54 protein-coding genes, 2 tRNA genes, 1 other RNA gene, 1 pseudogene and 2 riboswitches (2 of these 60 running past the window's edge) are annotated in these 55,724 nt (G+C 63.9%); of the genes and pseudogenes, 37 read left to right on the top strand and 21 right to left on the bottom strand.

The annotated features are described in order from the left end of the window. Both ABT23_RS02320 and ABT23_RS02315 read left to right on the top strand, forming a co-directional pair. A protein-coding gene (locus tag ABT23_RS02320) for a hypothetical protein (RefSeq protein ID WP_296630579.1) crosses the window boundary here: on the top strand, positions 1–92 show its final stretch. Its footprint begins 628 nt before the window's first position; 92 of the gene's 720 nt are visible here — the last part of the coding sequence; its start codon lies off the left edge, out of view; the stop codon is at positions 90–92. Positions 93–120: 28 nt separating this feature from the next. Next, positions 121–1,647 carry an EAL domain-containing protein gene (locus ABT23_RS02315; protein ID WP_296630578.1) on the top strand — a complete coding sequence of 509 codons (1,527 nt, stop codon included), beginning with the start codon at positions 121–123 and terminating at the stop codon, positions 1,645–1,647. Between the two features lie 35 nt (positions 1,648–1,682). Here the strand turns inward: ABT23_RS02315 and ABT23_RS02310 are convergent, their stop codons facing one another. The 6 genes from ABT23_RS02310 to lgt form a co-directional block, all read right to left on the bottom strand. After that, entirely contained in the window at positions 1,683–4,385 is a 2,703-nt protein-coding gene (locus tag ABT23_RS02310) for a DEAD/DEAH box helicase family protein (protein WP_296630575.1), read from the bottom strand. A 3-nt stretch (positions 4,386–4,388) separates the two neighbouring features. Then, positions 4,389–5,984 (bottom strand): site-specific DNA-methyltransferase, encoded by a 1,596-nt coding sequence (locus ABT23_RS02305; protein WP_296630572.1) that lies wholly within the window; start codon positions 5,982–5,984, stop codon positions 4,389–4,391. A 6-nt stretch (positions 5,985–5,990) separates the two neighbouring features. Then, positions 5,991–7,928: an ATP-binding protein gene (locus tag ABT23_RS02300; protein WP_296630570.1), complete on the bottom strand. Its 1,938-nt coding sequence runs from the start codon at positions 7,926–7,928 to the stop codon at positions 5,991–5,993. A 143-nt stretch (positions 7,929–8,071) separates the two neighbouring features. Continuing rightward, positions 8,072–8,147 (bottom strand) — tRNA-Ala (locus ABT23_RS02295). Between the two features lie 25 nt (positions 8,148–8,172). Then, positions 8,173–8,532, bottom strand: coding sequence for a VanZ family protein (locus ABT23_RS02290; protein WP_296630567.1), 360 nt, complete (start codon positions 8,530–8,532; stop codon positions 8,173–8,175). Continuing rightward, on the bottom strand, positions 8,529–9,311 hold the full coding sequence (lgt, locus tag ABT23_RS02285) for a prolipoprotein diacylglyceryl transferase (RefSeq protein WP_296630564.1): 783 nt from the start codon (positions 9,309–9,311) through the stop codon (positions 8,529–8,531). The genes ABT23_RS02290 and lgt overlap by 4 nt, the downstream gene beginning before the upstream one ends. A 91-nt stretch (positions 9,312–9,402) precedes the next feature. On the opposite strand from lgt, the gene ilvD reads away from it, so the two are divergent. Beyond that, complete coding sequence (gene ilvD, locus ABT23_RS02280) at positions 9,403–12,180, top strand: dihydroxy-acid dehydratase (RefSeq protein WP_296630561.1); 2,778 nt, start codon at positions 9,403–9,405, stop codon at positions 12,178–12,180. 18 nt (positions 12,181–12,198) lie between these two features. Continuing rightward, entirely contained in the window at positions 12,199–12,804 is a 606-nt protein-coding gene (locus ABT23_RS02275; RefSeq protein WP_296630558.1) for a ParA family protein, read from the top strand. 23 nt (positions 12,805–12,827) lie between these two features. On the opposite strand, the gene ABT23_RS02270 is transcribed toward ABT23_RS02275, so the two are convergent. Beyond that, entirely contained in the window at positions 12,828–13,406 is a 579-nt protein-coding gene (locus ABT23_RS02270; RefSeq protein WP_363928492.1) for an ankyrin repeat domain-containing protein, read from the bottom strand. An 87-nt stretch (positions 13,407–13,493) separates the two neighbouring features. Between ABT23_RS02270 and ABT23_RS02265 the strand changes: the two genes are divergently transcribed. The 8 genes from ABT23_RS02265 (at position 13,494) to ABT23_RS02230 (ending at position 21,672) form a co-directional block, all read left to right on the top strand. Then, complete coding sequence (locus ABT23_RS02265; protein WP_296630551.1) at positions 13,494–15,530, top strand: thioredoxin domain-containing protein; 2,037 nt, start codon at positions 13,494–13,496, stop codon at positions 15,528–15,530. A gap of 82 nt (positions 15,531–15,612) precedes the next feature. Beyond that, a complete protein-coding gene (locus ABT23_RS02260; protein ID WP_296630548.1) occupies positions 15,613–16,410 on the top strand; it encodes a DUF2189 domain-containing protein in 798 nt (265 codons plus the stop codon). A gap of 126 nt (positions 16,411–16,536) precedes the next feature. After that, on the top strand, positions 16,537–16,869 hold the full coding sequence (locus ABT23_RS02255) for a c-type cytochrome (RefSeq protein ID WP_296630545.1): 333 nt from the start codon (positions 16,537–16,539) through the stop codon (positions 16,867–16,869). A gap of 134 nt (positions 16,870–17,003) precedes the next feature. Next, positions 17,004–18,122 (top strand): branched-chain amino acid ABC transporter substrate-binding protein, encoded by a 1,119-nt coding sequence (locus ABT23_RS02250; protein WP_296630541.1) that lies wholly within the window; start codon positions 17,004–17,006, stop codon positions 18,120–18,122. A 38-nt stretch (positions 18,123–18,160) separates the two neighbouring features. Continuing rightward, a complete protein-coding gene (locus ABT23_RS02245) occupies positions 18,161–19,090 on the top strand; it encodes a branched-chain amino acid ABC transporter permease (RefSeq protein ID WP_296630538.1) in 930 nt (309 codons plus the stop codon). 1 nt (position 19,091) lies between these two features. Continuing rightward, entirely contained in the window at positions 19,092–20,147 is a 1,056-nt protein-coding gene (locus ABT23_RS02240) for an ABC transporter ATP-binding protein (protein ID WP_296630535.1), read from the top strand. After that, positions 20,144–20,962 (top strand): ABC transporter ATP-binding protein, encoded by an 819-nt coding sequence (locus ABT23_RS02235; protein WP_296630532.1) that lies wholly within the window; start codon positions 20,144–20,146, stop codon positions 20,960–20,962. Before ABT23_RS02240 ends, ABT23_RS02235 begins: the two co-directional genes overlap by 4 nt. After that, entirely contained in the window at positions 20,959–21,672 is a 714-nt protein-coding gene (locus ABT23_RS02230; RefSeq protein WP_296630528.1) for an ABC transporter ATP-binding protein, read from the top strand. Before ABT23_RS02235 ends, ABT23_RS02230 begins: the two co-directional genes overlap by 4 nt. Before the next feature lie 8 nt (positions 21,673–21,680). Here the strand turns inward: ABT23_RS02230 and ABT23_RS02225 are convergent, their stop codons facing one another. The 5 genes from ABT23_RS02225 to ABT23_RS02205 form a co-directional block, all read right to left on the bottom strand. Continuing rightward, on the bottom strand, positions 21,681–22,271 hold the full coding sequence (locus tag ABT23_RS02225) for a 5-formyltetrahydrofolate cyclo-ligase (protein ID WP_296630526.1): 591 nt from the start codon (positions 22,269–22,271) through the stop codon (positions 21,681–21,683). Between the two features lie 9 nt (positions 22,272–22,280). Then, positions 22,281–22,465, bottom strand: a non-coding RNA gene (ssrS, locus tag ABT23_RS02220) — 6S RNA. Positions 22,466–22,551: 86 nt separating this feature from the next. After that, positions 22,552–22,854 carry a cell division protein ZapA gene (locus tag ABT23_RS02215; protein WP_296630524.1) on the bottom strand — a complete coding sequence of 101 codons (303 nt, stop codon included), beginning with the start codon at positions 22,852–22,854 and terminating at the stop codon, positions 22,552–22,554. Continuing rightward, complete coding sequence (locus ABT23_RS02210) at positions 22,854–23,051, bottom strand: hypothetical protein (protein WP_296630521.1); 198 nt, start codon at positions 23,049–23,051, stop codon at positions 22,854–22,856. Before ABT23_RS02210 ends, ABT23_RS02215 begins: the two co-directional genes overlap by 1 nt. Before the next feature lie 189 nt (positions 23,052–23,240). Further along, the gene (locus tag ABT23_RS02205; protein ID WP_296630517.1) at positions 23,241–25,178 is read right to left on the bottom strand and encodes a TonB-dependent receptor; all 1,938 of its coding nucleotides are present in this window, start codon (positions 25,176–25,178) and stop codon (positions 23,241–23,243) included. Next, a riboswitch (cobalamin riboswitch) is annotated at positions 25,135–25,340 on the bottom strand. (Overlaps the previous gene by 44 nt.) A gap of 318 nt (positions 25,341–25,658) precedes the next feature. Here ABT23_RS02205 and ABT23_RS02200 point away from each other — a divergent pair. The 16 genes from ABT23_RS02200 (at position 25,659) to ABT23_RS02125 (ending at position 38,592) form a co-directional block, all read left to right on the top strand. Further along, complete coding sequence (locus ABT23_RS02200) at positions 25,659–26,252, top strand: hypothetical protein (protein WP_296630514.1); 594 nt, start codon at positions 25,659–25,661, stop codon at positions 26,250–26,252. After that, the gene (locus ABT23_RS02195; protein WP_296630511.1) at positions 26,239–27,042 is read left to right on the top strand and encodes a hypothetical protein; all 804 of its coding nucleotides are present in this window, start codon (positions 26,239–26,241) and stop codon (positions 27,040–27,042) included. The genes ABT23_RS02200 and ABT23_RS02195 overlap by 14 nt, the downstream gene beginning before the upstream one ends. Next, a complete protein-coding gene (locus ABT23_RS02190; protein ID WP_296630508.1) occupies positions 27,027–28,031 on the top strand; it encodes a hypothetical protein in 1,005 nt (334 codons plus the stop codon). The genes ABT23_RS02195 and ABT23_RS02190 overlap by 16 nt, the downstream gene beginning before the upstream one ends. Further along, positions 28,009–28,968, top strand: coding sequence for an ABC transporter substrate-binding protein (locus ABT23_RS02185; RefSeq protein ID WP_296630505.1), 960 nt, complete (start codon positions 28,009–28,011; stop codon positions 28,966–28,968). Before ABT23_RS02190 ends, ABT23_RS02185 begins: the two co-directional genes overlap by 23 nt. Before the next feature lie 17 nt (positions 28,969–28,985). Next, the gene (locus tag ABT23_RS02180; RefSeq protein ID WP_296630502.1) at positions 28,986–29,951 is read left to right on the top strand and encodes an iron ABC transporter permease; all 966 of its coding nucleotides are present in this window, start codon (positions 28,986–28,988) and stop codon (positions 29,949–29,951) included. Then, positions 29,948–30,763, top strand: coding sequence for an ABC transporter ATP-binding protein (locus tag ABT23_RS02175; RefSeq protein WP_296630499.1), 816 nt, complete (start codon positions 29,948–29,950; stop codon positions 30,761–30,763). Before ABT23_RS02180 ends, ABT23_RS02175 begins: the two co-directional genes overlap by 4 nt. A gap of 72 nt (positions 30,764–30,835) precedes the next feature. After that, positions 30,836–31,447, top strand: a complete 612-nt coding sequence (cobO, locus tag ABT23_RS02170; RefSeq protein ID WP_296630497.1) for a cob(I)yrinic acid a,c-diamide adenosyltransferase — start codon at positions 30,836–30,838, stop codon at positions 31,445–31,447. A gap of 56 nt (positions 31,448–31,503) precedes the next feature. Next, positions 31,504–32,682, top strand: a complete 1,179-nt coding sequence (locus ABT23_RS02165) for a glycosyltransferase (RefSeq protein WP_296630494.1) — start codon at positions 31,504–31,506, stop codon at positions 32,680–32,682. Between the two features lie 7 nt (positions 32,683–32,689). After that, on the top strand, positions 32,690–33,595 hold the full coding sequence (gene gluQRS, locus ABT23_RS02160) for a tRNA glutamyl-Q(34) synthetase GluQRS (protein WP_296630491.1): 906 nt from the start codon (positions 32,690–32,692) through the stop codon (positions 33,593–33,595). Between the two features lie 42 nt (positions 33,596–33,637). Further along, positions 33,638–34,192 (top strand): hypothetical protein, encoded by a 555-nt coding sequence (locus ABT23_RS02155; RefSeq protein ID WP_296630488.1) that lies wholly within the window; start codon positions 33,638–33,640, stop codon positions 34,190–34,192. A gap of 87 nt (positions 34,193–34,279) precedes the next feature. Then, a tRNA-Met gene (locus ABT23_RS02150) sits at positions 34,280–34,356 on the top strand. A gap of 160 nt (positions 34,357–34,516) precedes the next feature. After that, entirely contained in the window at positions 34,517–34,909 is a 393-nt protein-coding gene (locus tag ABT23_RS02145) for a DUF202 domain-containing protein (RefSeq protein ID WP_296630486.1), read from the top strand. 111 nt (positions 34,910–35,020) lie between these two features. Further along, a complete protein-coding gene (miaB, locus tag ABT23_RS02140; protein ID WP_296630483.1) occupies positions 35,021–36,361 on the top strand; it encodes a tRNA (N6-isopentenyl adenosine(37)-C2)-methylthiotransferase MiaB in 1,341 nt (446 codons plus the stop codon). Continuing rightward, positions 36,358–37,296, top strand: coding sequence for a PhoH family protein (locus tag ABT23_RS02135; protein WP_296630481.1), 939 nt, complete (start codon positions 36,358–36,360; stop codon positions 37,294–37,296). Before miaB ends, ABT23_RS02135 begins: the two co-directional genes overlap by 4 nt. Further along, complete coding sequence (gene ybeY / locus ABT23_RS02130) at positions 37,293–37,751, top strand: rRNA maturation RNase YbeY (protein ID WP_296630478.1); 459 nt, start codon at positions 37,293–37,295, stop codon at positions 37,749–37,751. Before ABT23_RS02135 ends, ybeY begins: the two co-directional genes overlap by 4 nt. Then, on the top strand, positions 37,735–38,592 hold the full coding sequence (locus ABT23_RS02125; protein ID WP_296630475.1) for a transporter associated domain-containing protein: 858 nt from the start codon (positions 37,735–37,737) through the stop codon (positions 38,590–38,592). Before ybeY ends, ABT23_RS02125 begins: the two co-directional genes overlap by 17 nt. A 156-nt stretch (positions 38,593–38,748) precedes the next feature. Here ABT23_RS02125 and ABT23_RS02120 read toward each other — a convergent pair whose 3' ends face one another. Further along, positions 38,749–39,894 carry an SAM-dependent methyltransferase gene (locus tag ABT23_RS02120; RefSeq protein ID WP_296630473.1) on the bottom strand — a complete coding sequence of 382 codons (1,146 nt, stop codon included), beginning with the start codon at positions 39,892–39,894 and terminating at the stop codon, positions 38,749–38,751. A 66-nt stretch (positions 39,895–39,960) separates the two neighbouring features. On the opposite strand from ABT23_RS02120, the gene ABT23_RS02115 reads away from it, so the two are divergent. From ABT23_RS02115 to metK, 3 genes are read left to right on the top strand one after another with little or no spacing between them, the layout of a single operon-like run. Then, entirely contained in the window at positions 39,961–40,701 is a 741-nt protein-coding gene (locus ABT23_RS02115; protein ID WP_296630470.1) for a pteridine reductase, read from the top strand. A 29-nt stretch (positions 40,702–40,730) separates the two neighbouring features. Further along, a complete protein-coding gene (locus ABT23_RS02110; protein WP_296630770.1) occupies positions 40,731–41,843 on the top strand; it encodes a class I SAM-dependent methyltransferase in 1,113 nt (370 codons plus the stop codon). A 36-nt stretch (positions 41,844–41,879) separates the two neighbouring features. Further along, positions 41,880–43,058, top strand: a complete 1,179-nt coding sequence (gene metK, locus ABT23_RS02105) for a methionine adenosyltransferase (RefSeq protein WP_296630467.1) — start codon at positions 41,880–41,882, stop codon at positions 43,056–43,058. Between the two features lie 43 nt (positions 43,059–43,101). Here the strand turns inward: metK and ABT23_RS02100 are convergent, their stop codons facing one another. Then, positions 43,102–43,545 (bottom strand): potassium channel family protein, encoded by a 444-nt coding sequence (locus tag ABT23_RS02100; protein WP_296630464.1) that lies wholly within the window; start codon positions 43,543–43,545, stop codon positions 43,102–43,104. A 365-nt stretch (positions 43,546–43,910) separates the two neighbouring features. Further along, positions 43,911–44,479, bottom strand: a pseudogene (locus ABT23_RS02095) (polymer-forming cytoskeletal protein). Positions 44,480–44,968: 489 nt separating this feature from the next. Here ABT23_RS02095 and ABT23_RS02090 point away from each other — a divergent pair. Continuing rightward, on the top strand, positions 44,969–45,748 hold the full coding sequence (locus ABT23_RS02090; protein ID WP_296630460.1) for a flagellar brake protein: 780 nt from the start codon (positions 44,969–44,971) through the stop codon (positions 45,746–45,748). A gap of 39 nt (positions 45,749–45,787) precedes the next feature. On the opposite strand, the gene ABT23_RS02085 is transcribed toward ABT23_RS02090, so the two are convergent. Continuing rightward, complete coding sequence (locus ABT23_RS02085) at positions 45,788–47,242, bottom strand: DHA2 family efflux MFS transporter permease subunit (protein WP_296630457.1); 1,455 nt, start codon at positions 47,240–47,242, stop codon at positions 45,788–45,790. A gap of 196 nt (positions 47,243–47,438) precedes the next feature. Between ABT23_RS02085 and ABT23_RS02080 the strand changes: the two genes are divergently transcribed. From ABT23_RS02080 to ABT23_RS02070, 3 genes are all read left to right on the top strand, one after another. Further along, positions 47,439–47,894 (top strand): ligand-binding protein SH3, encoded by a 456-nt coding sequence (locus ABT23_RS02080; protein ID WP_296630455.1) that lies wholly within the window; start codon positions 47,439–47,441, stop codon positions 47,892–47,894. Positions 47,895–48,088: 194 nt separating this feature from the next. Then, a complete protein-coding gene (locus tag ABT23_RS02075; protein ID WP_296630450.1) occupies positions 48,089–48,403 on the top strand; it encodes a transcriptional regulator in 315 nt (104 codons plus the stop codon). After that, positions 48,396–48,680 carry a helix-turn-helix domain-containing protein gene (locus tag ABT23_RS02070; protein ID WP_296630448.1) on the top strand — a complete coding sequence of 95 codons (285 nt, stop codon included), beginning with the start codon at positions 48,396–48,398 and terminating at the stop codon, positions 48,678–48,680. The genes ABT23_RS02075 and ABT23_RS02070 overlap by 8 nt, the downstream gene beginning before the upstream one ends. Positions 48,681–48,960: 280 nt before the next feature. Here ABT23_RS02070 and ABT23_RS02065 read toward each other — a convergent pair whose 3' ends face one another. Together ABT23_RS02065 and ABT23_RS02060 are read right to left on the bottom strand one after the other, a co-directional pair. Then, complete coding sequence (locus ABT23_RS02065; RefSeq protein WP_296630445.1) at positions 48,961–49,914, bottom strand: hypothetical protein; 954 nt, start codon at positions 49,912–49,914, stop codon at positions 48,961–48,963. A gap of 128 nt (positions 49,915–50,042) precedes the next feature. Then, the gene (locus tag ABT23_RS02060) at positions 50,043–51,053 is read right to left on the bottom strand and encodes an NAD-dependent epimerase (protein WP_296630443.1); all 1,011 of its coding nucleotides are present in this window, start codon (positions 51,051–51,053) and stop codon (positions 50,043–50,045) included. 278 nt (positions 51,054–51,331) lie between these two features. Between ABT23_RS02060 and waaA the strand changes: the two genes are divergently transcribed. After that, entirely contained in the window at positions 51,332–52,597 is a 1,266-nt protein-coding gene (gene waaA, locus ABT23_RS02055) for a lipid IV(A) 3-deoxy-D-manno-octulosonic acid transferase (RefSeq protein WP_296630440.1), read from the top strand. 12 nt (positions 52,598–52,609) lie between these two features. On the opposite strand, the gene ABT23_RS02050 is transcribed toward waaA, so the two are convergent. Genes ABT23_RS02050 through ABT23_RS02040 form a run of 3 tightly spaced genes read right to left on the bottom strand, consistent with a single transcriptional unit; the run spans position 52,610 to position 54,917 of the window. Beyond that, complete coding sequence (locus tag ABT23_RS02050) at positions 52,610–53,920, bottom strand: TolC family outer membrane protein (RefSeq protein WP_296630439.1); 1,311 nt, start codon at positions 53,918–53,920, stop codon at positions 52,610–52,612. A gap of 26 nt (positions 53,921–53,946) precedes the next feature. Further along, a complete protein-coding gene (locus tag ABT23_RS02045) occupies positions 53,947–54,264 on the bottom strand; it encodes a rhodanese-like domain-containing protein (protein WP_296630436.1) in 318 nt (105 codons plus the stop codon). Further along, complete coding sequence (locus ABT23_RS02040) at positions 54,264–54,917, bottom strand: protein-L-isoaspartate O-methyltransferase (RefSeq protein WP_296630434.1); 654 nt, start codon at positions 54,915–54,917, stop codon at positions 54,264–54,266. Before ABT23_RS02040 ends, ABT23_RS02045 begins: the two co-directional genes overlap by 1 nt. Before the next feature lie 72 nt (positions 54,918–54,989). After that, positions 54,990–55,096, top strand: a riboswitch (TPP riboswitch). A 60-nt stretch (positions 55,097–55,156) separates the two neighbouring features. Between ABT23_RS02040 and thiC the strand changes: the two genes are divergently transcribed. Next, positions 55,157–55,724, top strand: the 5' end (the start) of a protein-coding gene (thiC, locus tag ABT23_RS02035; protein WP_296630431.1) for a phosphomethylpyrimidine synthase ThiC. Its footprint extends 1,376 nt past the window's final position; the window shows 568 of its 1,944 coding nt (coding positions 1–568); it begins with the start codon at positions 55,157–55,159; the stop codon falls past the right edge of the window.

Here is a 55,724-nt window from a genome sequence, read left to right as displayed (position 1 = left end):
ACGGATTCCAGCAGGCGCGCTGGCCCGTGGACAGCCCCGACAAAGTCTACGGCCGCCCCCTGAACGGCCCGCGCGCAGCCCGGCCTGCGTGACGGCTATTTCACCGGCTTTTCGCCCTGGATGTACACGGAGCAGCAACGGCTGGGCGCCTACAGCCACCTCGCCACCCTGCCCATGTATGCCTATGTGTCGATTCCCTACAGCCATATCTGGAACAAATGGTGGGAACACAACAGCCCGGTCCTCGGCATATTCCTGGTCTTCGTGGCCATCTTCGGCGCCATTTCCTACTGGGTCAGGATTCACGAGCGGCAACACAGCGACGAACTCCTGAGCCAGGCCCGGCGCGATTCGCTGACGGGGCTCACCAACCGCGCAGGCGCGGAAGAGCTTCTGGAACACCAGATCCGGGCCGCCAAGGCGAGCGGCCGCCCCTTCTCGATCATGTTTTTCGATCTCGATCGCTTCAAGGACATCAACGACACGCTCGGGCACGGCATCGGCGACCAGCTCCTGGCCGAAGTCGGCAAACGGACGGCCGCCACGCTGCGCCATCACGACATGCTGGCGCGCCTGGGCGGCGACGAGTTCCTGATCATCCTGCCCGACTGCCCAGCCGCCGCCGCCGCACGGACGGCGCAACGCCTGATCGTGGTATTCGAAGCGCCGTTCCAGGTGGCCCAGCATCGATTGAAAATGTCCTGCAGCATCGGCCTGGCCTTCTTCCCCGACCATGGCACCGACCGCGAAACCTTGCTCAAGCACGCCGACACGGCCATGTACGAAGCGAAGCGCCTGGGCCGCAGCGGCTTTGCCTGCTTCGAGGCGGGCCTCGGCGAACGGCTGCAGCAGCGGCTGACGCTCGAAGCGAAAATGCGCGACGCGCTGGTCAAACAGCAGTTCAGGCTCCACTATCAGCCGATCGTCGACTTGAAATCGGGCCGGATCATTTGCGCCGAGGCCCTGCTGCGCTGGCGCGACACCGACGGCGTCGAACACCATCCCGCCCAGTTCATTCCGGTCGCCGAGGAGTCCGGGCTCATCCTGCCGCTGGGGGAATGGGTATTGAAAACCGCCTGCGCGCAGGCCAAGACATGGCTCGACCAGGGATTCGATCTGAGCATGGCGGTCAACCTTTCCACGCGCCAGTTCCAGGATCCGGACCTGCTGGGCAAGGTCACCTCCGTCATCGGCGGCTGCCACCTGCCGCCGTCGCGCCTGGAACTCGAAGTCACCGAAGGCGCCGCGATGCTCGACGCCGAGTCCAGCGTCGAGGTGCTCGGCGCCCTCAAGCGCATCGGCGTGCGTATCGCCATCGACGACTTCGGAACGGGCTACTCGTCGCTGAGCTATCTGAAACGCCTGCCCGCCGACACGATCAAGATCGACAAGAACTTCGTCGACGGCGTGGTCGACGAATCGGAAGACCAGGCCATCGTCCGCTCCATCATCGCCTTGGCCCACGCCCTCGACAAAGACACGATCGCCGAAGGCATCGAGACGGAAGAACAGAAGCGGGCGCTGGAAAAGGCCGGTTGCCACATGGGGCAGGGCTATCTGTTCAGTCGTCCACTTCCTGCGGATGAATTTCAGGCGCTGCTGGCGAACGCGAACGGGTCACGCGGGACAAACGCTTATGTCAACTGAGGTAGGGCGACCCGTGTCGGGCCGCTGGGAGCAGATCATTGCAGGTGTTCCTCGATCCACTCCCACTGCTTGTCCTTCACCATCACGAAGCGACAACGTCCCTCTGATAACCCTGCCCACAAGCCACCCATCAAGCGGTCATCTTCGGCCGCCGTCCAGCGATCCGCGCCCTTGTACTCGACGGCGAGGATGACGGCCGGTTTGCCTTCAGGTCTGGGTAGCTGACACAGGAAGTCAGGGTAGAAACGTCCATCCGCCTTCTGTAGGAAGAAGGCGCTGCCCTCGCGCCGCACCAGGTTGCGCACCCAGAACTGGATGCGCCCTTTCTGCGCCTGCATGTCCAGCCAGCACGCGCACTCGAATTCTTCCTTGCTGTCGAAATCGCCAATGCGGCCGTAGAAGTGCTTGCGAAAATCGAAGTGTCCAAAGCGGCCGTCGTAATCGCGGCTGGGTGCGTAGGCCTGGGCCTGAAACTCGAAAGCATAGTGATCGGTCACGGCCACGCGCGATGCGGCGTCGTCACCAAACAATACCTGCTGGAATGCCTTGCCCACCGCCTGGCGGCGCAGCTCGCGGATACGCGCCTCCAGCAGATTGCGGATCAGGAATTTCTGCAGGTTGACGCGGGCCAGCGTGAAACCCTCGCGGCGCAGCAAATCGGTGAGCCACGCAGCAACAAACGCCTGCTTGCTGGCGTGCGTCAGCGACGGTTCCGGCAGGTTGCGGCACAGCCAGGTGGCAATACGCACCTCATCCCAGTTTTCCGGCTGATAGACCAAGCCCAGATCGCGCTGCAACTCCGGCAGGAAGCGCGACACCATGTGGCCGCCCTCATCGATGTCGATCTCGCCGCCTTCGGATACCTTGAGTCCTGCGCCCAGCGCAGCCACGTCATCGGCCGTGGGTATCGCATCGTAGGGCGACACGTCCCACGGATATTCCAGCACCTCCGGGTCATCGAACAGGGCAAGCTCGCCCTGCACGCGCAAGGCCAGTTGCGGCACACGGAAGCGCTCGCCCAGTTCGGCGGGCGTCTGGAAGAACTCGATGGCCGTCGTGCGGCTGACCTCGGCCGCTTCCGCAATCGCCGCGACGGCGGTTGCGGACATGACTGCGGCCTTGAGCGCTTCCGTTTCATCCTCGGTCAGCGGCGTGCTGATCGTCAGCGTGTTGAGCTTGCCGTCCCAGCTGACCTTGTCGCGCACGGGTTTGGGCACGCTTTTGAGGTTCGGTTTTTCAGACAGGGTGATCGCTACCGGCCGAACGACAACGCGCCCGGCATGTCCTTCAAGATCTAGTCGCGCCTGCTCCTGCCGGGCTGCCGTCACGAACTCGCCGACTTCGCGCCGCTCGAAGCCGGCGCCGGCTACCAGACGGTCGCGCAGCGCGCTTGCGGTTTCCGCGAAATTGCGTGAGACCACGAAGGCATACGACTGATTGAGCGCCCTAGCTTGCCGGTGACTGGCTTCCGGCTGCCGCAGCACCCGCCCCAGCAGTTGTTCCACTGAGGTGGCGGAGTGCAGAGAGGCCATGCTGACCAGGATATAGGCGAACGGACAGTCCCACCCTTCGGCCAGCGCCTTTTGCGTGATGACGAACTTCACCGGGCAGGCCGGGTCGGCAATGCCCAGCTTGTAGTCCGTCTCGATCTGCTCCAGCCCCTTTTCCTCGCCGGTGGCGACGACAATCTCATGGGCCGGAATGCCGTGGTTGGCGATCAGCTCGTTACGGACTTTCTCGACATCCAGCGTCTCCACCCCGCTCCGACGCGGCTCCGACTGGATCAGCACCAGCGGCCGCAGGTAGGCCGCGCCCGCGCGCCGCTCCTCGTCGGCCAGCTTGTGCAGGGCATCGCGGCGACCGATGGCGTCGGCCAGGCATTGCTGCCAGTTCGGCTCGGTTTCCAGCACCACCGGCAGCTTGATCATTTCCTCCGCCTTCAGCTCGGCGGCTGACACGCTGTGCAGCACGTTCGACGGCGTGCGCTCCAGATCGGGCGTAGCGGTCAGTTCCATCACCCCGCTGGGACGGAAACGCGCCAGCATGTCGAAGGCGAGCTCGGTGCGGCTGTTGTGCGCCTCGTCGACCACCACGAAGGGCCGGCGCAGCCGCAGCACGTTGGCCAGCGAATAAGGCGTCGTTTGATCCGTGCCCGCGCCATCCTTCAGCAACTCGTCGCGCTGGGCCGGTGCCAGATTGTCGAAGTGGTGCATCAGCGCGCCGCTCGACTGGTACACCTTGCGGCATTCCTCGTCTTCCACCTGGAACGCCTGCCGCGTCGCCACGATGATCGTGGTCGACGTGTCCAGCGTGGCGCGTGTCACGCTCTTGGCCTCGTCCAGGTCCATCACGGTGATGGGCCCGGCCTCGCGCAGCGCCGTGTGGTAAGGGTGGTTGCGATCCTTCAACGCCCGCAGCGTTTGTTCGCGGATCGGCTTTGAAGGCACCAGCCACAGGATCACGCTGTGCTCGCAGCGCAGCAGGTGTGTGTTGACGAGTGCCACGCTCTTCGCCGCCAGCCAGGTCTTGCCGCCGCCAGTCGGCACGCGCAGGCAGAAATAGGGCATGTCGGCCGGGAACCCCGGCAGCGGATTGTAGGCCAGCCCGCGGCCCCACAGGCGCTCGGTGGTGGCGGTGAAGGCAATCGAGGGCGAAGGCAGTTCGTGGCAGGCCTGGAAATAGGCCTCCACGCTTTCGAGCACCTGCGACTGGTAGGTCTTGGGGGCGAAGGTCGTCATCGCTTACACCTCCAGCGCGTAAGGGGTCTGCTTGAAGGTGATGTTTTCACGTGCGGCGCGGCCCCCCATGCGGTTGGCGGCGGCGTAGATCGTTTTCGGCCCCGCGAACGTCGGCAGCACGTCGAACACCGGACCGGTCAGCACATTGCCGCCGGCCACCGACTTGTCCTTGAGGATGCCGTTGTAGAGCAGGTAGATTGCGCGCCCCTCATGCGCGCCCAGCAGCGGCGAATCGCCCGTGCCGGTGTAGCCGGTGCCGGTTTCCGCGAACCAGACGAACTCGGCAAGCTGCGCGAACGTCACATCCGGGCGAATCTGGCCGTCAGCGGTGAACAGCGGTTCGGCTGACAGGCGGCAGAACTGGAAGCCGCCACCCAGTCCCTCGACGGCTTGATCCTTGGCGTTGGTATAGCCAGTCGCTATGCGCTTCACCCGCTCGGCGGTGACGTTGCGGGCGATGGCGTCGTCCATCTCGACGAGGATGAAGCGGCGGTTGCCGCCGTCTTCGAGATTCTGTTTCAGCACCGCGTGGCCTGTCGTGCCGCTTCCGGCGAAGCTGTCGAGAATGAGGGCATCCTTGTCGGTGGCGATTTGCAGGATGCGTTGGATCAGGCGGGTGGGTTTGGGGGTATCGAAAGCGGTCTGTGTCCCGAAGATGTCCTGTACTTCTTTGCGTGACTCGTCGGTGTGCCCCACCTCTTCATGCGGCCACCATGTCCACGGGGCAATTCCATCAATCGAGGAGAGGAATTGAATACGCTGCGGTATCGCGTTCCCATCTTTCCCGAAATAGATACGCCCATCTGAGAGAAGTCGCTGATACTCAGATTCAACCACTTTCCAGCAAGAGCCTTCCGGCGGTCGGTGCCGCTTGCCTGTGATTGGAGAAGTAATTTCGTACATCTGGTTGGGTCTAAATCCTTGTGCTGAAAGCGAGACGGCACGCCACTTTCCCCTCGGATCATTGTTAGGATTTTTGTAGACCGCCAATTGTTTTTCTCCGAGCGGCAACTTGTTTGCTGCAACCTTAAATTTCATTGGAGCGATTGCATAAGCCACGATGTACTCATGCGCATCCCCAATGGCTACTCGGTTTTCTCTTGAGTACCGCTTCTGCCAAGCATTGCAGGCGACAAAATTTGTCTTCCCGAAAACCTCATCCATTAGCAGGCGTAGCGTGCCGATTTCGTTGTCGTCGATAGAAACGAAGATCGCTCCATCCTCCCGCAGAAACTGCTTTAGCAGCACCAGCCGCGGATACATCATGCACAGCCAGCGGTCGTGCCGGTCCAGCGTCTCGCCTTCCTTGCCGACCACCTCGCCCAGCCACTTGCGGATTTCCGGGCTGTTGACGTTGTCGTTGTAGACCCAGCCTTCGTTGCCGGTGTTGTAGGGCGGGTCGATGTAGATGCACTTGACCTGCCCGGCGTAGCGCGGCAGCAGCGCCTTGAGCGCGTGCAAGTTGTCGCCCTGCACGATCAGGTTTGCCGTATCGGCCTCTCCGCACGAGAGAGACGGCACCGGCTCCAGCAGGCGGAACGGCACGTCCTTGTGGTGTTTGACGACGGCTTCCTTACCGATCCAGTTCAGTGTGGGCATGGGGTTTTAATGTTCGTGTTTTTTTGCGTCCTGTACCGCCCGGTATGCCTGCTGCGGGTCGTTCGGCTCTTGCGGGTTGGTCATGACCAAACGCCCATCGCGCATCAGGGGGCGCAGATAGTTGTTGCGCACATAGCGGGGATGCCGTCGTACCAGTGCCGCCAGTTCATCAGCCTGCCAGGCGCGCTGGCGACAGATTTCCACGATCACATCGCACACCTCGCCCGGGGGATTGCGTTGGCCGATGGCGCCTATTTTTGCGGCCAGGGCGCCCGGCAATTCATCCAGCAGGGTCTTGCGCCTGTTTTCCTCTTCTTCGGAGTGCTCGGCATATAAGCCTTCGAGGTTGGTAGATAAGGCCGGGGGGTTGGTAGATAAGCCGTCCGGGTTGGTAGATAAGGCGGGGGGGTTACTAGATAAGCGCTCACGCGACTTGCTAGACAAGCCCGCCTCATCGGTGGCCAGACGCTCGGTCGGCACATAGTAGGTGGCCGAGCCCCGGCCCTTCTGAGCCAGCAGGCCGGCATCCCGCAGCCGGCGCAGGGCGCCGCTGGCGGCCAAGGCATCGACCTTGTTCAGCTCGCGGTAGGTGGCGTTGTCGATGGCGCCGGCCTCCCTGACTACGATCAGCGCCTTGGCCTCTTCATCGGTGAGGTGCAAGTCGCGGAATTGGGCGAGCCAGGCGATATCTTCTTCGCCGAGGAAGTGATGGAAGAAGTAGCGGGCAACGAACTGATCGGCGCCTCGGTCGGATTCGAACAGCGGCGGGGTGAGGCCGGCCTCTTCCATGCTCTCGCGCATGACGCGGATGCCGCTGCCCTTGGTTTCGGCAAAGCGGGTTTCGTGCAATACCGCGGCGATCTTGGGGTTGCGCGGCTGAGAACCGGGCTCGCCGAGGTGCTCGGGCGACTTGAGCGAGAAGCCGGGATTGCGGATTTCGAGCCGGTTGGCATAGCGGATGATCTGCACCGGGCTGTGGCTGCGGTAGCTGCGGTGCATCAGCGCATTGACCAGGGCCTCGCGGATGACGCGCAGCGGGATCACGGGTTTGTCCTGCCGCTGCAGCGCGCCTTCGTCGAGGCCGAAGCTCTTGGGCAGATCGTCGAGAACGGCGGCCTGGGCGCGGCGGATCAGGCGGAACAGCGAATCGCGCAGTTCGACCGTATCGAAACGGCGGTCGGGATCGGGCACCCATTCGCGGCCTGGCACGCGGATGTAATCGACGCGGGTCATGGGGAAACAGCGGCGCAATGCCGAGGGCTTGCCGAACAGGATCAGGCCGGCGACGGTGGGCTTCCATTCCCCTTTCTGATCGCGGCGGATGGCGCCCAGGGATTGCAGCAACTCGTCGTCGGGCCAGCGCAGTTCCTCGGCATCCGGGTTGGCACTTGCGCGGGACTGGCGGTAGTCGGCAATGGCCTCCGGGGAGAAATCTTCCTGGGTGGCGTCGGCGACGATGCCGGCGTCGAAGCTTTCCTGCTGGCGCCCTTGGTAAAACACCGCCAGGTCGTCGTCGGTGCAGCGCTGGTCGGTGCTGCCGATGCGGCGGAACGCGCCCCTGGGCAAGCCCTGGCCTTTGAAGAAGATGGGCTTGTCCTGCGGCTGCGCCTCGGGGACGAAAACGACGACGACATTCTTGCCCTGGACATTTTCTGTCGAGATGTCCACCCGCAGGGGCACATTGAACATGTCGCGGCACTGGCTGGCGATATCCGCCGAGAGCTTGTCCGGCTGGTCGATGCCCTCGACTTCGTAGGACGGGAAAAGCGCCATCTCTTCCCGCACGACGCCCAGTGCAATCCAGCCGCCACCCAGGCCGGGCTCGTTGGCGAAGGCGCAGACGGTTTCCAGTACTGACTTGCCAGCTTCGGAGGCACGCTTGGCCTCGATGCGCTCGTGCTCATCGAGGAGGTTGAGGCTTTCGAGCAGTTCGACAGCGGTCACGTAGTGATCTCGCGCTCAGACTCATGCTGCGGTGGCCGGCAGAGCCCGCAGCTGGTAATGTCCCAGATGAAATTGAGTAGTTCGCGGCGCTTGCTCATGGATGATCGTCCTTAAGACCTTGAGCTTGTCTGGCCTTGTTTTGATGGTGGAGCGGAGGAGGATCGAACTCCCGACCTTCGCATTGCGAACGCGACGCTCTCCCAGCTGAGCTACCGCCCCAGTGCGGCGGATTATAGCCTCGTTTCTAGCGGGGCCGGAAGAGCTTTCCGAGGGTGTCCGGCAGGTTGGGGAGCAGGCGGGCGGCGAACCAGCCGAGCAGGACGCCGCCGGTGTTGGCCAGCGCGTCGAATATGTCGGGGTCGCGATCCGGGGTGAGGCCCTGCAGCAGCTCGATGGCACCGCCGAACAGCACGACGGCCAGGGCGAGCCGCCAGCGGCGGCGGACGACGATCTGCGCCCACCAGAACATCAGCACGGCGTAACCGGTCAGGTGCACGATCTTGTCGGTGTGGCCGGCTTCGTTGATCACAGGCGGGGTCAGCGACAGCACCAGGGCGGCGGCGACGCCGAGCCAGCCGCATCCCTTCCAGAGGCGGACGATCATGCGCGCCGCAGCGACCAGCGCAGCAAGATGAGGCCGGCGACGATCATCGGCATGGAGAGCCATTGCCCCATGGACAGCCCCAGCCCCAGCAGGCCGAGGAAGCTGTCGGGCTCGCGGGCGAATTCGGCGAGGAAGCGCAGGCTGCCGTAGCCGATCAGGAACACGCCGGAGACGGCGCCGACCGGACGCGGCTTGCGCGAATAGAGCCACAGGATGGCGAACAGCAGCAGGCCTTCGCCGGCAAATTCGTAGAGCTGGGACGGGTGGCGCGGGATGCCGTCGCCGGCCTGCGGGAAGATCATGGCCCAGGGCAGGTCGGTGGCGCGTCCCCACAGTTCGCCGTTGATGAAGTTGCCGAGCCGGCCGGCGGCCAGGCCCAGCGGGACCAGCGGGGCGATGAAGTCGGTGACGGCGAGCCAGCGCAGCTTGTGGCGGTGCGAGAACAGGGCCATCGCGATGATGACGCCGAGAAAGCCGCCATGAAAGCTCATGCCGCCTTCCCATACCTTGAAGATGTCGAGCGGGTGGGCGAAATAGTCGCCGGGCTTGTAGAACAGCACGTAGCCGAGCCGGCCGCCGAGGATGACGCCGAGCACGCCGTAGAACAGCACGTCGTCGAGCATCTGCTGCGTCCAGCCGGTCCACGGCCGGTGCGCGATGCACCAGCGCCCGAGCAGGATCACCTGGACGAAGGCGACGAGGTACATGAGGCCGTACCAGTGGATGGCGAGTGGCCCAAGCTGCAGGGCGACGGGGTCGAATTGGGGATGGACGAGCATGGGTCGGGATCGGGATTCAGAAGGTGGGATTCAGGGAGGTCAAAGCGCGGGTAAAATGGCTGGCTGATTATAGATTGCCTGAGTGACCAACATGCCTGACTATCGTTCCTGGACAACCACCCGTGGCCGCAACATGGCGGGGGCACGCGCACTGTGGCGCGCCACCGGCATGAAGGACGGCGACTTCAACAAGCCGATCATCGCGATCGCCAACTCGTTCACCCAGTTCGTGCCGGGCCACGTGCACCTGAAGGACATGGGCCAGCTGGTGGCGCGCGAGATCGAGGCGGCGGGCGGCGTGGCCAAGGAATTCAACACCATCGCGGTCGACGACGGCATCGCGATGGGCCACGGCGGCATGCTGTATTCGCTGCCGAGCCGCGACCTCATCGCCGACTCGGTCGAGTACATGGTCAACGCGCACTGCGCCGACGCGCTGGTGTGCATCTCCAACTGCGACAAGATCACGCCCGGCATGCTCAACGCCGCGCTGCGCCTCAACATCCCGACCGTGTTCGTCTCCGGCGGCCCGATGGAAGCCGGCAAGGTGGTGTGGGACAAGCAGACCATCAAGCTCGACCTGGTCGACGCCATGGTGTCGGCGGCCGATGCCAAGTTCAGCGACGAGAAGGTCAACCAGCTCGAACGCTCGGCCTGTCCCACCTGCGGTTCGTGCTCGGGCATGTTCACCGCCAACTCGATGAACTGCCTGACCGAAGCGCTGGGCTTGAGTCTGCCCGGCAACGGCTCGCTGCTGGCGACCCACGCCGACCGTCGCAATCTGTTCCTCGCCGCCGGCCGCCTGATCGTGAAGAATGCGCGCCGCTACTACGAGGACGGCGACACCCGCGTGCTGCCGCGCGCGATCGCCAGTTTCGACGCCTTCGAGAACGCCATCGCCCTCGACATCGCCATGGGCGGCTCGACCAACACCGTGCTGCACCTCTTGGCCGCCGCGCACGAGGCCGGCGTCGACTTCACGATGCAGGACATCGACCGCATGAGCCGCCGCGTGCCGCACCTGTCGAAGGTCGCGCCATCGATCCAGACCTACCACATGGAAGACGTGCACCGCGCCGGCGGCGTGATGGCGATCCTCGGCGAACTGGAGCGCGGCGGGCTGGTGCATCGCGAGGTGCCGACCGTGCTGATGAAGTCGCTCGGCGAGCAGATCGACGTCTACGACATCCGCCGCACCAGCAACAAGGACGTCAAGGACTACTTCCGCGCCGCCCCCGGCGGCGTGCCGACGCAGACCGCGTTCTCGCAGGACCGCCGCTTCGCCAGGCTCGATGACGACCGCATCAACGGCTGTATCCACGACATCGAGCATGCCTACTCCAAGGACGGCGGCCTGGCCGTGCTGTACGGCAACCTCGCGCTGGACGGCTGCATCGTCAAGACGGCCGGCGTCGACGAGCACATCCTCAAATTCTCCGGCCCGGCGCGCGTGTTCGAATCGCAGGACGCCGCGGTCGACGCCATCCTCGGCGACCACATCAAGCCCGGCGACGTCGTCGTGATCCGCTACGAAGGCCCGCGCGGTGGCCCCGGCATGCAGGAAATGCTGTACCCGACCTCGTACCTGAAATCCAAGGATCTCGGCAAGGTTTGCGCGCTCATCACCGACGGCCGCTTCTCCGGCGGCACCTCGGGCCTGTCGATCGGCCACGCCTCGCCGGAAGCGGCCGAGGGCGGCGCCATCGGCCTGGTGGAAGAGGGCGACCGCATCGAGATCGACATTCCCAAGCGCACGATCAAGGTCGCGGTGAGCGATGCCGAACTCGAACGCCGCCGCGCCGCGATGGACGCCAAGGGTGCGCAGGCCTGGAAACCGGTCAACCGTGCGCGTGAGGTCTCGCCTGCGCTGCGCGCCTATGCGGCGATGGCGACCTCGGCCGCCTTCGGCGCGGTGCGCGACGTCAGCCTGGTCGAGCATCCGACCGAGGCGCAGGCCCACGCCGACCCGCTGGCGCGTTTCGCCATTCCCGGCCAGCTGAGCTTCCGCGTCGGCGCCGGTGGTCTCACGTATGCCGACATCGACAACCACGGCGGCCGCGCGACGATCTGCCTGCAGGGCGCGCACGTGGTGAGCTTCCGTCCCAAGTCGCAGCACGCGCCGGTGGTGTGGGTGTCCGACGCCGCCAAGTTCGCGCCGGGCAAATCCATCCGTGGCGGCGCGCCGGTATGCTGGCCGTGGTTTGGCGCGCATGACACGGAATCCGGCTATCCCGCACACGGCTTCGCGCGCACCGTGCCGTGGACCGTGACCGGCAGCCGCAAGCGCAACGACGCCAAGACCGAGATCACCCTGCAACTCGTGGAGAACGACCAGACCCGCGCACAGTGGCCGCATGCCACGCGGCTGGCGCTGACGGTCATCGTCGGCGACAAGCTGGAGATGCATCTGGCCACCACCAATACGGGCGCAGCGCCGGTGAAGATCGGCGAAGCGCTGCATACCTATTTCCACATCAGCGATATCGGTGCGGTTCAGGTCGGCGGACTGGAAGGTGCGACGTTCCACGACAAGGTCGACAACTTCGCCACCAAAAAACAAAGCGGCGCGATTGCCTTCAATGGCGAGGTCGACCGCGTCTACGTCAATACGCCGGCCGACTGCGTGATCGTCGACGCCGGCCTCAAGCGCCGCATCCGCATCGCCAAGACGGGTTCGCAGTCGACCATCGTGTGGACGCCGTGGACCGAGAAAGCCGAGAAGATGGGCGACATGGGCAAGGGCAAATCCGGTGCCGGCTGGCGCGAAATGGTGTGCGTCGAATCGGCCAACGCGATGGACAATGTCGTCACCGTGGCGCCGGGCGAAACGCATACGATGTCCGTGACGTACAGCGTGGAAGCGATGTAAGCAAAGGGAGAAAGCGGTATGCGCGTGATTCTGGTGGCCAACCCCAAGGGCGGCAGCGGCAAGACCACATTGTCGACCAATCTTGCCGGCTATCTGGCGGCGCAGGGTCAACGCGTCGCCTTGCTCGATCTCGACCGGCAGAAGTCCGCCACCCAGTGGTTGGCGATGCGCGATGGGGCATTGCCGGAGATCGAACTGATGCGCGAAGGCCAGAAGGCGGACAGCGACTGGCTGGTGATCGATTCACCCGCCGGGCTGCATGGAAAGAGCCTCGAACGCGCGCTGAAGCTGGCGCACAAGGTGGCGGTGCCGATCGCGCCGTCGCTGTTCGACATTCGCGCCAGCCAGGATTTTCTCGCTGCGCTGCATGCCGAAAAGGCGGTGCGCAAGGGCCATGCCTTTGTCGGTGTGGTGGGGATGCGTGTGGATCCGCGCACGCGCGCCGGCGTCACGCTGGAACAGTTCATGGCACAGCAGGATCTGCCGGTGCTGGCGCATCTGCGCAACACCCAGCATTACGTCAACGCCGCGTTTGAGGGCAAGAGCCTGTTCGACCTGCCGCACCACATCGCCGAGCGCGACGTGGAACAGTGGCAGGGCCTGATCGACTGGCTGGACCGCTAGGCGCCCCGGCCAGCCCGCACACGTCAGTGCGTGGTCGGCTTCATCAGGTTGACGACCTGAGGTTTGGCCACGCCCCGGGTTGACGAGCACGAGCCGTCTACCGATACACCCAGTTGTTGCTCGGCTTCGTGCAGCAGGTTGATCACATCCACATAGAACTTGTCGTCCGCCATCATGCGCGCGGTGCGGCCCCCCTCGTTGGCGGCGAGCACGTCGGCTCCGGTGTTGATCAGCCATTCCACGACCTGGGCGTCGCCGCCGCCGGCCGCCAGCATCAGCGGCGTGATGCCGAAGAAGATGCGTTCGTCGAGCGAGGCGCCCGCCTCGTGCAGCACTTCGATGACCTCGACGTAGCCGCGTTCGGTTTCGCTGTTGTACGCGGCCTTGGCGAGCGCCGTCCAGCCTTGCGGCGACTTGGCGTTGACGTCGGCACCGGCGGCGATCAGCAGTTGCACCGCGGCGACATGGCCGCCGTGCGCAGCATGCATCAATGCGGTTTCGCCGGCTTCGTCGACAGCAGCGTGATCGGCGCCGGCCTCGAGCAGGGTTTTGATCTGGGCGGTATCGCCCGACTGGGCGGCTGCGAATAATTCCTGGGACATGGGAGCTCCTGCTTTTGTTCGGGATTGCAGCAAGCGTACAATTGTTGACTGATTTAATCAACTATTAGTCTGCGAGGCTCTGCCGCCATGCCCAACCGTCTTGCTACCGAACCCAGTCCCTACCTGCTGCAGCACGCCGACAACCCGGTCGACTGGTACCCGTGGGGCGAGGAAGCCCTGGAAAAATCACGCCGCGAGGACAAGCCCATCCTGCTGTCGATCGGCTATTCGGCCTGTCACTGGTGCCATGTGATGGCGCACGACTGCTTCGAGGATGCGGACGTGGCGGCGGTGATGAACCGCCTGTTCGTCAACATCAAGGTCGACCGCGAGGAGCGCCCCGACCTCGACCAGATCTACCAGACGGCGCACCAGCTCTTGACCCAGCGCGGCGGCGGCTGGCCGCTGACGGTGTTTCTGACGCCCGACCAGACGCCGTTTTTCGCCGGCACCTATTTTCCCAAGACGCCGCGCTACCAGTTGCCCGGCTTCATCGACCTGATGGAAAACGTCGCGCGCGCCTGGCACGAACGGCGCGGCGAAGTGCTGGCGCAGAACGAGGCGGTACGCGCCGCGCTCGCGCAGCAGCAGCCGGATGCGGGCATGCATGAGGCGCTGACCGACGCGCCGCTCAGGCAAGCCGTGCGCGACCTCGCGCAGGCCTTCGATCCGGTGTGGGGCGGTTTCTCGCGTGCGCCCAAGTTCCCGCGCCCCGGCGAGCTGTTCTTCCTGCTGCGCCAAGCCAATCCGGGTAAGGGCGCGGCGCAACGCAGCAATGCGCAGGCGCGCGAGATGGCGCTGTTCTCGCTACGCAAGATGGCGTCGGGCGGCGTGGTCGACCAGCTCGGCGGTGGGTTCTGCCGTTACTCGGTCGACGAGCAGTGGATCATCCCGCACTTCGAAAAAATGCTCTACGACAACGGCCCGCTGTTGCACCTGTATGCCGACGCCTGGGCGCTGACCGGCGAGGCCCTGTTCCGGGACACGGCGGAGGGCATCGTGGGCTGGCTGCTGCGCGAAATGCACGCCCCGCAGGGCGGGTTCTATTCGGCGCTGGATGCCGACAGCGAAGGCCATGAAGGCAGGTTCTACGTGTGGACGCCTGATGAGGTCCGCGCGCTGCTGACGCCCGAGGAATACGCCGTGGCGGCGCCGGTATACGGTTTCGACGGGCCGCCCAATTTCGAGAATGCGCATTGGAATCCCGTCCTGGCGCGCCCGTTGGCCGAGGTCGCGGCCGAGCTGGGCCTGGGCGACGAAGTTGCCGCGGCGCGGCTGGCGGATGCGCAGGCCAAGCTGTTTGCCGCACGCGAGACGCGCGTGCGTCCCGGGCGCGACGACAAGCAGCTCACCAGCTGGAACGCGCTGATGATCGCCGGGCTGGCGCATGCCGGGCGGGTGATGGCACGTCCCGACTGGATCGATGCGGCCCAGGATGCGGTCGACTTCCTGCATCGGAATGTGTGGCGCGACGGACGCCTGCTCGCCAGCACCAAGCACGGCGTGGCACGATTGAACGCCTATCTCGACGACTACGCGTTCCTGCTCGATGCGCTGCTGGAAACCATGCAGGCCCGCTACCGCGAAGCCGACATGGCCTGGGCGCGCGAGCTTGCCGATGCCCTGCTGATGCATTTCGAGGATGCCGAGGCGGGCGGCTTCTTCTTCACCAGCCATGACCACGAGGCGCTCCTCACGCGTCCCAAGCCCGGCTACGACAACGCGACGCCGTCGGGCAACGGCGTGGCGGCCTTCGCCCTGCAGCGGCTGGGCCACCTGCTCGGCGAGGCGCGCTATCTCGATGCCAGCGCACGCTGCCTGAACGTGTTCCATGCCCATCTGCTCCAGCAGCCCATTGCGTACCCCACGTTGTTGGCCGTGCTCGACGAATCCCTGGTGCCGCCGCGCGTGATCCTGCTGCGCGGTCCGGCATCCGCCTTGCAGGCGTGGACGCACGCGCTGACACCGCAGCTCGGCGCGCATGACCTGATGCTGGCCCTGCCCAACGGCCTGACCCTGCCCGATGCGCTGGCGAAGCCGGTGCCCGATCGTCCCACGGCCTGGATCTGCAGCGGCACCGCTTGCCAGCCGCCGGTGGTCGACCTGGATAGCGTGCTGGAATAAGGGCTTTATCAGTATTTGCTATTAGGAACCCGCGCCGCCGCCTGCTATCAAACAAACAGTCTGTCTGTCATCAGGAGCAAGCATGAGCACACATACTGAACACCCGGTTTTCCATCCGCAGGCCGCGCACATGAATCTGCCGGCAATCCGCAGCGTGACATTCGAGCAGCCTTTCCACTGGCTGCGTGCGGGCGCGCAGGACATGGCCAAGGCATGGCCGCTGAGCCTCTTTTATGGCGTGGTGTTTGCACTGCTGGGATACGGCCTGGTGCATGCGGCGGAAGACAAGCCGCACCTGGCGATGGCGCTGACCTCGGGTTTCCTGTTCATCGCGCCGGTGCTGGCCACGGTGTTTTATTGTGTGAGCCATCGCCTGGAACACCACCACAAGCTGCCGGGCCTCTTCGTTCCCCTGTTGTCGTGGCGCGCCAATCCCGCTTCGCTGGGGTTGTTTGCGCTGACGCTGGTGTTCGTGCTCTCCGTCTGGGAGCGCATCTCGGCCATTCTGGTCGGACTGTTCCTGAACGGATCGGGCATCGGCGGCCTGTCCGAGTTGCTGAGCCTGTCCGCGGTGCAGCAGCACACCGATTTCGTACTGGCCTACCTGGCGTTCGGCGGCATGCTGGCCTTGATGGTGTTCAGCTTCTCCGTGGTCTCGCTGCCCATGCTGCTGCACCGGAAGGTCGATTTTGCCACGGCACTGGTCACCAGTTTCATGGCGACCCGGCTGAATTTCCCGGTGATGTTGTTGTGGGGCGTGTTGATCGCGGGTCTGGTCGTGGTCGGCATGGCGACCGACTTCATTGCGATGGCGGTGATATTTCCGTGGCTGGGACATGCCAGCTGGCATGCTTACCGCGAACTGATCGAACGCGAATAACTTTACCCCCGGGGCTTGGTAGCAAATACTCAAGCCCCTGCCTTGCGTGGAAAGGGATTTCCCTTAATATTGCAGACGCGAGATGTCTCAAACGCGCCCAACCCGACTTCCACGGAGACTGTAATAATGATGAACAAGTTGATGATGACCGCAGCGTCTGCTGCGCTGCTGTTGATGTCCGGCGTAGCAGCCTCAGCGGATGACCCGGCTGCGGCCATGGCCCTGGCGCAGAAGAACGCCTGTTTGTCCTGCCATGGCGTGGACAAGAAGATCGTGGGCCCGGCCTATAAGGATGTCGCCAAGAAATACGCCGGCGACAAGACCGCGCACGACAAGCTGGTCGCCAAGGTGAAGGCCGGCGGCAAGGGCGTATGGGGCCAGATTCCCATGCCACCGAATCCGCAGGTCAGTGTCGCCGACGCGGACAAGATCGTTACCTGGATCCTGAGCTTGAAATAATCCGGCGCTGCATCGCGCCAACACAAGGCCGGCGTTCGCGTCGGCCTTGTGCTTTCTGGTGCTCCGGAAAGCCGGTCGCCGCTGGCTTTGTGGTATAAATTCCCCGTTTCAGTTTGATTGCGGGGAAGACCGAGATGACGGGTCAAAGGCTGGCTTGGGTGATGGCAGCGGCAGTGCTGGTCGCAGGATGTGGCGACAAGCCGCAGCAGAATGGCGATAGCCAGGTGGTGTTGATCGGCCAGGCCTCCCCCCTCACCGGCCCGCAGGCGCATCTGGGCAAGGACAACGAAAACGGCGCGCGCATGGCGCTGGACGAGATCAATGCCGCCGGACTCACGCTGGGTGGCAAGAAGGTCGTGCTCGAAATGCGCAGCGAGGATGACGCAGCCGATCCCAAAACCGCCACCACCGTGGCGCAGAAACTGGTCGACGAAGGCGTGGTCGGTGTGATCGGCCACCTCAATTCGGGTGCCACGATCCCGGCTTCCAAGATTTATTCCGACAACGGCATTCCGCAGATTTCACCGTCGGCCACCGCCGTGCGCGTGATGACCAACGATGCGCAGCAGGGAACCGTGCTGGGCGACTACGCGGTGACCAAACTGGGCGCGAAACGCATTGCCATCATCGACGACCGGACCGCCTACGGCCAGGGGCTGGCCGACGAGGTGGAGAAGGCGGCCAAGGCGGCTGGCGGCGATGTGGTGGCGCGCGAATATACGTCCGACCGCTCGACCGACTTCATGGCGATCCTCACTTCGATCAAGGGCAAATCGCCCGATCTGGTGTTCTTCGGCGGCATGGATCCGCAGGCCGCACCCATGATCAAGCAGATGAAACAGCTCGGCATGAAGGCGCAATTCCTCGGCGGCGATGGTGCGCAGACGCCCAATTTCATCGAACTGGCCGGCGCCGCTGCCGAGGGTGCGGTGGCGTCCAACCCCGGCCTGCCGCTCGACGCGATGCCGGGCGGTAGTGCGTTCAAGGCCAAGTTCGAAGCCAAATACGGTCAGATCCAGAATTATTCCCCCTATGCCTACGACGCCATGCATGTGCTGATCGCCGCAATGAAACGCGCCGACTCCAGCGACCCCGCCAAGTATCTGGCTGAACTGCCGAAGACCGATTATCAAGGGGTGACCGGCCACATTCGCTTCGATGCCAAGGGTGACCTCGCCGGCGGTGCGGTGACGCTGTATCAAGTGAAGAATGGCAAGTGGCAAACGCTCGAAACCGTGCAAAGCGGCAAGTAAGCTGAGCTGAATTCAACCGGGTCTCAGCAGGCGCATAGATGGACATTTTCCTGCAACAACTCATCAACGGCCTGGTGCTCGGCAGCGTCTACGCGCTGGTGGCGCTGGGCTACACCATGGTGTACGGCATACTCGAACTCATCAATTTCGCCCACGGCGAGATCACCATGATGGGAGCGATGGTGGCACTGTCCGTGATCGGCGCCCTGGCGCTGGCGGCGCCTGGTCTGCCGGGCGTGCTGGTGCTGGCGTCGGGCCTGGTGGTGGCGATTCCGGTGTGCGTGGCGCTGGGTCTCCTGATCGAGCGTGTCGCCTACCGGCCACTGCGGCATGCGCCGCGCCTGGCCCCGCTCATCACTGCAATCGGCGTGTCGATCATCCTGCAGAACGTCGCGATGCTGATCTGGGGCAAGCAATACCTTCCCTTTCCCGCCATCCTGCCGCAGGGCCGGCACACGCTCTACGGCGCGTCGATCACCGACGTGCAGATCGCCATCCTGCTGCTGGCCACGGCCATCATGCTGCTGCTGATCCTGATGGTGCAGAAAACCCGGCTCGGCCGGGCCATGCGCGCCACCGCGCAGTCGCGCCAGGTGGCAAGCCTGATGGGGGTGGACGTCAACCGGGTGATCGCCGCCACCTTCGCGATCGGCTCGGCGCTGGCTGCGGTGGCCGGCGTCATGGTCAGCGCGTATTACGGTCTGGCGCACTACTACATGGGCTTCCTGCTCGGCCTCAAGGCCTTCTCGGCGGCGGTGCTGGGGGGCATCGGCAATCTGGGCGGGGCGATGCTGGGCGGCCTGCTGCTGGGGCTGATCGAGTCCTTCGGCGCGGGTTACATCGGCGACCTGACCGGCGGCTTCCTCGGCAGCAACTACCAGGACGTGTTCGCATTCTTCGTGCTGATCGCGGTGCTGGTGTTCCGCCCCTCGGGCCTGTTGGGAGCGCGCGTTGTCGAGCGTGCTTAGCTTGAATAAAACCCGGTCGCGCTGGCTGACGTTCGGCTTGCTGGCGTTGGGGCTGGCGCTGCTGCCTTTTCTGGTCGACGCCGGATTGGGGCGTTCGTGGGTACGGCTGCTCGATCTTGCGCTGCTGTATGTCATCCTGGCGCTGGGACTGAACATCGTCGTCGGCTACGCCGGCCTGCTCGACCTCGGCTACGTCGCGTTCTATGCCTTGGGCGCGTACGTCTACGCCTGGCTCTCCAGCCCGCATTTCGGCCTGCACCTGCCGTTCTGGGCGGTCCTGCCGCTGGGTGCCGCGCTGGCCGCGCTGTTCGGCGTCTTGCTGGGTGCGCCCACCCTGCGGCTGCGCGGCGATTACCTCGCCATCGTCACGCTCGGCTTCGGCGAGATCATCCGCATTTTCCTGAACAACCTGAATGCGCCGATCAACATCACCAACGGCCCGCAAGGCATCAACCTGATCGATCCGGTACGCCTCGGCAGCTTCGACCTGAGCCAGTCGCATGCACTCTTCGGCTATACCTTCACCGGCATCCATCTCACCTACTATCTGTTCCTGCTGTTCACGCTGATGGTGATCTTCATTTCGATGCGGCTGGAGGATTCGCGCATCGGCCGCGCCTGGGTGGCCATCCGCGAGGACGAGATCGCCGCCGCGGCGACCGGTATCAACACGCGCAACCTGAAGCTGCTGGCGTTCGCCATGGGCGCCACCTTCGGCGGACTGGCGGGCGGCCTGTTCGCCAGCTTCCAGGGCTTCATCAGCCCCGAGTCGTTCAACCTCATGGAGTCGATCATGATCCTGTGCATGATCGTCCTCGGCGGCATGGGACATATTCCCGGCGTGATCTTCGGCGCGGTGGTGCTGACGTTGCTGCCCGAGGCGCTGCGTTATACCGGCGACTGGCAGCGCAATCTGTTCGGTCACGTCTATATCGATCCGGCGGATCTGCGCATGCTGCTGTTCGGCGTGGCGCTGGTTGCGGTCATGCTGTACCGTCCCGCCGGGCTCCTGCCCTCGACGCGCCGCCGACGCGAATTCGCCGACGCGCAGGGATGAGTGCACCCAAGGCCGCTCCCTCTCCATCGGGCAAGCCCGATGCAGGATCGACGCCGCTGTTGACGGTTTCCGGCGTAAGCAAGGCATTTGGCGGCTTGCAGGCGCTCTCCGATATTTCGCTGCAGGTTTACGCAGGCGAGATATTCGGCCTCATCGGTCCCAATGGCGCGGGCAAGACCACCTTGTTCAATGCGCTCACCGGACTGTATTCGACCGACCGCGGCGAGATCCGCCTGAACGGCCAGCGGATTGACGGCCGCAAGCCGCACCAGGTACTGCATGCAGGCCTGGCGCGCACCTTCCAGAACATCCGCCTGTTTGCGGAAATGACCGCGCTCGAGAACGTGCTGGTCGGCCGTCATGCGCGTACCAGCAGCGGCGTCGTCGGTGCGGTGCTGCGCCTGCCCGGTACGCGTCGCGAGGAAGCCGATTCGCGCGAACGCGCCCATGCCTTGCTCAAGCGCGTGGGGATTGCGCAGCACGCCCATCGCCTGGCCAAAAACCTGCCCTATGGCGATCAGCGCCGGCTCGAGATTGCCCGCGCGTTGGCGACCGAACCGAGGCTGCTGGCGTTGGACGAACCTGCCGCCGGGATGAATCCGGCCGAGCGTGCGGCCTTGCGCGAACTGCTGCTGCAGCTGCAGGCCGACGGACTGACGCTGTTGCTGATCGAGCACGACGTGAAGCTGGTGATGGGCTTGTGCACCCGGCTGGCGGTACTCGACTACGGCGTGAAAATCGCCGAGGGCACGCCCGACGTGGTCAGCCGCGACCCCAAGGTCATCGCCGCCTATCTCGGGGACGAAACGCTATGAGCGCGTTGCTGGCGATCAACCGCTTGTCGGTCGCCTACGGCGGCATCCACGCGGTGCGCGAACTCAGCCTGGAGGTGGCGCCGGGCGAAATGGTCTGCCTCATCGGCGCCAACGGCGCGGGCAAGACCACCACGCTCAAGGCCGTCAGCGGCCTCCTGCCGCCGCACGGCGGCAACGTGCATTTCGACGGCCAGTCGATCACCCGGCTGCCGGCGCACGAGGTGGCGCGGCGCGGCCTGACGCTGGTGCCCGAAGGGCGCGGCGTGTTTCCGCGCATGTCGGTCGCCGAGAACCTGATGATGGGCGCCTACGCCCGGCGTGATCGCGCCGAGATCGCGCGCGATCTCGACCAGGTCTATGCCTTGCTTCCGCGCCTGACCGAACGCCGCGCACAGCTTGCCGGCCTGCTGTCCGGGGGCGAACAGCAGATGCTGGCGCTGGGGCGCGCAATGATGGCGCGTCCGCGTCTGCTGCTGCTGGACGAACCGAGCATGGGGCTGGCGCCCTTGATGGTGCAGGCGGTGTTCGACATCATCCGCCGGATCGCGGCGGGCGGCGTGGCGGTGCTGCTGATCGAACAGAATGCGCATCTGGCACTGAAGACCTGCGCGCGCGGCTATGTGCTGGAAAACGGCAGCGTCACGCTGAGCGGCCCGGCGGCCGAGCTGTCCGCCAATCCGGCAGTGCGCCAGGCCTATCTGGGCGACTAGGCCCCGCGTCAGGGAGGGGTTGACATGAAGCGGTGCAGCCGGCGCTCGGTCAGCACCGCGTCGAGTGGCATGTCCCACGGATCGTGCGGCAGCGTCTCCGCCTGCTGGCATTCGTAGGCAATTCCGATGAGCCGCGGTTTCCGCCACAGCCGCCGGTGGCGCATGAACGCCAGCGTCGCATCGTAGTAGCCGCCGCCCATGCCCAGCCGGTAGCCCTGTTTGTCGAACCCCACCAGCGGCATCAGCAGCAGGTCGAGCTGGCGTGCGCGCAGCGGCTTGGCATCCAGCGGCTCGGGGATGCCGTAGCGGTTGGGCTGCATGCGCGTGTTGCGGCCCACCCGGCCGAAGCGCATCACCCGGCCGCGCCGCGGCAGGATAGGCAGATAGCATTCGCGCTGCATGCAGAGGGCCTGGTTGAGCAGGAGGTGGGCGTCGAATTCGCCGCCTTGCGGTAGATAGAAGCCGACCCGTTGCGACCGCAGCAACAGCCCGTGGCGCAGCGCGAGACGCAGGGAAGCGCGCGCGGCGTGCCGGCGCTCAGCCGGTTTGAACGCGCTGCGTGCGGCTTTGAGTTGACGTCTGAGGGTGGTTTTGTCCATCGAGAATAAGGGCTCCCCGCCTGTGCCGTGACTGGCTGCGGACTCTTGAACCTGGGTTCAAGACGGCCGCAATCAAAGGCGCTTTGGGCACATGAGACGTGTCACGCGCACACCCGCACCGGAATAGACCGCAGCCTTGCACGTATGCATTGGTTCAGAGAAATTGCAACCAGCCTCGAACACCGCAGGGAGCGTTCTTAGTGTATTCCATTTTGGGATCGAAAAGGGTGCGGCTGCCCAACCGCACGGAGGGGCCGAGACCGGGTCCGGGAATGGTGGATCAGAAGAGTGTGTCCTGGTCTTCCAGTACGGAATCGAGCAGCGCATTGCAGTGGGTTAGCCGGATGCGGGCTTCCTCGATCAGGCCGCCGCCGCCCTGGGTCAGCAGGTCGTGCGCCAGATTGAGACCCGCCATGATGGCGATGCGCTCGGCGCCGATCACTTTGCTGCTGTCGCGGATCTCGCGCATTTTCTCGTCGAGATAATCGGCCGCCGCGATCAGGGCCGATTCCTCCTCGCGCGAACACGCCACCTTGTAGGCGCGGCCCAGGATATTGATTTCGATCGAGCGGGGGCCGGCCATCACACGTCCTCCGGCAAAGTATCGAGCAGCGCATGCAGGCGCGTCCTGGCGGCATCCAGGCGGGTCGTCAGTTGCCTGTTGTCCTGCTGCGCAGCCAGCAGCTGCTGGCGTAGCGCGATGTTTTCCTGCCGCAGCGTGTGGCACAGCTCGGCCACCTGGCGGATCTTGGCTTCAAGGGTATCGAGTTCGGCGTGCATGGCGCGACTATAGGGGGCGGCGTGCGGCCGGTCAATCGCGGTATGTCGGGATCAATTTTCTACTGTTGATGTACTGAATATCGATGCGGTCCAGTGGTAAATGGACTGGCAGTAGTATGCCCTGAGCGTAATCCGGTAATCGAGTTTCAATTCTGGCGGATATTTATGCTCAGGGACTTTCGCAAAGCCTTAATTCGGTGCGTAAGCCAACTCGACGAAGAGTGCGCGCCCTTGCGTGTTGTAGCCGTGTACCAATGTGTAGTCCTTATCCAGCAAGTTTTGTAGCTTCCCGGTGAGTGTCCACTCGCGCGCGAGTTTCCTGCTCAGCGTCAAATTGAGTACCGCATAGCCTGGCACGGTGATGCGATCGAACGTTGTGGCATGAATGTCGGGATGGGGGCCGGATGCCAGTACTTCGGCCCGCCAGTTGAATGCGCCCGTATCCCTGCCCAGTGAGACGCTACCGAATTGGTTGGCGCGACGGAGCAGGCCCAGCCCGGTCGCGACATCTTCGGGATTCTGTAGCGTTAACGCTCCCCGCGCATCCAGGCCAGCCAGACGACCTTGCCACGAAAACTCGACCCCCCGGTTTTCAGTGCGATCGATGTTGGTGGCGGTGAAGGTCGGCGGAACGAAATTGATGAGATCGCGAGTGCGAGTGAGGAAGGCGGTGACGCGCGCCAGCCCATATGCACCGCTATAGGTGAGGCCGGCTTCGCCACTTCTGGCACGCTCAGGATTGAGAGCGGGATTACTGCCGAACGGGCCGTACAGTTCATTGAAGGTGGGTGCACGGAAGGCGGTGGACACGTTCGCCGATAGCCGCAGCGTGGATGTCAGTCTATAGCCGTAGCCAACCAACCCAGTCGTTGCGCCGCCGACATCGCTGTACTGATCATGCCGTAAATTCAATTGTAAGTCGTGAGCCCCAGCATCCAAGGTGTATCCGACGAGTGCGCTGTTCACATGGCGGGCGTCATCACTATAGATTTGGTTGGTATCGAAACGTTGCCACAACCCTTCGATACCCAACTGCAACGCGCCGGGTCCTGCGTCTACGGTGTTGTGCCACGTGAACTGGCTATTTCGAGTTTTAAAACGGTCGCCTGTTACGCCATTGAAATCAGATACCAGATCGTCAATCCCTTGGGAAACCTGCATACGGCTATGCCAGCCTGGTAGCCAGTGGTTGTCGCTGTATATGGATAAAGCCGTGAGGGTCTGGTCACTGTGGTTGCTTGATGTGCCGTCGAATTCGATATTGCCGTTCGATTGGAAAGCTGTAATCCCAATTTCATGACCGGCCTGCAGGCGATGTGACAACGCCAGATTGAGCGTGGTGTTGCGGTAGGCATCATTATCTGTATCGGCTGGTGCGAAAACGAAAGGGCTTGGTATGAACTCGGCACGTGCACTCGAGAATCCGCTGGTTTGCATGTGCGATACGCCGAAGTGCACGCGTGTATCGTTTAGAGAACCGCCAATGGCCAATGCCAGTTTTCGGGTGTTGTCTGTGCCTAAGCCAACGCGGCCGGAAACTTTCATTTGTCCATCGCCTTGGCGAGTGAAAATTTGTACCACTCCGCCGATGGCTTCTGAGCCATACACGCTTGATACGTTGCCACGCACGATCTCGATGCGTTCGACTTCGTCCAGCAGTATTTGATCGATGGCGGTCGTGCCAGCGCTGGCTGAATTGACGCGAACCCCATCGATAAGAATCAGTACATGATCGGATTCCGATCCGCGAATGCGGATCGCGCTTTGTGTGCCGATGCCGCCGCTCTGTGTGATTTCCACGCCGGACTCCTGGCGCAGCAGAGTGGGCAGATCGCTAGCGCTGGATGATTCGATATCGGTACGCGTGATGACCGTAGTGTGTTGCAGGGGGGCCGCGAGTTTTTGTGAGTAGCCTGTTGGTGTGACCACGATGGTATCGCCAACGAATTCCGGCAGGGTTTCCGCGCAGGCGGGTATCGCGAAGCCCGTGACGAGGGCAAGGGCGAGAGAGGTTTGACGCATGATGGTTTCCGGTTGGGTGCCCGATTCCCCGCGGGCACGTTGCACGATCCGCCGCGTGACGCAGGTCACGCGGGGTTCAGGCCGGTATCCGGGCTCGCGCCGCATGCATCGCCTTCCCGGACGAATCCAGTGGCGTGTGTGATGCATCGTTTAACGCTTACCGTTGCGGGGGCAGCCCAGGCATGGTGGCATTGCGCCACGCACCTGATTCCCGTTTATCCAGGACGATAGAAGATCATTTCTGGCACCTGATTGCCGGATTTTTATTTATTTAATCGATTCTGTCAAATTAACCAGCGAATAACGGAAAGCTATGAGCGCCATAGTTTTTCGCTATCTGCGAAATATCCTGAATTTTATTCATATAAATCAATCTATTGAAATAGATGTTTTGTTTATTTGAACATTGATGAATTAATATTGGATTAATCTGGAAAAAACATTTTTTATTGTTTAATATGGTGTTTCCGGCGGCGGGTGTGGACCGGTAAATGCATTTGAAGCGGCATCACCTTGATGCAGCCTCCCTGTCCCGTGATTTTTGAGGTCGAGGGTGGGGTGGGCGGTAAACCGGAAGGAACGGGAATGGCAAAACAGCGTGGAGGGCGCAAGCCCATCATCGAACGGGATGGCGCGGGGAAACCGCGCGTTCATCGCTGGCCGATGCCGACCGATCCGGACACGCTTCACGATTTTCTGGCGGACACGTTCCTGTGCTACTGGGACCAGCTGATTTTTGGCCCGTCTGTCAGTGGCGCGGCGTATGAGTGGACGTGTCCCTGTGCGCCTGACCTGATCGAGCGGGACGGCGAATTCCTGACGATCGGGTTCAACGGCCCCCATTTCCATCTGTGCATCGGATCGGACACCCCCGATGCGGACTCGGACCGCGAGGCGCGGATGCGTGGGTTGCGTCCGGCGAACGCCAGCATCTTTCGCACACTGGATGACCGGGGGGCGCCCAACAGTTGGGGATTCGAGATGCGCAACGCGGCGGGCGTGTCCATGCTGACCATCTATTTCGCCAATCCTTTTGTGTTGCCCGGAGACCGGCTTGCCGAGCGGCCGGATTGGTCGAGGCTGTCGATGTGGCGGGATATCGCCTTTCGCTATCTCGGCCGGGAACCGGAAGCGTTCGATCAGACCAGCAAAGGCTTTGGGCACTATGAGGCGGCATAGCGGCGAGATGGTGCAGGCCCTTTTCCAGCCGGATGTGTCGGTACCGGTACTGCTCGAACGACTGTCGCATTTGACCGGCGCGCTCAGGGTTACGGTGGACCCTCACGACCCGGACGACTGGATCCAGGCGGACGCGCTGATGACGCCGGAAACCGGTGCGCTGGCCGATTTCATCGTCCATCTGGCAGACGCCGGTTTCGGCGCAAACAGGCGGGCAGCCGCGGCTTCACTGCTGTTGCGCCATGGCTGGGCGGCGGGGCCCATCATTGCGGCCTATCTGGCAGAGCGGCGGACGCTTCGCATCCATGATTTCGCGCTGCGCTTTTCCGCGTCCACCTTGGTCGAAGGCGTCTGGATCCGGCAGGCCGATCTCCTGGCGAGCCGCAATCCGGCCGATATCGGCCCCGGCGTGCTCGCCAGTCTCCTGGCGTTCAGCGAACCGGTACTGGAAAGCCTGCGGCGCTGGTCCGGCTATTCCCGCCACGCCTTGTGGTCGATGCTGGCCTCGTCCTGGCTGGCCCAGTTTTCCACGATAGGCGAGTTGCTTGGCGACCGTGAACAGGCCGTCAGGGCAGCCCGTGCCTTGCTGGCGCGGCATTCGGAGTTGGCGCGCGCACTGCCGGAAACGTATGTGATCGCGAGCGGCGACCGTTCGGAGGTGTGCCAGATACTCAAGGCGTGCTGCCTCCAGCACAAGGGTTTCCGACGCCGTTTCTGTCCGAGCTGCCCAGTCATCCAGGATCGGGAACGCATTGTCAGGAATCGGGAGTGGGTATGTCGGGCGAAATGAGTATCGAGCATCGATACGCAAGCGGCTATGCGGCGTTGGTCGGCAGATTGCTGAACGATACGCGGCATGGCTGGAGCATCGGTACGTTTGGTGCGGTTGGCGAGTTTGTCCGGGACGACGACGAGCCCGCCACGCGGACGATCACCGCAAGCGCGCAGTGCCTGTACACGGCGCGTGCTGCCATCCGGATCAACCTGGATGTCGAGCCGCGCGTGCTGGCTTACGACACCCTGTCAGGCGACGGGGAAAGCTGGGGGCATTCGCTGGCCTTTTGCCTGCCGATTCCCGACAAGGCGCGCCGAGGCGTCATCCAGTCGCTGGGACACGATACCGACGCGGTACGCGACGAGGACCGGGACGCCGCGATCTTCGATCTGGGGGCCGGGATCGGCCACGTGCGGTTCTGCCTGCGGACCCGCGACGCGCGCCTGATCGACACATTGCTCGCGTTGCAGAACCAGGACGTATTCGGCCCCCATGGCGGTGCATTGATGGCCGACGTCCTGCGTGCCCAGCCCCACCGGGTGCTGATTTCGCCTGCCGGCAGGATCGAGGTCTTTGCCGCCATCCCGCCGCCTGACGGCGAGAGCCCGGAAGGTCCGCATACGCACCTTCTGCCCAAGCTCATCCAGTCGGGACGGACCCACGATGCGAACGCGCCCATTCCACGTGGATTTCAGCCGGTCTTGATGTTCAATCCGCGTTCGCCCTGGCGCGATGCGCTCGGGCGGCGCGTGCCGTTCGAACCCGAACTGGACGCCGACTTCCGGAAATTGCTGGATCGCCATGGCTTGCCAGGCGAGGCGCGTATCCGTGCCGGCGTCGAAGCGGCCGTCGCGTCGGGAACCCGTCCCGACGCATTCGCCTGGCCGACCACCCGGCGCGGCCGCGCGGTCGCCCGCCTGACCCTGCGGCGGATCGCACAACGCAGTCCGGGCGACCTGGTTGCCGCGTGGCGCGCGCATCATGACCACGCCGAGGAAGAATGAGCTGTCGTTGAAAGCGGCAAGCGTGTGTCGGCGGCTGGCGTGCCTGCCGTTGATGTGTCTGCTCCTTCCGGCTTGTGCCGGCCCGGCCACGGGGACGGAAGGCCTGCCGTCGGACGGCGTGTCATCCGGCGCGTTGCCCGCACCGGTCGCGGTCCGGAAGCCGACCCGGATCATGTCGATGATGCTGTGCAACGATGTGCTGCTCCTGATGATGGTACCCAAGGATCGGATCGCGTCGATCACCTATCTGGCCCACGATGCGGTCGAGGCCCTGTTGCCGGGGGCCGATACGGGCGTCGCCGTCAACCACGGAACCGCCGAGGAGATCCTGCTGCAAAAGCCGGATCTGATTCTTGCCGGCACCGATTCCGCGCCGATGGCCCGCAAGCTGGCAAAGGCGGTCGGCGCACGCGTGGTCGAAGTCGGGGCGGCCAACAGTTTTGCGGATATCCGCCGGGTCGTCCGTCAGGTTGGCCTGGCGGTGGGCGAACCTGGCCAGGCCCATGCCTTGTTGGCGGAGATGGACCGGAAACTGGCGTGGCTCGCCTCCCATCAGCCCGTGCGTCCCCTGCGGGTCGTCGCATGGAGCGGCAGCCAGGCCGTGCCGGGCAAGGGCACGCTGACAAACGAGATCATTGCGGCCTCCGGCGCAGACAATATCGCCGCCCGCCTTCCCGACAGCCGGTATGGCAGTTTCGGGCTGGAAGAACTGCTGGCAGCCCGGCCCGACGCCATCCTGCAAGGCGAAACCCGATGGTCGGGTCCGTCCTTGCAGGATGCGCAATCCATGCATCCGTTGATCGAACGATACTGGCGTGGGCGCCGGATCGGCTATCCGGATGCTGCCTATGCGTGCGGTCTGCCGCAATCGGCCGATGCGGCGATCGCGCTGCGTAACCTGTACCGCGAACTTCCCGTCGGTCGGCCGCGATGGTAAGGCTGCGCCAGGATCCCATGCCGCTGATGCTGGCCTTGCTGCTGGCGGCGGCCGGCGCATCCTTGGTGATCGGGAAGGTCTGGCTGCCGCCCGTCGTGTTGTTCGATGGACTGGCAGCGCCCAAACCCAATCTCGCCTGGCTGATCGTGACCGAGCTGCGCATACCCCGTACCGTGCTGGCGCTCATGGTCGGCGCGACGCTGGGCCTCGGGGGCGCGGTGCTGCAAGGTTTGTTGCGTAATCCGCTGGCGGAGCCGGGGCTGCTGGGCGTATCGGGCGGCGCGGCATTGGGTGCGGTCATCGCGATCTATTTCGGTCTGGCCGCCCGGTTTGCCCTGGCCACGCCGCTGCTGGGCATAGCGGGTGCGCTGGTTGCTGGCGCGCTGACGTTTCTGTTCGGACGTAGCGGGACGCTGACGCTGATCCTGGCCGGTTCGGCGGTGTCCGGCCTCGCGGCGGCCGGGCTGGCCCTGGCCCTGAATTTCGCGCCCAGCCCCTACGCGGCGTATGAAATCACCACCTGGCTGTTGGGATCGGTCGCCGAAAAGGAATGGCGCCAGATTGCATTGTGTACACCCTTCGTCCTGGCAGGCTGGCTCTGCCTGGCGGCCACGCCGCGCGGGCTTGATGCGCTCACGCTGGGCGAGGCGCAGGCCGAGAGTCTGGGCGTCAACCTGAACAGGCTGCGGGTGCTCGCGCTGGCCGGCGTGGCGTTTTCGGTCGGCGCGGCCACGGCGATGGCGGGCGCCATCGGTTTTGTGGGGCTTGTCGCGCCCCATCTCGTCCGGCCCTTCGTCGGATATCGGCCGAGCCGGATTCTTCTGCCGTCGGCCGTGTTCGGCGCCCTGCTGCTGCTGGTGACCGACATCGCCATCCGCGTGATTCCCACGAGCGCGGAACTCAAGCTTGGCGTGCTCACGAGCCTGATCGGCACCCCCTTCTTCTTCTGGCTGGTCCTGCGCTTGCGGAGGATGTCTCCGTGACCGTCCTGCATGCCGAGAACGTGAGCTTCGACATCGCCGGGCGCAGCCTCGTCAGCAATATCGACCTTGCGTGCGAGAGCGGACAGTTCGTCGCCTTGCTGGGGGCCAACGGCGCCGGAAAGTCCACGCTCATTCGCATGCTGAGCGGCCTGGAACGGCCGTCTCGCGGCCAGATGCGACTCGACGCCAGACCCATCCGCGCCATCGACCGGCGCGTGCTTGCACGTCGCCGCGCCTACATTCCCCAAAATGCCCGGGTGGAGTGGCCGGTGGCCGTCGAGCGTCTGGTGGCCCTGGGACTCATGCCGCAACTCCCTGTTTTCGGTGATCTGGACAGCGCGGCATGGCGCAAGGTCGAGGCGGCGCTCGCCCTGTGCGACCTGAGCCATAAAACGGGTCAACCCGCCACCACCTTGTCCGGCGGCGAACTGGCCCGGGCCATGCTGGCACGGGCGCTGGTTGGCGAGCCGGAGATCGTCATCGCCGACGAGCCGCTTTCCGGCCTGGACCCGAGACATGCCATGGACGGGGTCGCGCGCCTGGCCGCACTGGCGCGCGCTGGCCGACTGATCATTGCGTCGATCCACGACCTGACCCTGGCGGCGCGCTATGCCACCCACGTCGCCATCATGCGTGGCGGCAGGCTGCTTGCCTATGGCCCGACAGCGTCGACCTTGACGTCCTCGCGCATCAGTGCGGCCTTTGATGTGGATGCCTGCGTTCAGGGCACGGGCGCCCAGGCGATCGTCGATTTCATCGCGCGGCCGGAGCAGCCCGCGCTGCATCCATTTCCCGGCCTGGTGCCGGCCTGAAGCCGCGGATAGATACATTGCCCCCGGACGTTTGCTCTATGCTGTCCCCTGTTCCCGCTTCCCCGTCTCACCATGAATACTGAATCCGCAGATCGCAATGCCCGCCATGCCGCGCGTATGGCACGTAAAAAAGCCTTGATCGATGCCGCCATCGGCGCCGCCACCGACGAACGCGGCCTGCTCCTCGTCATCACCGGCAACGGCAAGGGCAAGAGCACCTCGGCCTTCGGCACGATGGCGCGCGCGCTTGGGCACGGCATGAAGGTTGGCGTGGTGCAGTTCATCAAGAGCCGTACCGATACCGGCGAAGAAGCCTTCCTCGGCAGGCAGCCCGGCGTCGAGTGGCACGTCACCGGCGACGGCTTCACCTGGGATACGCAGAACCGCGAGCAGGATATCGCCACCGCCGAACGCGGCTGGGCGATCGCCGCCCGCATGCTGGGCGACCCGTCCTATCAGCTGGTGGTGCTCGACGAGCTGACCTACCTCTTGAGCTACGGCTACCTCGACAGCGACGTCGTGCTCGACGCCTTGGCCAACCGGCCCCCGATGCAGCACGTGATCGTCACCGGGCGCGCCGCGTCCGACGCGCTGATCGAGCTGGCCGACACGGTGTCGGTCATCGCCGACGAAAAGCACGCCTTCCGCGCCGGCGTGAAGGCGCAGCCCGGCATCGACCTGTAATCACCCTGTAACCGTCTTGCCATACAACACGGGCTTTGCTTCTGGCGGAGTCTGCCGTGCGTATCCTGATGGTGTCCGACGTGTATTTCCCTCGCGTCAACGGCGTGTCCACGTCGATCCAAACCCTGCGCCAGGCGCTGACCGAGGCGGGGCACAGTAGCGTGCTGGTGACGCCGGACTATCCGGCCGCGGCCGCCGAGCCTGGCATCGTGCGGGTGTCAGGCTGGCAGATTCCGCGCGATCCGGAAGACCGACTGATGCATCCGCGCGCACTCGCACTAGCACTCGATGCGCTCGATCCCGCCGACTTCGACCTCGTCCACATCCATACGCCCTTCCTGGCGCATCGCGCCGGCGTGCGCTGGGCACGTCGGCATGGCCTGCCGTGCGTCGAGACCTACCACACGCTGTTCGAGGAATACTTCCACCACTATCTGCCTTTCCTGCCGAAGTCCTGGCTGGCGGCGGCGGCGCGGATGATCTCGCGCAAGGAATGCGATGGCGTCACCGCGGTGATCGCGCCCTCGTCGGCGATGAAGCAGGCGTTGCTGGGGTATGGCGTTAGCAGTCCCATCCACATCATTCCCACCGGGCTGCGATTGGCCGATTTTTCCAACTGCGACGGCTCCGCGTTCCGTGTCCGCCACGACATCGCGCCCGGGCGTCCGGTGATGGCCTATGTCGGACGCGTGGCGTTCGAGAAGAACCTGGATTTCCTGCTGCAGGTGACCGATCAAGTCCGCCGCAGCCTGCCCGATGTGTTGTTCGTCATTGCCGGCGAGGGCCCCGCGCGCGCGTCGCTCGAACGCGCAGTGGCGAAGCGCGGGCTTGCCGGCAACGTGCGCTTCGTCGGCTACCTCGAGCGCCGGACCGAACTCCCGGCCTGCTACTGCGCGGCGGATGCCTTCGTCTTCGCCTCCAAGACCGAAACCCAGGGCCTGGTGCTGCTGGAAGCGATGGCGCTCGGCGTGCCGGTGGTCGGCCTGGCCGAGATGGGGACCCGGGACGTGCTGCAGGAAGGGCAGGGCTGCCGCATTGCGCCGGACGATGTCGCGGGATTTGCCCGGGTGCTGACGCCTTTGCTGACGGACCGTGCCGCGGCACAGGCACTCGGCGCGGCTGGCAGGACCTACGCGGCGAACTGGAGCGAAGCGCGCATGGGTGAAGCCATCCTCGCGCTCTATCAAACCCTGCATACAGGGCCGGTGGCCGGAGGCATACCCGCCCCGGCATAATGGCCGGGTGAATTCCGTCCCCTACGTCGGGCGCTTTGCGCCGTCTCCGACCGGACCCTTGCACGTCGGTTCGCTGGTCGCCGCCGTGGCGAGTTGGCTCGACGCCCGCGCAGCCGGCGGGCGCTGGCTGGTCCGCATGGAGGATCTCGACCGTCCCCGCTGCGAGTCCGGCGCGGCCGACACCATCCTGCGCCAGCTGGAAGCCTACGGCCTGCACTGGGACGGCACGGTGCTCTATCAGTCGCAGCGTGACGATGCCTATGCCGCGGCACTCGATGCGCTGAAAGCCTGCGGCGCGGTCTATCCGTGCGCCTGCACCCGTAGCCAGCTTGCCCAGGTGCCGCGCAATCACGAGGGCGAGATTCTCTATCCCGGCACCTGCCGTAATGGCCTGCCGCCCGGTACGGTCGCGCGGGCATGGCGGGTGCGCGTGGCGGATGCAAACTTCCACTTTCACGACCGCATCCACGGCGACCTGGAACAGAACCTGGCCCGCGACGTCGGCGACTTCATCGTCAAACGTGCCGACGGCCTGTTCGCCTACCAGCTGGCCGTGGTGGTCGACGATGCCTTCCAGGACATCACCCACGTCGTGCGCGGCGCCGACCTGCTGTGGAACACGCCGCGCCAGATGGTTTTGCAAGGCCTGCTGGGTCTGCCGACGCCGGTTTACGCGCACGTGCCGCTCGTCACCAACGCCGCCGGCCAGAAGCTGTCCAAACAGACCCTCGCCCCGACCTTGCCCGAGAGCGGACGGGGCGCGGTGCTGGCGCAGGCGCTCGTCGTGCTTGGCCATCCGTCGCCGCCGGAACTGAACGATGCCGGGCCGGCTGAACTCCTGGCGTGGGCAGGCGCACACTGGCGCATCGAGAATGTGCCGCTGCGCCCCGCCATTGCCAACGCCGCCCCCTGACCGGACAATCCGCTCACCCCTTACCGCTCACCGTTTACCAAAATGGCCCAACTCCCCCCCGCCGTCGAACAGGTCCTGCGCGTCCACGCGCCCTTCATCCACACCGTGGTCAATTCGCTGCGCGATCGCAGCCAGCTGCCCGACCTGATGAAACAGCTCGATGCCGCGGAGCAGGCCGGATGGGCGCGACTGGTCGGCGCATTGCGCCACGTGATCGACGGTCGCCGCGATCCCTCGATCAAGCTGGGGCTGGACGAGGAAGACAGCATCCTGCTCGACGCCATCCTGCGCGGCCTCGACAATCCGGCCACGTTGCCGCCGCTGGATGCCCAGCCGGACGGCAGCAGCGCCGCCCCAGGACTGGCCGCGCTCATCGACGCCTCGGCGCGCGGCGATGCACAGGCGATGTCGGTGCTCGCCAACATGGCCGAACAGATGATGAAAGCAGGCGGCGACATGGCGTTGCTGGGCGGCCGCATGCGCCGGCTCGTCAACGGCGAGCGCGACACCGACCAGCTCGTCGCCGGCATGGGACCGTTGGGGCGCGAACTGCTGATCAGCCTGCTCGACGAGTTGGCCAAACTGCGGCCGCAGTGAATTCCCCGGCCACTTTGACAGCACATGCCCGGGTCAGCTAAAATGCGCGCCTTTTCGGCGGTCCTCAGCCGGAAAAGCAGTCCCAAGGGTGATGTAGCTCAGTCGGTTAGAGCGACGGATTCATAATCCGTAGGTCGGTGGTTCAAGTCCACTCATCACCACCAGAACACCAGCGGCCTGCAGCGATGCAGGCCGTTTCGTCTCGGTCAATGGCACGTGGCCGACCTGCTTCTTGAAGCTGGAACAATCTGTCCGTTCATGCGTCACAAGAATGCAACATTCGTCCCGGCCCGATTAACGACAGATGATTTGACGAGGTAAAGTGTGATCGACGACCCCTACCTGGAATTCGAACGCGAAGCCATGATTCTGCGCGACTGGCTCGCGCTGGATCGCACGGTTCTGGCCAACAAGCGCACCTTTCTGGCCTACAGCCGGACCGCAATTGCCATGGCGGTTCTTGGCATCGCATTCATCAAGCTGATCGGTCACCCGTTCTTTGAAGTCAGCGGATTCCTTTTGGTCCTGTCCGGGATCGTGGTCTTTTATGTCGGAGCACGCGAGTACAGCAGCAATACCAAGCGCTTCAAAAAACTGGTCGAAAAGGAACGTGCCCTGGAGGCACATATGCACGAAGTGGAGGCCGTGGAAGCGAAAGAAGACCGCAGCATTGGAACTGCGGCCAATCGGACGTCGGCTTCGGCGGGTTCCACGTAATCGGAAGGCAGGCAAGGGTGATGCTGGCGCCCCGTTCCTTATTGCTACTTACTTGATCGAAACCAGCAGCGAATTTCCCGCCCCCAGTCTATTCACTGTCCCGGCACCCTCATGAAGAAGATCTACATCAAAACCTTCGGCTGTCAGATGAACGAGTACGACTCGGACAAGATGGCCGACGTGCTCAATGCCGCCGAAGGGCTGACCCCGACCGACACGCCGGACGATGCCGACGTCATCCTGTTCAACACCTGCTCGGTGCGCGAGAAAGCGCAGGAGAAGGTGTTCCATGACCTCGGCCGGGTGCGTCACCTGAAGCAGGCCAATCCCAATCTCATCATCGGCGTCGGCGGCTGCGTCGCGAGCCAGGAAGGTGCGGCCATCGTGTCGCGCGCGCCCTTCGTCGACGTCGTGTTCGGTCCGCAGACCCTGCACCGGCTGCCCGAACTGATTGCCAAAAAGCGCGAGACCGGGCGCGCCCAAGTCGACATCAGCTTTCCCGAAATCGAGAAATTCGACCACCTGCCGCCCGCGCGCGTCGAAGGGTCGTCGGCCTTCGTCTCGATCATGGAAGGCTGCTCCAAGTACTGCACCTTCTGCGTCGTGCCCTACACGCGTGGCGAGGAAGTCTCGCGCCCGTTCGACGACGTCATCGCCGAAGTGGCTGATCTTGCCGGACGCGGCGTCAAGGAAGTCACCCTGCTGGGCCAGAACGTCAACGCCTACCAGGGTGCGCTGCACGAAGGCGGCACCGCCGACTTCGCCTTCCTGCTGGAGATGGTGCACGAGATTCCCGGCATCGAACGGATCCGCTACACGACCAGCCATCCGCGCGAAATGACGCAGCGGCTGATCGAGTGCTACGGCAAGCTGCCCAAGCTGGTGTCGCATCTTCATTTACCCGTGCAGTCCGGCTCCGACCGCATCCTCGCGGCAATGAAGCGCGGCCACACGGTGCTCGAATTCAAGTCCATCATCCGCAAGCTGCGCGAGCAGCGGCCAGACCTCTGCCTGTCGTCGGACTTCATCGTCGGCTTTCCGGGCGAGACCGAGGCCGATTTCGAGGCGACGATGAAACTGATCCGCGAACTCGACTTCGACGCCAGCTTCTCCTTCATCTACAGCAAGCGCCCAGGCACGCCGGCATCGGATTATCCCGATGACGTGACAGCCGAACTGAAGACGCAGCGACTGATGAAATTGCAGGCGCAGATCGAGGCGCAGGCGCAGCGGGTGAACCAGGCCATGGTCGGCACCGTGCAGCGCGTGCTGGTCGAAGGCCACGCCCGCAAGAACGCCGACGAGCTCGCCGGCCGAACCGACAACAACCGCATCGTCAACTTCGCCGGACAGCCGCGCCTGATCGGGCAGTTCGTCGACGTCACCATCACCGAAGCCTACCCGCACAGCCTGCGCGGCGAAGTGGCGATCACCGAGAGCGAAACCGCTTGAAAACCGACATCGTTGAACTGCGTCTCGCCCCGGAAGACAACCGGCGGCTGGCCAACCTGTGCGGCCCCATGGACGAGAACCTGCGCCAGATCGAGGCTGCGTTCGACGTCACCATCGGCCGCCGCGGTTCAAGTTTTAGATTCACTGGCGACGCCGCGCAGGCCGAGAAGGGCGCGCAGGCGATCGAGCATTTCTACAACCGCGCACACGACGAGTTGAGCCTCGACGACATCCAGCTCGGTCTGGTCGAACTCACCCGCGGCCGTGCCGACGAGGAAGGCCCCGCGCTGCGCACGCGCCGCGCCGACCTGCGTGCACGCACGCCGCGCCAGGGTGAATACATCGAGCAGATCCGCAGCCACGACATCACCTTCGGCATCGGTCCGGCCGGCACCGGCAAGACCTATCTGGCCGTCGCCTGCGCGGTCGACGCGCTCGAGCGCGAGCAGGTCAAGCGCCTGGTGCTGACGCGCCCCGCGGTGGAAGCGGGCGAGCGCCTCGGCTTCCTGCCGGGCGACCTGACACAGAAAGTCGATCCCTACCTGCGCCCGCTCTACGACGCGCTGTACGACCTGATGGGCTTCGACAAGGTGACGCGGCTGATCGAGCGCCAGCCGCTCGCCTTCATGCGCGGGCGCACGCTCAACCACGCCTTCATCATCCTCGACGAGGCGCAGAACACCACGCCCGAGCAGATGCAGATGTTCCTCACCCGGATCGGCTTCGGCGCCCGTGCCGTGGTGACCGGCGACCCGACGCAGATCGACCTGCCCAAGCACGTGAAATCCGGCCTGATGGACGCCAACGACGTACTGGAAGGCGTGCGCGGCATCGCCTTCACGCACTTCCAGTCGGAGGACGTGGTGCGCCACCCGCTGGTCGGCCGCATCGTCGACGCCTACGCCGCGCGCCGCGCAGAGACGGACAAGCATTGAGTGCTGAATTCAGCCTGGCGGTGCAATTCGCCAGCGACGCCGACAACCTGCCAAGTCGCGCGCAGATCCGCCGCTGGGTCGCCGCCGCGCTGGAACATGCTGCCGAGATCACCGTGCGCATCGTCGACGCCGAGGAGGCGCAGGCGCTCAACCAGGACTACCGCAAGAAGGGTTACGTGCCCAACGTGCTGACCTTCGAGTACGGCGAAGTTTCACCCGGCGTGCTGGGCGGCGACGTGGTGATCTGCGCGCCCGTGGTCGAGCGCGAGGCGCGCGAGCAGGGCAAGCCGCTGAAGGATCATTACGCGCACGGCGTGCTGCACCTGCAGGGCTACGACCACATCGACCCGGCCGACGCGGACATCATGGAATCGCGCGAAGCCGTTATACTGAGGCGATTCCGCATTCCTAATCCTTATCTTTCATTTCCTGACGAAAATGGAGTCCGACAGTAGTCCCCCCAAACCGAGCCTGCTCGAACGCATCTCCCACTGGCTGATGCGTGAACCCGAAGACCGTGAACAGCTGATCGAATTGCTGCATGGCGCCTACGAAAACAGTTTGATGGATGCCGACGCCCTGGCGATGATCGAGGGCGTGCTGCAGGTATCCGAGATGCGCGTCGGCGAAATCATGATTCCGCGCGCACAGATGGACGTCATCGACATCAATGACGCGCCCGAGGTCTTCATCCCCTTTGTCATCGAGACCGCGCACTCGCGCTTCCCGGTCATCGACAAGGATCGTGACGACGTCATCGGCATCCTGCTGGCGAAGGACCTGCTGCGGCACTATGCCGAATCCGACAGCGACATCCGCGGCATGCTGCGGCCCGCCGTGTTCATCCCGGAATCGAAGCGGCTCAACGTGTTGTTGAAGGAATTCCGCTCCAACCGCAACCACATCGCCATCGTCGTCGACGAGTACGGCGGCGTGGCCGGGCTGGTGACGATCGAGGACGTGCTCGAGCAGATCGTCGGCGACATCGAGGATGAATACGACTTCGACGAGACCGAGGACAACATCATCCGCGAGAAGGAAGACGTGTTCCGCGTGAAGGCAGGCACCGAAATCGACGATTTCAACCAGGCCCTGGGCGCGCATTTCTCCGACGAGGAGTTCGATACCGTCGGCGGCCTCGTCGTCTCGCGCTTCGGCCATCTGCCCAAGCGCGGCGAGTCGGTCAAATTCGACGGCTTCCAGTTCAGCATTTTGCGCGCCGACAGCCGTCGGTTGCATGCGGTGCGGGTGACGCGCCTGCCGCCGGAAGAGGACGCGCAGTTGCCGCTGGTCTGAGCCTTGAGCCGTTCGCCCTGAGCCTGTCGAAGAGCATGTCCGGGTGGGCACAGGGTCGCTTCGGCAAGCTCAGGACAGGCTTCGACAAGCTCAGCCCGAACGGCATTACGGTTGACTCTCTTGGCTAAGTTAGGACGAACGGCCCGAAAGATTATCTCAAAGCGTGTGTCGGCGATCGCCACGCGCAAAACCGGCAAGCGGGGCGAGATCGCCCTTGGCAAAACCGATCACCTTGAACAGCTCGCCCATCTCGGCGGGCGACACCAGGCGCTGCACGGCGTTGGCCTGCGGTAGATAAGCCGCCGCATCCGCAGGCGGCGTCTGCATCAGCAATTCGGTCAACCCGCTTCCCAGCAGGAAATTCGCGTGGCTCGCGTAGCCCGCGAGTGCCAGTCCGGCGTCCTGTCCCGCACGCGCCACCGCGCTGAAATCGACGTGCGCGGTGAGGTCGCACAGGCCCGGCAGATAAAACGGATCGTCGAGCGCATGGTGACGGACATGCACGCGCAGCGTGCCCATGTGGCGCTGCGGATGGTAGTACTCGGCGGCGGCAAAGCCATAGTCGATCATCAGGATCAGGCCATGGTCGAGCACGCGGGCGAGCGAGGCGATCAGTGCGTCGGCGGCAAGATTGATCTCGGACAGGTAGCCGGGTGCCTGATTGATCGTCCCGGCGCGGGCGCGCAGCGCGGCGTCGGCGATGGGCCGGTCCTGCCATGCGAAGGACTTTCCTTCCCGCACCACGCCGCGCGTCTGCGCGCCGTCTTCCGTCCAATGCACCAGCTCCACCGGCAGCGCATCGAGCACCTCGTTGCCGAGGATCACGCCCCGGAAGTGATCGGGCAGCGCATCCAGCCATTGCACCCGTTCGCACAGATGCGGTCGTTCGCGCACAAGCGTCTCCTGCTGGCGCTGACGCAGGTCGGCGCTGACTTCCAGGATGTCATAGCGTGCCGGCAAGGTGCCCAGCCGTTCCAGTTCGCCCAGCACGTCCGCCGCCAGTCGGCCACTGCCTGCGCCCAGTTCCAGCACCTCGCCGCCGGTCTTGGCCAGTACCGGTGCAATCGCCTGCGCCAGCGTGCGGCCGAACAGCGGCGTCAGTTCCGGCGCGGTGACGAAGTCGCCTGCCGCGCCGAATTTCGCCGCGCCGGCGGCGTAGTAGCCCAGCCCCGGCGCGTAGAGCGCGGCTTCCATATAGCGCGAGAACGGAATCCAGCCGCCCGCGTCGTCGATCAGCGCATGCAGATGCGCGGTCACGCGCTGGCTGTGCGCAAAGGCGTCGGGAGTCGGGACGGGCAGCATCGAGTTCGGGGATAATGCGCAATGGCTGGATAATCCAGAATCGAGTGACTATAAGGGCGAATCCCGATGCATGGCAAAGTCGTATTGATTACCGGCGGGGCCAGGCGTGTGGGCGCGGCCTCGGCGCGCCTGCTGCACGCGGCCGGCGCCAACCTGATGATCCACTATCGCAGCTCGGCGGCCGAGGCGCGCGCGCTGCAGAACGAACTCAATGCCCTTCGCCCCGATTCGGTGGCGCTGATCCAGGCCGACCTGAACGACACCGGCGGCCTGCCGAGTCTGGTCCACCAGACCGTCTCTTCGTTCGGCGGGCTGGACGTGCTGCTCAACAATGCGTCGAGTTTCTATCCCACGCCGGTCGGCACCATCGGCGAAAAGGACTGGATCGACCTCATGGGCAGCAACCTCAAGGCTCCCATGTTCCTGTCGCAGGCCGCCGCGCCCGAACTGAAGAAGCGCCATGGCTGCATCATCAACATCACCGACATCCATGCCGAACGGCCGATGAAAAGCTACGTCGTCTATTCCGTCGCCAAGGCTGGTCTTGTGGGGCTCACCAAGTCACTGGCGCGCGAACTCGCGCCGGATGTACGCGTCAACGGCATCGCGCCCGGGCCGATCATGTGGCCTGAGGACGACGCGAACTTCGATGAGGTCTCGCGCCAGCGCATCGTCTCGCACACCATGCTGAAGCGCGCCGGCGATCCCCACGACATCGCGCTGGCGGTGCGTTTCTTCGCGATGGATACCCAGTACGTGACCGGACAGATCCTGGCCGTGGACGGCGGACGCAGCGCGAAGCTGTGACGAAACCTCAACCTGACACACCGCCTGCCGTGCTGAAGTGGACCGAAGCCGACGCGAGCCGGAGCGCCCGCTGGCGCTCGGAAAGCGGGTCGCCGCCACCCAAACGCGTGATGCTTGCGGACGACCGCCTCGCGGCGGATGCGGCGTATCGCCTGGCCAGCGAGGGCACTGCGCTGCTGTGGCGCGGCGATTTCCAGAATGCGCGCCAGTTGCTGCAGGCCATGGCGCGCCGCATCGACCGCAAGCCGCGCAAGCCCGCCGCGTCGCCGATCGAGGCCTTCAATTTTTATCGCCAGGCCCAGTCCCAGCGCGCCCGCACCCTCGGCATGCTGTTGCTGCCCCTGGAGGCGGACTACAGCATTCCCCTGCGGCGCGCACCGAATGTGAAGGAAGCCTGCGCCGAGGCCTATGGCGCGGGCGAGGTGCCGTCGGTGGTCTCGCTGCGCGAGTTGCTCGGCGTGATTGGCGCCCACGAGTGGCGCAAGAAAGGCGTCGACATTCCGGCGCTCGGCGAACGCATTCACCCGCACTACGGCGTGTTTTCGCCGGTGCGCGGCGAGTATCTACAGCTGGTGGCCGAGGCGCCGCTGCCTTCGTCGGCGCTCGCCTTCGACGTCGGCACGGGGACGGGCGTGCTGGCGGCGCTGCTGGCGCGCCGCGGGATCAAGCACGTCGTCGCCACCGACCAGGACCCGCGTGCCCTGGCGTGTGCGCGCCAGAACATCGCCCGGCTCGGGCTGAAGGGACGGGTGGACGTCGTCGAGGCCGATCTGTTCCCGCCGGGACGTGCGCCCCTCGTCGTCTGCAATCCGCCCTGGCTGCCCGCACGCGCGCATTCGCCGCTCGAACACGCGATCTACGATCCGGACAGCCGCATGCTGCTTGGCTTCCTGAACGGGCTGGCGGCACATCTGGAACCGGGCGGCGAAGGCTGGCTGATCCTGTCGGACCTGGCCGAGCATCTTGGCCTGCGCACGCGCGCATGGCTGCTGGATGCGTTCGACGCGGCCGGATTGGACGTCGTGGCGCGGCTGGACACCCACCCTACGCACCCACGCGCGGCCGATCAAACCGACCCGCTTCACGCCGCCCGCGCCGCCGAGGTCACGTCGCTGTGGCGCCTCGCGGCACGCGAGGCTTAAATCCTTCTTCGCATTACGCTACACAGGAAACCGACCATGAATTCCCGCCGTCATCTGTTTACCTCCGAATCCGTCTCGGAAGGCCATCCCGACAAGATCGCCGACCAGATTTCCGACGCCATCCTCGACGCCTTTCTGGCCGAGGAGCCCGAGGCCAAGGTGGCCTGCGAAACCTTCGTCGCCGACAACTTGGTGGTGATCGCCGGCGAGTTCAAGACCGTCCGCAAGGAACTGTTCGACGAGGTTCGCGAGCGCGCCGAGGGAATCGCCCGCCAGGTGCTGCGCGACATCGGCTATCGCGACACCGAAACCGGCATCGACCCCAACACCTGCGAAGTGCAGGTGCGCTTCAATCACCAGTCCATCCAGATCCACAAGGGCATCACGCTCGCGGGCGGCGACATCGGCGCCGGCGACCAGGGCCTGATGTTCGGCTATGCCTGCGACGAAACGCCCGACCTGATGCCTTATCCGGTCTGGCTGGCGCATCGCCTGGTGCAGAAACAGGCCGAACTGCGCAAGTCCGGCGCCTTGCCCTGGCTGCGCCCCGATGCCAAAAGCCAGGTGACGGTGGCCTATGAAGGGCAGCGGGTGGCCGGCGTGGAAAACGTGGTCATCTCCACCCAGATCGAGCGCGACCTCGACCCCGCGTGGGTCGCGCAGGAAGTCGCGCGCGAGATCGTCGACCCGCTGGTGCCCCTGGCGTTGCGCACGCCGGGCTTCAAGCTGTGGGTCAATCCCGCCGGCCCGTTCGAGATCGGCGGCCCCAACGGCGACACCGGCCTCACCGGGCGCAAGATCATCGTCGACACCTATGGCGGCTCCTGCCCCCACGGCGGCGGCGCGTTTTCAGGCAAGGACCCCACCAAGGTCGACCGCTCGGCGGCGTACATGGCGCGCTACATCGCCAAGAATCTCGTGGCGGCGGGCTATGCCAAACGCTGCCTGGTCCAGCTGGCGTATGCCATCGGCGTGGCCGAGCCGGTGTCCCTCCTGATCGACACCTACGGCACCGGGACCGTAGCGGACGACACCCTCGAAGCCATGGTGCGCCGCACCTTCAGGCTCACGCCGCGCGGCATCATCGAGAGTCTCGACCTGCGTCGCCCGATCTATCGGAAGACCGCAGCCTATGGCCACTTCGGGCGGGCCGAGCCGGATTTCAGCTGGGAGCGCGTGGACCAGGCGGACGCGCTGGCGGCATCGAACGGCTGACACGGAGCGCCATGGAAAAGCCGACCTCTCGATGCCCGCGCGCTCATTGGTGGCGCCGTGCCGCATCCAGGTTCCAGAAACGTTCCATGGCAATGTAGGTGTACGAGGCCGACCAGCCGATCAGCAGCAGGCCGTTCAGCGCTTCCACCCCGGCAATCATCCGGATCTGACCGACGGGCGTGAGATCGCCAAAGCCGAGCGAGGTATAGGTTTCGGCAGAGAAATAAAGACAGCTTGCCAATGAATGGCCGGACGGCCCGCTGAGGGCGCCTACGCCGAAATATTTCGTCAGGAGATAGATGGTCAGACCGTAGAGCGTCATTTCCAGCGCATGGGCCATGAAGGCCGTCGAGATGACGACCAAGAGCTTGCTGCGGTTGGGAATGGCGAGCGACGCCAGCCGCGTGTTGAGACTACTGAGCGCCTCGTAGTGGGTGACGGTGGTCAAGGCCAGGAGCAGGACACAAGCGAGCGCAACGATGAACATACGGGACCCGACGTCGACAGACAGTGCAGCAAAAAACGCAGCCGGGGCCGCGATGATTCCTTGACAAGGCAGTTCGCTGGAAAATTCGCAGGGCGTTGCCGATCGAAAACGCGGCGTGTGTGAAGCTCCGTTTACACGCGGTCGATGGCATCGCATCGAACCTGCAGGATGCGTTTGCGACTACCCGGTGTTTGAGCCGGTCGGCCGGACTGAGTTCAGTCCGGCCATTCATTTTCCGGCGGGATGGACAGACCTGTTTGGGGGGTCGTTGGGACGAGTATGGGGACCGGAGACGGGATGAACGTTCCGATAGATGGATACAGGCAGCGCTGTCGCAAATCGCAGACAGCTCTGCCTCAAGGCCGTCAGCTGCGTCGCTGGTTGCGGCTGAACGTGGACCCGGAACGAATCTCTTCGAGTTCCGCTGCCTTCTCCTGAACCGCTTCGGACACCGGGGTGGGCGACGCGGCGTCCGGCAGCTTGGCCAGACTGGGGCCGGCCGTATGCATCGCCATGTTGCCGGTGATGACGCCGCCTTCCTCGACCATCAAGGCCCCGTAGCGGATCGTGCCGTTGACGCGGCCGGTGGCATAGACCACCAGCCGCTTGCGGGCGGTCAACTCGCCCTCGAACGTGCCGTGCACTTCCGCCACGTCGATCTCGGCCTTGCCCGAGCTTCCACGCGGCCTTCCACCACCAGGATTTCGCAATCGGTGATCTCGGCGCCCTTCAGCTTGATGTTCGGTCCGACGATGAGTTTGCTGCCCTCTTCGTTGCGCGTGGACGGGATGACTTCCGGGGCCGTTTCCACTTTGTCGGGCTCGGCAGGCTTGGCGGCTTCGGCCGGTTTGCTCGGATATCCCGAATGGCCCGTCCGGGCCGAATCAGTGCGTGAATTGCTGGCAGTGCCGGGTTGCATGAAGGATTTGAGCATGGGTAGGGTCTCTCTCTGTATCTGGGTGAATCTGGGTGAAACGCTCTGGTGTGGTTGCGGCCGGAACTGGACGCACGGGTGGAAAAGCAACAGATGGGCCAGCACAGAAAACCCGTTGATAAACAGTCGTGTAAGCGATCCAAGAGACTCGGCCAAGGGGAAAAACAGGCCAAAACGTCGCCTGACGGCGACATCGGAACGGGGCTATTATTGGAATATTCCTACAAAACAAAAAGATAGGACGGATTGAGCCTGTCGTCATATGGCGACAGGCCGGCATGCGACATGTGAACGTTACGCGGCGAGTGTGGTTTACTTGGAAGGCCGGCGCGGCAAGGGGAGAAGAATCGTCGATGGCCGGCATCGTTATGATGACCAGAAGGCATCACGGCGAAACGTCGAATTGCACCCGTCCGGGAACCCGATTCGGGCATGGGCAAATTGACGTGCCATCATGCCGCATCGAAAAAATTGTCACGTGGACGCGCCATGCCAGAACAGCACAAATCAACCGCCCCAGACAAGCCGGCATCCGGCGGCCCGGAGGATCCATCCGCCAAAGCCGGCAAAGGCGAGCCGGCCTCGGCCCCGCGCGAATCCGGGGTGCTGTCGCTGGACCAGATCAAGCTGGGCATCGGCGATACGATACAGCTGCAGTTCCAGTCCGATGTCGAACCGTCCCGCTGCTTCGTCACCCTGGTCGGTTACCTGGAAGGCCAGAGCGTCATCGTGACCACGCCCATTATCAATGGCAGCCTGATGCTGGTGCGTGAAGGACAGGATTTCGTCGTGCGCCTGTTCAGCGGGAAAACGGCCTACGCCTTCACCTCGATGGCCAAGCGTGTCACCAATACGCCCTACCCGCACATCCATCTCGCCTATCCCAAGGAAGTGCGCGGACTGGTCGTGCGCGGCAGTTCGCGCGGGCGGATCAATATCATCTGTCACGCCACCGCCGAAGGGGGCCGTGGCCATGCCTGCGTTGCGCGCGACATCAGCCTCGGCGGCGCCTTGCTCGCCGCCAGCGAAAAGATGGGCGACGTGGGCAAGCCGCTCACGCTCAAATTCCGCGTCAAGATCGGCGATGCCGAGCATGTGCTCGTATTGGACTGCACGATTCGTTCGGTGAATGCGTCGCGTCCCACGGTGGATGAAAAACCCACCCTCCTGCACGGGCTGTCGTTCGAAAACGTGAACAGCCAGGACACGCTGGTCATCTCGGCGCTGCTCTACCAGAACATGATCAGCGCGCAGGAAGTGGAGCGATAGACGGGCGAATCGCGAAGCCGGCCCGTTTGTTTTCAGCGCTCATTCCACCACGCGCACCGATCCCCGGCTGACGCTTTCGCCATCCCCGGGGCGGAGCGACCAGAACGACAGCGACGAGAGGATCGTCAGCCCGGCCAGCGTCAAAAAAGCATGGTGCAGCGCGGTCGTCACCGCCACGCGGTCGGTTTGCGGCAGGTCGCCCAGATACCAGCCAGCGATCAGCGAACCGCACGCCAGCCCGAAGCTCATCGACATCTGCTGCAGCGAACTCGCGATCGTGCTGGCCATGCTCGAATCGGGCGTATCGATATCGGCGTAGGCCATCGAATTCATGCTGGTGAATTGCAGCGAATTGAAGAAGCCCATGGACAGACCCAGCAGCACGATCAGCGCGATCGGCGTGGCCGGATTCACCAGCGAGAAAAGACTGATGACGGCGCCGATCATCACCGTATTCACGATCAGGATGCGGCGGTAGCCGAAGCGTGCCAGCACGCGCGGGGCGATGATTTTCATGCCCATGGCCGCCGCCGCGGTCGGCATCATCAGCAGGCCCGACTGCCACGCCGGCAGGCCCAGGCCGAGCTGGTAGAGCAGCGGCAGCAAGAACGGCATCCCGCCCACCCCCAGCCGCGTGACGAAACCGCCCATCACCGAGATGCGAAACGTGCGTACCCGGAACAGCCTCAGGCGCAACAGCGGATGGGGCGTCTCGCGGGCATGCCATAAGTACGCGCCCAACAGGCTCATGCAGAGCAGCAGCAACACGGCCGCCGAGGTCGCGTCGATCCGGTGCTCGCCGAAGATTTCCAGCAGCCAGGACAGGAGTGCCGTGCCGCTGCCGAACAGGACCAGGCCGACGACATCCAGCGGGCGCGTTGTGTCGCCGCGATAATCCGGCATGTGGCGCTGCGCCAGCCACAGCGCCAGCAGGCCCATCGGCACGTTGACGAAAAAGATGTAGCGCCAGGAGACCCAGTGCACGATCAGGCCGCCGACCGTGGGCCCGAGCAGCGGGCCGATCAGCGCCGGGATGATGACGAAATTCATCGCCTGCAGCAGTTCCGATTTGGGGAACGTACGGATGATCGTCAGCCGGCCCACCGGCATCATCATCGCCGCGCCCACGCCCTGCAGAATGCGCGCCGCGACCAGCATCGGCGCGTTCAGCGCCAGCCCGCACAGAATCGAGGAAAAGGTGAAGAGGCCGACCGCAATGCTGAACACGCGCCGCGTGCCGTAGCGGTCCGCCATCCAGCCGCTTACCGGAATGCACACCGCCAGGCTCAGGATGTAGCTCGCCACCACCGCCTTCAGGCTCAGCGGCGTCACCTGCAGGCTCTGCGCCATCGCCGGCACCGCCGTGTTGACGATGGTGGTGTCCAGTTGCTCCATGAACAGCGCCACGGCCACGACCCAGGGCAGGTAGCGTTTAACCGTGGCGGGATTCATCGTGGAAGGTGGGGTGGCGGTTTCAAATGATTCAATCGACATCAGGCAAGGGCGAATCGGTCAGTATGGGGTGATTCATCGGGCCGATAAAGGTTCTTCGCCCGGCCGGCTTGCCGCGTAATGTATCGATTAATACGATAGTAAGTGCCGATAAATATCGTTTGATAAATAGTTCTTCGCTTCATATCCTGTGGCCGCACACAACTGGCATGTTTTTCAATCACCACAGGAGCAGAAAATGAATGGCTTGATCGCGAATTTCCCCCCCGACGGCATTGTGACCGTGAACCGCGTCGTGCTCAAACCCGAATACAGCGTCGAGGACCTGCAGGAGCGCGTGGCCTTCCTCTGCGAAAACGTCAAGACCTATCATTCCGACACGGGCTTCGTCGGTGGCTTCGTCGCGCTGAATTCCGGGCAGGTATCGAATGAAGGCTCGACCATCGGACAGGCGGTCGAAAGCCCCATGAAAGGCCGCGAAGCGCTGATCGTGACGTTCTGGACGACCTTCGAACTCCACGAGCGCTCGCACAAGTCGGAGACCTTCCAGCCCCTGTTCCGGCGAGCGCTCGAACTATGCGAAAACGGCAACGAAGAAATCGCTTACGAGATGCTGTGGTCCGGCAAGGCCTACGATCCCGTGGAACTCGAAGCGGCGCGGCATGCCAAGGAGGCTTATCCCGCCAAGGCCTAGGGCCAGCGCGCAACAATTCTGCGCATCAATACAAAATCAGGGGCCTGGCTCGGTGGGTAGATCGAGCCAGGCCCCTTTGATTTGCTGTTCATCTGTGTGGATGGCGAATTGGCGGCTGGCAGGCGGACGTTGCTGCCCGAGGGCGACGGTTCTTCGATATTGCCTACAATACGGCAGTGCCGTATTCTTGTCTAATGTACACCGTCATCGAAACGGACGTTTTCGTGCGTGCAGCAGCCCAGATCTGGACGGATGCCGAGCGTATCGCGTTCATCGACTGGCTGGCCGCCAACCCGGACGCGGGCGATGTCATTCCGGGTTCCGGCGGCTGCCGCAAGGTCCGGTGGACGCGCCCCGGCATGGGCAAACGCGGTGGCGCGCGGGTCATTTATTTCAACCAGCTGGAGCACGGCGAGATCTGGTTGTTGATGGTGTACGTGAAAGCGAAGTTCGACAACCTGCCCGTGTCATTTTTGAAACAACTGCGAGAGGCCATAGAACATGGATAAGGAAATGGAACAGTTCCAGAAGGACTTGCTGGACTCCGTCCGCCAGATGAAGGCGGGCAAGGGGGCCCGGAAAACCCAGGTTGCCCTGTCGCCCATCGCAGAGGCGCGAAGCCGACTGGGAATGTCTCAGTCCGAACTGGCTAGCCTGATGGGGGTGTCCACCCGTACGTTGCAGGACTGGGAGCAAGGCCGCCGCAAGCCCACCGGCGCGGCGCAAACGCTACTGCGTGTGGCGATTGCGCATCCCGAGGCTTTACTTGATTTGAAAGTAGCGTAGTGCAAAATCGGCAGCGTATTTCGGGGGGCAAAAGGCAATATCTGACCTCCGAGCTTTGCGTTATTGCCACGCAAAAAAATAGCCCACAAATTAGTGGGCTATTTTGATGATTATTTCTTTCTCGGCTTAGGCTCTTTGGGAGTTGATTGTAGACACTTGGTGTCTAGACCCATGGCCTTCAAATCTCTTATTGCCTGGCCCCTTAATTCTGCAGACCGCTTTTTTATTTCTGCAGATTTCCCCGATGGCAGATTCACATTCTCCCAGTACAGTGACATATTCATTTGTCTGTCTCCCGTCTGATAAGCGCAAGATTATATTCCAGCCTAAGTCTTAGCTCAAAGCGTTCTAATAAAAACTCATAATAGGCCGTCTCGGCTTCTTTGAATAGACCATCCTGGTCGCAATGTATAGAGACGACAAAAGGTATGTCAGATTTCCCCCACTTAATCGGATAGCAAATTATTGATCCTTCCTCCGTGGCAACAGATGGATTAAATCGTCTTCTTTTATGATGACGGGTTACTTCTTTTTTTATGCTAGAAACAACAATAATTTTTCGCTGTTTAAAGCAGGTCATTATTGTTGAAGAAGGGGAATTTAGTATTTCAAGACTGGCAACTGGGTCCTCATCATTAGGATAATGCACTGGAATTCCCTCAACCCTCCCACCATTCAGCTGAGCCAACACAACGCGTATTAATTTTTGATTGCCTTCTGGATATAGCGCATTAAACAAATCGCAGATGGCCCTTGTAAGCTCCGCTATCTGAATCTGTGGTTGTGTAATGGAACGAAATATCTCTTTTTCTTCCGTGCCATTTTTTGACGTGTTGTTACTCAGAAAATTTCTAAATCTATTTTCTTTAAGCCCAACTACACCGTCTAAACAGCGCAAAAGTGCGTAGAGATTTTCAACCGGCATTTGATCCTTATTCTTTTTGGCGCGTTCAGAAATAATCCCGCTTAATGTAATAAATACAGAGGGGTATGCCCAAAGAATTGCCAAGCCGATAAAGGTCAAATCCGTATTAAGAAAATCTTTTGCTGAAGGGAAAGCCTCGTCAACCTTTAGGTGAAAATTCGCATTGGTGAAATACGTAATAAATGCTGCAGGTATCAGCACAAGAAAAATAGGGCGCAAGACTAACTTGATTGCCCAATGTTTTTGAATTTTGTCGGCGACTATTGCTGCTTTGTCTAAGCGCGAAACTTCGTTTTTCGGATATCGCATTTAATTAGTTTTTTATGCTCGCTAAGCCCGGCATTCTGCGTCCCGGGAAGGCCAAACAGGCGAACGCCTTAGCAGCGAATCGTGAGATCGAGCAGCTAAAGAAGTCCATTTTGAACGTTTCGAACAGTTCACTTCGGCTGCTTATACATCCGATACCACTCCACCCATTTCCCAATCCCATACTCCAGCGTCGTCGCCGGCTTGAACCCGGTGTCGCGGATGAGGTCGTCGACGTCCGCGTAGGTCGCCTGCACGTCGCCGTCCTGCATCGGCAGGAAGTTCTTCTTCGCCTCTTGGCCCAGCGCCTTTTCGATCGTGCCGATGAAGTCCATCAGCTGCACCGGGGTGTGGTTGCCGATGTTGTAGATGCGGTAGGGCGCGTGGCTGGTGGCGGGGTCGGGATTCTTGTGATCAAAATCGGGGTTGCCCTGCGGGATGCGGTCGAGCACTTTCACGGTGCCGTCGGCAATGTCGTCGATGTAGGTGAAGTCGCGCATCATGTCGCCGTGGTTGAAGACGTCGATGGTGCGGCCTTCGAGGATGGCGGAAGTGAACAGCCACGGCGACATGTCGGGCCGGCCCCAGGGGCCGTAGACGGTGAAGTAGCGCAGCCCGGTGGTGGGCAGGCCGTAGAGGTGCGAGTAGGTGTGCGCCATCAGCTCGTTGGCCTTCTTGCTCGCGGCGTACAGGCTCACCGGGTGGTTGACCGGGTCGTGCACCGAGAACGGGATCTTGGTGTTGGCGCCGTAGACGCTCGACGAGCTGGCGTAGACGAAGTGCTTGACGCCGTGGTGCCGGCAGCCTTCGAGCAGGTTGGCGAAGCCGACCAGGTTGGACTGCACGTAGGCATGCGGATTCTTCAGCGAGTAGCGCACGCCGGCCTGCGCGGCGAGGTTGATGACGGCGTCGAAGTGGCCTTTCTCGAACAGGTCCTCCATCACCATGCGGTCGGAGATGTCGTCCTTGACGAAGCGGAAGTTGGGGTAGGGCTTCAGCTGTTCGAGCCGGGCGAGCTTAAGCGCCGGATCGTAGTAGTCGTTGAGGCTGTCGATGCCGACGACCTCGTCGCCGCGCTTGAGCAGGATTTGCGCGACATGCATGCCGATAAACCCGGCCGCGCCGGTGAGCAGGATTTTCATTGTTGGGCCTCCAGAGTGGCGTCGATTCTAGCACCGCTGCTTGTGAGGAATTTGAATCGTCCCTGTACCCCTTTTGCTGAGTATCCGAGTGGGAGCAGGGCCGCTTCGACGAGCTCAGGACAGGCTTCGACAAGCTCAGCCCGAACGGGGTAGGTTTGGGCGGGTAGCAAAGATGATGTACGGCTATCGGTTCCGTTCGTGGTGAGCCTGTCGAACCACCCCTCTGCCTCCCGGACAAGAACGGAAAGCTTTGCGGGGCTTCCCGTACAATCGCGGCGATGTCCAACCTGCGCCTGATTCTCGACTGGAGCCTCTACCGGCTGGCCCTGCTGCTGGCGGCGCCACTGATTCCGTTGCGCCTGTTGTGGCGCGGGCGCCGCGAGCGCGGTTATCTGCAGCACTGGGGCGAACGCCTGGCGCACGGCCCGGTGCCGGTCACGGGCGCGCTGTGGATCCATGCGGTGTCGGTCGGCGAAATGCGGGCTGCGCAGCCGCTCATCCAGGCGCTGCGTACCGCGCATCCGGACGCACCGCTGTTGCTGACCTGCATGACGCCGACCGGACGCGCCACCGCCGAATCGCTGTACGGCAGCTTCGCGCGCATCGTCTATCTGCCCTACGACTACGCCGGGTCGATGCGCCGCTTCATGCGCCGCGTGCGGCCGCGCGTCGGCATCCTGATGGAAACCGAGTTGTGGCCCAATCTTATCCATGCCGCCGCGCGCGGGCAGGTGCCGATCGTGCTGGCGAACGCGCGGCTGTCCGAGCGCTCGGCGCGCGGCTACGCGCGGCTGCCGGCGCTGACGCGGGCGTGTCTGCAGCGGATCGCGGTCGTTGCCGCGCAGTCCGACGACGACGCCGAACGCCTGCGGACACTCGGTGCGCCGGCCGTGCACGTCACCGGCAATCTCAAATTTGATATCGCGCCGCCGGATGCGTTGTTGGCACGTGGGGCGGCCTGGAAAGCGCAATGGGGATCGCGTCCGGTGCTGCTCGCGGCAAGCACACGCGAGGGCGAGGAAGCGCCGCTGTTGCGCGCGTTTGCCGAGACCGCGCCGGACGACGTGCTGCTGGTGCTGGTGCCGCGCCATCCGCAACGCTTCGACGCGGTGGCGGCGCTGATCGAGGCGGCCGGCTTGGCGTACCGGCGGCGCAGTGTGCTGGGCGAAGCGCCGCTGGACCCGCATGTGCGCGTGCTGCTGGGCGACAGCCTGGGCGAGCTGTTTGCGTATTACGCGGCCTGTGATGTGGCTTTCGTCGGCGGCAGCCTGATGCCGCTGGGCGGGCAGAACCTGATCGAGGCGGCGAGCGTGGGGCGGCCGGTGCTGGTGGGGCCGCACACTTTCAATTTCGAGGAGGCGACACGCCGCGCGATCGAGGCCGGTGCGGCACGGCGGGTCGACGATGCGACGGCCTTGATGCGTGACGCGCTGGCGCTGTTGGGCGATGCCCCGGCGCGTGCCCGGATGGGCGAGGCGGGACAGGCCTTTGCCGCCCGCCATCGCGGCGCGGCGGCTCGGGTGGCCAGGCTCGTTCCTGTCTAGGCTGTCGGTGGCTTATTGCACCGCGGGTTTCAGGTGCTGGTCGATCTCGGCGAGGTCGGCGGGATTGAGGCTGCCCACGGCGGCCTTGAGCGACAGGCCGGCCAGCAGGTAGGCGTAGCGCGCGCCGGCCAGGTCGCGGCGGGCGGACAGCACCTGCTGCTCGGCGTTCAGCACGTCGAGGCTGGTGCGCACGCCGACCTGCAGGCCGAGCTTGGTGGAGTCGAGCTGGGCCTGGGTGGAGGTGAGCGCCTGTTCCAGCGCTTTCACGCGGGCCGCGCCGCTGCTGACGTTGAGCCAGGCCTGACGTGCCTGCAGGCTGGCGTCGCGGGCCGCGGCCTCGAGGTCCTGGCGCGCCTTTTCCTGGTTGGCGACGGCTTCGCGCACGCGCGAGTTGACAAGACCACCCTGGTAGATCGGCAGGTTGAGCTGCACGCCGATGCTGGCGGCGCGGGTGTCCACCTGCAGCGTGCCGAAATTCTGATTGTTGTTGATGGTGTAGCCGGCGACGGCGTCGAGCGTGGGGTAATGGCCGGCACGGTTGCGTTCGACTTCCTGGTCGGCAATGGTTTTGGCAATGCGCTGTATCTCGGCCTGCAGGTTGCCTTCGGTGGCGCGTGCGGCCCAGGTGTCGATGGACTCCGCTTCGACCTTGAGCGCGCCCGGTTCCACGAAGATGTCGAGTGCGCCGGGCGGCTTGCCGATGAGCTTTTCCAGCGCGCGCAGACGGATGGCGAGGCTGTTCTGCTCGGCGATTTCCTGCGCCACGGCGAGGTCGTAGCGCGCCTGCGCTTCATGGGTGTCGGTGATGGTGGCGGTGCCGACCTCGAAGTTGCGCTTGGCGGATGCCAGCTGTTCGGAGATGGCCGATTTTTGCGCATTGATGAAGGCGATGTTGTCCTGCGACTGCAGCACGTCGAAATAGGCCTGGGCGACGCGCAGGATCAGGTCCTGTTCGGCCACCTTCAACTGCATTTCGGCGATCTTGACCTGCTGCTTGGATTGCTCGTACTGCACCATATTCTGTTTACGGAACAGCGGCTGCGTGGCGTTCAGCGACAGGCCGTTGGACGCGTAGTCGGCGTCGCCGCCGGGCAGGCTGGAGTCGATCTTGTTGTACTGGGCATTGCCGCCCAGGTTGACGTTGGGCAGCAGTCCCGCACGCCCCTGGATCGCCTTCTCCTGGCCAGCCTGGTAGGCGGCGCGGGCAGCGGCATACTGCGCATCGTAGGCCTGCGCGTCCTGGAAGACGGCTGACAGGTTTTCTGCGTGGGCGGCTGGCGTCAGGGCAAGGGCGAGAGCGAGAGACAGGGGTTTGAATTGCATGGGGTCCAGTCCTAGGTAGAGGGTATTCAGTAGCGCGGCATGGCCGGATCGACCTCATCGGCCCAGGCGGCGACACCGCCCGCGAGATTGACGACGTCGACAAACCCGGCGGTCTCCAGATAGCGCGCCGCGTGATAGCTGCGTACGCCATGATGGCAGATGACGACTGTTTCGGCATTCTTGTTCAACTCCGACAGGCGTGCCGGCAACTCGCGCATCGGAATCAGGATCGCGCCGGGCAGGCGGCAGAGGTTCCACTCCCAGGGTTCGCGCACGTCGAGCAGCACGGGCGTGTGGCCGGACTGGATGTGGGCGGCGAGTTCGGGGGGGCGAAACTGGCGCATCAGAATACGAAGGCGGCCGGATGCGGCGCGTTCAGCAGCGGCGCCACGCAGGTCTCGAACAGCGTCACGCTGCGAAACGCGCCCGGCGCGGTGCAGGTGACCAGTTGTGCCTGCATCACCGGCGCCTCGCCGACGATGGCGAACAGGCGGCCGCCCACGTGGAGGCGGCGGCGGAAGGCGTCCGACAGCAGCGGGGTCGAGCCGGTTAGCACGATGACGTCGAAGCCGGCTTCGTCGGGCCAGTCGCGTGCCGCGTCGCCGGGATGCAGCGCGACATTGTGGAAACCGTGCGCACGCAGCTTCTGCGTGGCGGCGGCGGTGAATTCGGGGACGATGTCCACCGAGACCACCTCGGCCGCCTGGGATGCCAGCAGGGCGGTGAGGTAGCCGCTGCCGGTGCCGACTTCCAGCACGCGGTCGGTGGGGCGGATGACGAGTTCCTGGATGACGCGCGCTTCCAGCTTGGGCGTCCACATGGTCTGGCCGTGGCCGAGCGGGATTTCCATGTCGACGAAGGCCAGCGCCTGGTGCGCCTCGGGCACGAAGTCTTCGCGGCGGACCTTGAACAGCAGGTCGAGTATCGCCTGATTCAGCACATCCCAGGGGCGGATCTGCTGTTCCACCATGTTGTAGCGCGCCTGCTCCATGTCCATGCGGTACCCTTGATTATCAATAAGTTAGATGGGGGATTGCCTTGCAATTATTCCACAATTCCGCTACCTTGAGCCGCTCGCCAGGGGTCTCCGGACGGCCGTCACGCCGAATGGAGTGAGAGATACCCTTCGAACCTGATGCGGTTGAGACCGCCGTAGGGAGGCTGACAGGCCTCCCGTGGACTAAATAGCGAGGCTGACTCAGCGGCCTCCACCCTAATTCTGCTGGAGCGCCCGCCATGAACGCCAACCCCAAATTCCTAGCCGCCACCGCGCACGTCGACGAAGCGGCGGTGCAGCCGCTGCCGAACTCGCGCAAGATCTACGTGCAGGGCAGCCAGCCCGACATCCGCGTGCCGATGCGCGAGATCAGCCAGGCCGACACGCCGCTGATGTTCAGCGGCGAGAATGGCGCAGGCGGCGCGCACTCCGAACCGAATCCGCCGATTTTCGTCTACGACTGCTCCGGCCCGTATACCGACCCGACGGCGAAGATCGACATCCGCACCGGCCTGCCCGCGCTGCGCACGCGCTGGATCGAGGCACGCGGCGACACCGAGGTGCTGGCTGACCTGAGTTCCGAATACGGCCGCCAGCAGGCCGCCAATCCCGAACTCGCCACGATGCGTTTCCCCGGTCTGCACCGCACGCCGCGCCGCGCCAAGGCCGGCATGAACGTGACGCAGATGCACTACGCGCGCCAGGGCATCATCACGCCGGAGATGGAGTTCATTGCGATCCGCGAGAACAACAACCGCGCGGCCTACCTGGAATCGCTGAAGGCATCCGGCCCGCAGGGCGCGAAGC

The organism is Thiobacillus sp. SCN 63-57 (genome assembly GCF_001725555.1).
GTDB lineage: Bacteria > Pseudomonadota > Gammaproteobacteria > Burkholderiales > Thiobacillaceae > Thiobacillus.
The sequence above is the reverse complement of the archived record's forward strand: the minus strand, read 5'-3'. Positions and strand labels throughout refer to the sequence as shown.

What these genes read in the sequence shown, in the direction of transcription:
- ABT23_RS02085 (WP_296630457.1), bottom strand. Translation starts at nt 47,242, where the DNA reads ATGTCGATTGAATCATTTGAAACCGCCACCCCACCTTCCACGATGAAT.
- ABT23_RS02040 (WP_296630434.1), bottom strand. Translation starts at nt 54,917, where the DNA reads ATGGACATGGAGCAGGCGCGCTACAACATGGTGGAACAGCAGATCCGC.
- ABT23_RS02210 (WP_296630521.1), bottom strand. Translation starts at nt 23,051, where the DNA reads ATGCACGCCGAACTCGATACCCTTGAAGCCAAGATCCGCCAGGTGGCC.
- ABT23_RS02070 (WP_296630448.1), top strand. Translation starts at nt 48,396, where the DNA reads ATGGATAAGGAAATGGAACAGTTCCAGAAGGACTTGCTGGACTCCGTC.
- ABT23_RS02225 (WP_296630526.1), bottom strand. Translation starts at nt 22,271, where the DNA reads ATGGACAAAACCACCCTCAGACGTCAACTCAAAGCCGCACGCAGCGCG.
- ilvD (WP_296630561.1), top strand. Translation starts at nt 9,403, where the DNA reads ATGCCTGACTATCGTTCCTGGACAACCACCCGTGGCCGCAACATGGCG.
- ABT23_RS02080 (WP_296630455.1), top strand. Translation starts at nt 47,439, where the DNA reads ATGAATGGCTTGATCGCGAATTTCCCCCCCGACGGCATTGTGACCGTG.
- ABT23_RS02050 (WP_296630439.1), bottom strand. Translation starts at nt 53,920, where the DNA reads ATGCAATTCAAACCCCTGTCTCTCGCTCTCGCCCTTGCCCTGACGCCA.
- ABT23_RS02275 (WP_296630558.1), top strand. Translation starts at nt 12,199, where the DNA reads ATGCGCGTGATTCTGGTGGCCAACCCCAAGGGCGGCAGCGGCAAGACC.
- ABT23_RS02115 (WP_296630470.1), top strand. Translation starts at nt 39,961, where the DNA reads ATGCATGGCAAAGTCGTATTGATTACCGGCGGGGCCAGGCGTGTGGGC.
- waaA (WP_296630440.1), top strand. Translation starts at nt 51,332, where the DNA reads ATGTCCAACCTGCGCCTGATTCTCGACTGGAGCCTCTACCGGCTGGCC.
- ABT23_RS02245 (WP_296630538.1), top strand. Translation starts at nt 18,161, where the DNA reads ATGGACATTTTCCTGCAACAACTCATCAACGGCCTGGTGCTCGGCAGC.
- ABT23_RS02065 (WP_296630445.1), bottom strand. Translation starts at nt 49,914, where the DNA reads ATGCGATATCCGAAAAACGAAGTTTCGCGCTTAGACAAAGCAGCAATA.
- ABT23_RS02315 (WP_296630578.1), top strand. Translation starts at nt 121, where the DNA reads ATGTACACGGAGCAGCAACGGCTGGGCGCCTACAGCCACCTCGCCACC.
- ABT23_RS02260 (WP_296630548.1), top strand. Translation starts at nt 15,613, where the DNA reads ATGAGCACACATACTGAACACCCGGTTTTCCATCCGCAGGCCGCGCAC.
- ABT23_RS02060 (WP_296630443.1), bottom strand. Translation starts at nt 51,053, where the DNA reads ATGAAAATCCTGCTCACCGGCGCGGCCGGGTTTATCGGCATGCATGTC.
- ABT23_RS02180 (WP_296630502.1), top strand. Translation starts at nt 28,986, where the DNA reads ATGCCGCTGATGCTGGCCTTGCTGCTGGCGGCGGCCGGCGCATCCTTG.
- ABT23_RS02235 (WP_296630532.1), top strand. Translation starts at nt 20,144, where the DNA reads ATGAGTGCACCCAAGGCCGCTCCCTCTCCATCGGGCAAGCCCGATGCA.
- ABT23_RS02195 (WP_296630511.1), top strand. Translation starts at nt 26,239, where the DNA reads ATGAGGCGGCATAGCGGCGAGATGGTGCAGGCCCTTTTCCAGCCGGAT.
- ABT23_RS02215 (WP_296630524.1), bottom strand. Translation starts at nt 22,854, where the DNA reads ATGGCCGGCCCCCGCTCGATCGAAATCAATATCCTGGGCCGCGCCTAC.
- ABT23_RS02090 (WP_296630460.1), top strand. Translation starts at nt 44,969, where the DNA reads ATGCCAGAACAGCACAAATCAACCGCCCCAGACAAGCCGGCATCCGGC.
- ABT23_RS02265 (WP_296630551.1), top strand. Translation starts at nt 13,494, where the DNA reads ATGCCCAACCGTCTTGCTACCGAACCCAGTCCCTACCTGCTGCAGCAC.
- ABT23_RS02205 (WP_296630517.1), bottom strand. Translation starts at nt 25,178, where the DNA reads ATGCGGCGCGAGCCCGGATACCGGCCTGAACCCCGCGTGACCTGCGTC.
- ABT23_RS02075 (WP_296630450.1), top strand. Translation starts at nt 48,089, where the DNA reads ATGTACACCGTCATCGAAACGGACGTTTTCGTGCGTGCAGCAGCCCAG.
- lgt (WP_296630564.1), bottom strand. Translation starts at nt 9,311, where the DNA reads ATGCTCGTCCATCCCCAATTCGACCCCGTCGCCCTGCAGCTTGGGCCA.
- ABT23_RS02045 (WP_296630436.1), bottom strand. Translation starts at nt 54,264, where the DNA reads ATGCGCCAGTTTCGCCCCCCCGAACTCGCCGCCCACATCCAGTCCGGC.
- ABT23_RS02290 (WP_296630567.1), bottom strand. Translation starts at nt 8,532, where the DNA reads ATGATCGTCCGCCTCTGGAAGGGATGCGGCTGGCTCGGCGTCGCCGCC.
- metK (WP_296630467.1), top strand. Translation starts at nt 41,880, where the DNA reads ATGAATTCCCGCCGTCATCTGTTTACCTCCGAATCCGTCTCGGAAGGC.
- ABT23_RS02250 (WP_296630541.1), top strand. Translation starts at nt 17,004, where the DNA reads ATGACGGGTCAAAGGCTGGCTTGGGTGATGGCAGCGGCAGTGCTGGTC.
- ABT23_RS02125 (WP_296630475.1), top strand. Translation starts at nt 37,735, where the DNA reads ATGGAGTCCGACAGTAGTCCCCCCAAACCGAGCCTGCTCGAACGCATC.
- cobO (WP_296630497.1), top strand. Translation starts at nt 30,836, where the DNA reads ATGAATACTGAATCCGCAGATCGCAATGCCCGCCATGCCGCGCGTATG.
- ABT23_RS02185 (WP_296630505.1), top strand. Translation starts at nt 28,009, where the DNA reads ATGACCACGCCGAGGAAGAATGAGCTGTCGTTGAAAGCGGCAAGCGTG.
- ABT23_RS02230 (WP_296630528.1), top strand. Translation starts at nt 20,959, where the DNA reads ATGAGCGCGTTGCTGGCGATCAACCGCTTGTCGGTCGCCTACGGCGGC.
- ABT23_RS02190 (WP_296630508.1), top strand. Translation starts at nt 27,027, where the DNA reads ATGTCGGGCGAAATGAGTATCGAGCATCGATACGCAAGCGGCTATGCG.
- ABT23_RS02310 (WP_296630575.1), bottom strand. Translation starts at nt 4,385, where the DNA reads ATGACGACCTTCGCCCCCAAGACCTACCAGTCGCAGGTGCTCGAAAGC.
- miaB (WP_296630483.1), top strand. Translation starts at nt 35,021, where the DNA reads ATGAAGAAGATCTACATCAAAACCTTCGGCTGTCAGATGAACGAGTAC.
- ABT23_RS02120 (WP_296630473.1), bottom strand. Translation starts at nt 39,894, where the DNA reads ATGCTGCCCGTCCCGACTCCCGACGCCTTTGCGCACAGCCAGCGCGTG.
- ABT23_RS02155 (WP_296630488.1), top strand. Translation starts at nt 33,638, where the DNA reads ATGGCCCAACTCCCCCCCGCCGTCGAACAGGTCCTGCGCGTCCACGCG.
- ABT23_RS02100 (WP_296630464.1), bottom strand. Translation starts at nt 43,545, where the DNA reads ATGTTCATCGTTGCGCTCGCTTGTGTCCTGCTCCTGGCCTTGACCACC.
- ABT23_RS02270 (WP_363928492.1), bottom strand. Translation starts at nt 13,406, where the DNA reads ATGTCCCAGGAATTATTCGCAGCCGCCCAGTCGGGCGATACCGCCCAG.
- ABT23_RS02255 (WP_296630545.1), top strand. Translation starts at nt 16,537, where the DNA reads ATGATGAACAAGTTGATGATGACCGCAGCGTCTGCTGCGCTGCTGTTG.
- ABT23_RS02305 (WP_296630572.1), bottom strand. Translation starts at nt 5,984, where the DNA reads ATGCCCACACTGAACTGGATCGGTAAGGAAGCCGTCGTCAAACACCAC.
- ABT23_RS02200 (WP_296630514.1), top strand. Translation starts at nt 25,659, where the DNA reads ATGGCAAAACAGCGTGGAGGGCGCAAGCCCATCATCGAACGGGATGGC.